General features: G+C 71.0%; 43 protein-coding genes and 1 pseudogene (1 of these 44 running past the window's edge). 18 read left to right on the forward strand and 26 right to left on the reverse strand.

Annotation, left to right across the window (positions count from 1 at the left end; translation table 11 throughout):
* Positions 1–74 precede the first annotated feature (74 nt).
* Positions 75–839 (forward strand): annotated as a pseudogene (locus IF88_RS0110165) (DUF7008 domain-containing protein); the annotation flags it as partial.
* Positions 840–924: 85 nt separating this feature from the next.
* Here IF88_RS0110165 and IF88_RS0110170 read toward each other — a convergent pair.
* Entirely contained in the window at positions 925–1,134 is a 210-nt protein-coding gene (locus tag IF88_RS0110170; protein ID WP_030709485.1) for a DUF397 domain-containing protein, read from the reverse strand.
* Positions 1,116–1,958 (reverse strand): helix-turn-helix domain-containing protein, encoded by an 843-nt coding sequence (locus IF88_RS0110175; protein ID WP_030709486.1) that lies wholly within the window; start codon positions 1,956–1,958, stop codon positions 1,116–1,118. Before IF88_RS0110175 ends, IF88_RS0110170 begins: the two co-directional genes overlap by 19 nt.
* A 265-nt stretch (positions 1,959–2,223) precedes the next feature.
* Here IF88_RS0110175 and IF88_RS0110180 point away from each other — a divergent pair, with 265 nt between their 5' ends.
* The 4 genes from IF88_RS0110180 (at position 2,224) to pglZ (ending at position 9,690) form a co-directional block, all read left to right on the forward strand.
* The gene (locus IF88_RS0110180; protein WP_051836709.1) at positions 2,224–2,403 is read left to right on the forward strand and encodes a hypothetical protein; all 180 of its coding nucleotides are present in this window, start codon (positions 2,224–2,226) and stop codon (positions 2,401–2,403) included.
* On the forward strand, positions 2,400–2,729 hold the full coding sequence (locus IF88_RS43355; RefSeq protein ID WP_324617190.1) for a hypothetical protein: 330 nt from the start codon (positions 2,400–2,402) through the stop codon (positions 2,727–2,729). Before IF88_RS0110180 ends, IF88_RS43355 begins: the two co-directional genes overlap by 4 nt.
* Positions 2,730–2,869: 140 nt before the next feature.
* Positions 2,870–6,778 carry a BREX-2 system ATPase PglY gene (pglY, locus tag IF88_RS0110190; protein WP_030709491.1) on the forward strand — a complete coding sequence of 1,303 codons (3,909 nt, stop codon included), beginning with the start codon at positions 2,870–2,872 and terminating at the stop codon, positions 6,776–6,778.
* The gene (pglZ, locus tag IF88_RS0110195; RefSeq protein WP_030709493.1) at positions 6,775–9,690 is read left to right on the forward strand and encodes a BREX-2 system phosphatase PglZ; all 2,916 of its coding nucleotides are present in this window, start codon (positions 6,775–6,777) and stop codon (positions 9,688–9,690) included. Before pglY ends, pglZ begins: the two co-directional genes overlap by 4 nt.
* A gap of 9 nt (positions 9,691–9,699) precedes the next feature.
* Here pglZ and IF88_RS0110200 read toward each other — a convergent pair whose 3' ends face one another.
* Together IF88_RS0110200 and IF88_RS0110205 are read right to left on the reverse strand one after the other, a co-directional pair.
* Positions 9,700–10,746, reverse strand: a complete 1,047-nt coding sequence (locus tag IF88_RS0110200) for a CBS domain-containing protein (RefSeq protein WP_030709495.1) — start codon at positions 10,744–10,746, stop codon at positions 9,700–9,702.
* Complete coding sequence (locus tag IF88_RS0110205; RefSeq protein WP_030709497.1) at positions 10,743–12,566, reverse strand: DUF262 domain-containing protein; 1,824 nt, start codon at positions 12,564–12,566, stop codon at positions 10,743–10,745. The genes IF88_RS0110200 and IF88_RS0110205 overlap by 4 nt, the downstream gene beginning before the upstream one ends.
* Positions 12,567–12,715: 149 nt before the next feature.
* Here IF88_RS0110205 and brxD point away from each other — a divergent pair, with 149 nt between their 5' ends.
* The 3 genes from brxD to IF88_RS0110220 all read left to right on the forward strand — a co-directional run bounded on the left by brxD (position 12,716) and on the right by IF88_RS0110220 (position 23,120).
* Positions 12,716–14,050 carry a BREX system ATP-binding protein BrxD gene (gene brxD / locus IF88_RS0110210; protein WP_030709499.1) on the forward strand — a complete coding sequence of 445 codons (1,335 nt, stop codon included), beginning with the start codon at positions 12,716–12,718 and terminating at the stop codon, positions 14,048–14,050.
* A complete protein-coding gene (locus IF88_RS0110215; RefSeq protein ID WP_030709501.1) occupies positions 14,050–16,230 on the forward strand; it encodes a DEAD/DEAH box helicase in 2,181 nt (726 codons plus the stop codon). The genes brxD and IF88_RS0110215 overlap by 1 nt, the downstream gene beginning before the upstream one ends.
* A gap of 119 nt (positions 16,231–16,349) precedes the next feature.
* Positions 16,350–23,120, forward strand: a complete 6,771-nt coding sequence (locus IF88_RS0110220; protein WP_078892814.1) for a DUF3320 domain-containing protein — start codon at positions 16,350–16,352, stop codon at positions 23,118–23,120.
* A gap of 353 nt (positions 23,121–23,473) precedes the next feature.
* Here IF88_RS0110220 and IF88_RS0110225 read toward each other — a convergent pair whose 3' ends face one another.
* Positions 23,474–24,811: a class I SAM-dependent RNA methyltransferase gene (locus IF88_RS0110225; RefSeq protein ID WP_030709504.1), complete on the reverse strand. Its 1,338-nt coding sequence runs from the start codon at positions 24,809–24,811 to the stop codon at positions 23,474–23,476.
* A 92-nt stretch (positions 24,812–24,903) separates the two neighbouring features.
* Entirely contained in the window at positions 24,904–26,958 is a 2,055-nt protein-coding gene (locus IF88_RS0110230) for an APC family permease (RefSeq protein WP_030709506.1), read from the reverse strand.
* Between the two features lie 220 nt (positions 26,959–27,178).
* Between IF88_RS0110230 and IF88_RS0110235 the strand changes: the two genes are divergently transcribed.
* Positions 27,179–27,847, forward strand: a complete 669-nt coding sequence (locus tag IF88_RS0110235; RefSeq protein WP_030385679.1) for a potassium channel family protein — start codon at positions 27,179–27,181, stop codon at positions 27,845–27,847.
* Positions 27,844–28,506: a potassium channel family protein gene (locus tag IF88_RS0110240; RefSeq protein ID WP_030709508.1), complete on the forward strand. Its 663-nt coding sequence runs from the start codon at positions 27,844–27,846 to the stop codon at positions 28,504–28,506. Before IF88_RS0110235 ends, IF88_RS0110240 begins: the two co-directional genes overlap by 4 nt.
* Before the next feature lie 337 nt (positions 28,507–28,843).
* Here the strand turns inward: IF88_RS0110240 and IF88_RS0110245 are convergent, their stop codons facing one another.
* From IF88_RS0110245 to IF88_RS0110275, 7 genes are all read right to left on the reverse strand, one after another.
* Entirely contained in the window at positions 28,844–29,569 is a 726-nt protein-coding gene (locus tag IF88_RS0110245; RefSeq protein WP_030709510.1) for a DUF3159 domain-containing protein, read from the reverse strand.
* Between the two features lie 3 nt (positions 29,570–29,572).
* A complete protein-coding gene (locus IF88_RS0110250; protein ID WP_078892815.1) occupies positions 29,573–29,992 on the reverse strand; it encodes an OB-fold nucleic acid binding domain-containing protein in 420 nt (139 codons plus the stop codon).
* Between the two features lie 25 nt (positions 29,993–30,017).
* Positions 30,018–30,704 carry a response regulator gene (locus IF88_RS0110255; protein WP_030709514.1) on the reverse strand — a complete coding sequence of 229 codons (687 nt, stop codon included), beginning with the start codon at positions 30,702–30,704 and terminating at the stop codon, positions 30,018–30,020.
* Positions 30,701–33,283 (reverse strand): sensor histidine kinase, encoded by a 2,583-nt coding sequence (locus tag IF88_RS0110260; RefSeq protein ID WP_078892828.1) that lies wholly within the window; start codon positions 33,281–33,283, stop codon positions 30,701–30,703. The genes IF88_RS0110255 and IF88_RS0110260 overlap by 4 nt, the downstream gene beginning before the upstream one ends.
* 207 nt (positions 33,284–33,490) lie before the next feature.
* Positions 33,491–34,276 carry a DUF3710 domain-containing protein gene (locus IF88_RS0110265; RefSeq protein WP_030709518.1) on the reverse strand — a complete coding sequence of 262 codons (786 nt, stop codon included), beginning with the start codon at positions 34,274–34,276 and terminating at the stop codon, positions 33,491–33,493.
* 1 nt (position 34,277) lies between these two features.
* The gene (gene dut, locus IF88_RS0110270; RefSeq protein ID WP_030709520.1) at positions 34,278–34,823 is read right to left on the reverse strand and encodes a dUTP diphosphatase; all 546 of its coding nucleotides are present in this window, start codon (positions 34,821–34,823) and stop codon (positions 34,278–34,280) included.
* Positions 34,823–35,407 carry a PaaI family thioesterase gene (locus IF88_RS0110275; protein ID WP_030709522.1) on the reverse strand — a complete coding sequence of 195 codons (585 nt, stop codon included), beginning with the start codon at positions 35,405–35,407 and terminating at the stop codon, positions 34,823–34,825. Before IF88_RS0110275 ends, dut begins: the two co-directional genes overlap by 1 nt.
* Positions 35,408–35,465: 58 nt before the next feature.
* Between IF88_RS0110275 and IF88_RS0110280 the strand changes: the two genes are divergently transcribed.
* Positions 35,466–35,939 carry a DUF3093 domain-containing protein gene (locus IF88_RS0110280; RefSeq protein WP_030709524.1) on the forward strand — a complete coding sequence of 158 codons (474 nt, stop codon included), beginning with the start codon at positions 35,466–35,468 and terminating at the stop codon, positions 35,937–35,939.
* A gap of 27 nt (positions 35,940–35,966) precedes the next feature.
* Here the strand turns inward: IF88_RS0110280 and IF88_RS0110285 are convergent, their stop codons facing one another.
* The 4 genes from IF88_RS0110285 to IF88_RS0110300 form a co-directional block, all read right to left on the reverse strand.
* Positions 35,967–36,899, reverse strand: coding sequence for a hypothetical protein (locus IF88_RS0110285; protein ID WP_030709526.1), 933 nt, complete (start codon positions 36,897–36,899; stop codon positions 35,967–35,969).
* Between the two features lie 12 nt (positions 36,900–36,911).
* On the reverse strand, positions 36,912–37,208 hold the full coding sequence (locus tag IF88_RS0110290) for a DUF4193 domain-containing protein (RefSeq protein ID WP_030036261.1): 297 nt from the start codon (positions 37,206–37,208) through the stop codon (positions 36,912–36,914).
* Positions 37,209–37,589: 381 nt separating this feature from the next.
* Positions 37,590–38,831, reverse strand: a complete 1,242-nt coding sequence (locus tag IF88_RS0110295) for a sensor histidine kinase (RefSeq protein ID WP_030709530.1) — start codon at positions 38,829–38,831, stop codon at positions 37,590–37,592.
* A 3-nt stretch (positions 38,832–38,834) separates the two neighbouring features.
* Positions 38,835–39,488: a response regulator transcription factor gene (locus tag IF88_RS0110300; RefSeq protein WP_030008767.1), complete on the reverse strand. Its 654-nt coding sequence runs from the start codon at positions 39,486–39,488 to the stop codon at positions 38,835–38,837.
* A gap of 245 nt (positions 39,489–39,733) precedes the next feature.
* On the opposite strand from IF88_RS0110300, the gene IF88_RS0110305 reads away from it, so the two are divergent.
* Positions 39,734–39,913, forward strand: coding sequence for a hypothetical protein (locus tag IF88_RS0110305; RefSeq protein ID WP_030709532.1), 180 nt, complete (start codon positions 39,734–39,736; stop codon positions 39,911–39,913).
* A gap of 151 nt (positions 39,914–40,064) precedes the next feature.
* On the opposite strand, the gene IF88_RS0110310 is transcribed toward IF88_RS0110305, so the two are convergent.
* Together IF88_RS0110310 and IF88_RS0110315 are read right to left on the reverse strand one after the other, a co-directional pair.
* Positions 40,065–40,868, reverse strand: coding sequence for an inositol monophosphatase family protein (locus IF88_RS0110310; RefSeq protein WP_420710932.1), 804 nt, complete (start codon positions 40,866–40,868; stop codon positions 40,065–40,067).
* A gap of 11 nt (positions 40,869–40,879) precedes the next feature.
* Entirely contained in the window at positions 40,880–42,034 is a 1,155-nt protein-coding gene (locus IF88_RS0110315; RefSeq protein ID WP_030709537.1) for a ferrochelatase, read from the reverse strand.
* A gap of 171 nt (positions 42,035–42,205) precedes the next feature.
* Here IF88_RS0110315 and IF88_RS0110320 point away from each other — a divergent pair, with 171 nt between their 5' ends.
* The 3 genes from IF88_RS0110320 to sepH all read left to right on the forward strand — a co-directional run bounded on the left by IF88_RS0110320 (position 42,206) and on the right by sepH (position 46,633).
* On the forward strand, positions 42,206–43,471 hold the full coding sequence (locus IF88_RS0110320; protein ID WP_030709539.1) for an MFS transporter: 1,266 nt from the start codon (positions 42,206–42,208) through the stop codon (positions 43,469–43,471).
* Positions 43,413–44,750 carry a D-arabinono-1,4-lactone oxidase gene (locus IF88_RS0110325; RefSeq protein WP_030709540.1) on the forward strand — a complete coding sequence of 446 codons (1,338 nt, stop codon included), beginning with the start codon at positions 43,413–43,415 and terminating at the stop codon, positions 44,748–44,750. The genes IF88_RS0110320 and IF88_RS0110325 overlap by 59 nt, the downstream gene beginning before the upstream one ends.
* Positions 44,751–45,574: 824 nt before the next feature.
* Positions 45,575–46,633 carry a septation protein SepH gene (gene sepH, locus IF88_RS0110330; protein WP_199808054.1) on the forward strand — a complete coding sequence of 353 codons (1,059 nt, stop codon included), beginning with the start codon at positions 45,575–45,577 and terminating at the stop codon, positions 46,631–46,633.
* 49 nt (positions 46,634–46,682) lie between these two features.
* Here sepH and IF88_RS0110335 read toward each other — a convergent pair whose 3' ends face one another.
* On the reverse strand, positions 46,683–47,528 hold the full coding sequence (locus IF88_RS0110335; protein WP_030709543.1) for a sulfurtransferase: 846 nt from the start codon (positions 47,526–47,528) through the stop codon (positions 46,683–46,685).
* Between the two features lie 176 nt (positions 47,529–47,704).
* Here IF88_RS0110335 and IF88_RS0110340 point away from each other — a divergent pair, with 176 nt between their 5' ends.
* Both IF88_RS0110340 and IF88_RS0110345 read left to right on the forward strand, forming a co-directional pair.
* The gene (locus tag IF88_RS0110340; RefSeq protein ID WP_030709545.1) at positions 47,705–48,490 is read left to right on the forward strand and encodes a VOC family protein; all 786 of its coding nucleotides are present in this window, start codon (positions 47,705–47,707) and stop codon (positions 48,488–48,490) included.
* A 215-nt stretch (positions 48,491–48,705) separates the two neighbouring features.
* Entirely contained in the window at positions 48,706–49,905 is a 1,200-nt protein-coding gene (locus tag IF88_RS0110345) for a serine hydrolase domain-containing protein (RefSeq protein WP_063754776.1), read from the forward strand.
* Positions 49,906–49,940: 35 nt separating this feature from the next.
* On the opposite strand, the gene IF88_RS0110350 is transcribed toward IF88_RS0110345, so the two are convergent.
* From IF88_RS0110350 to IF88_RS0110365, 4 genes are all read right to left on the reverse strand, one after another.
* Complete coding sequence (locus IF88_RS0110350; RefSeq protein ID WP_030709549.1) at positions 49,941–50,591, reverse strand: thymidine kinase; 651 nt, start codon at positions 50,589–50,591, stop codon at positions 49,941–49,943.
* Between the two features lie 63 nt (positions 50,592–50,654).
* A complete protein-coding gene (locus IF88_RS0110355; protein ID WP_030709551.1) occupies positions 50,655–51,857 on the reverse strand; it encodes an alkaline phosphatase family protein in 1,203 nt (400 codons plus the stop codon).
* Positions 51,857–52,459 (reverse strand): DUF5998 family protein, encoded by a 603-nt coding sequence (locus IF88_RS0110360; RefSeq protein WP_030709553.1) that lies wholly within the window; start codon positions 52,457–52,459, stop codon positions 51,857–51,859. Before IF88_RS0110360 ends, IF88_RS0110355 begins: the two co-directional genes overlap by 1 nt.
* A gap of 50 nt (positions 52,460–52,509) precedes the next feature.
* Positions 52,510–55,305: a bifunctional GNAT family N-acetyltransferase/acetate--CoA ligase family protein gene (locus tag IF88_RS0110365; protein ID WP_030709555.1), complete on the reverse strand. Its 2,796-nt coding sequence runs from the start codon at positions 55,303–55,305 to the stop codon at positions 52,510–52,512.
* Positions 55,306–55,489: 184 nt separating this feature from the next.
* On the opposite strand from IF88_RS0110365, the gene IF88_RS0110370 reads away from it, so the two are divergent.
* Positions 55,490–55,771, forward strand: a complete 282-nt coding sequence (locus tag IF88_RS0110370) for an HPr family phosphocarrier protein (protein ID WP_007267025.1) — start codon at positions 55,490–55,492, stop codon at positions 55,769–55,771.
* A gap of 254 nt (positions 55,772–56,025) precedes the next feature.
* On the opposite strand, the gene IF88_RS0110375 is transcribed toward IF88_RS0110370, so the two are convergent.
* Together IF88_RS0110375 and IF88_RS0110380 are read right to left on the reverse strand one after the other, a co-directional pair.
* Positions 56,026–56,703: a GntR family transcriptional regulator gene (locus IF88_RS0110375; RefSeq protein WP_030709561.1), complete on the reverse strand. Its 678-nt coding sequence runs from the start codon at positions 56,701–56,703 to the stop codon at positions 56,026–56,028.
* Between the two features lie 182 nt (positions 56,704–56,885).
* On the reverse strand, positions 56,886–57,671 hold the 3' portion of the coding sequence (locus IF88_RS0110380) for a M23 family metallopeptidase (RefSeq protein WP_030709563.1). It continues 15 nt past the right edge of the window; 786 of the gene's 801 nt are visible here — the last part of the coding sequence; its start codon lies beyond the right edge, outside the window; its stop codon occupies positions 56,886–56,888.

Raw genomic sequence — 57,671 nt, forward strand, 5'->3', positions numbered from 1 at the left:
AGGATCAAACGGGGAGTCTCAAGCATGACCATCCAATCATTCTTGATCACAAAAGGGCTCTCCGTCATCCTCACCAGGCACTTTCGATACACGCCCTAGACCGGATCGAGAACCGTGACCACTGGTTTGACGAGAACGGTATGCCGACTCTCGTCTCACTCTCCCGGCTCACCGATGCGCTCTCGCGCGACGAGGACTTCGTCTCCGTCGCCAAGATTTACGCGCCCCGCAAGGAGCTGCCCGCCGTCGTCGCCGAGCTGATGACCGACGAGCACGTGCCGTTCCTGCCCGCCCTGCGCTACAAGCCCTCCGGGCTGAAGAAGCGGGCGGACTGGGAACACGTCTGGGACCTCCAGCGACAGGAGGACGCCGCTCCGGACGAGCCGGCCAAGCGGAAGATCCGGGACACCACTCCCGTACCGCCGAAGTACACCTCGGCCGACTTCCTGCGACCCTCCTACTGGCGCGCACGCGGAAAGCTGGACGTGCCCAAGGAACGGTTCATCTCCTACGGGCAGACCAACACGCCCACCCCCGACCTCTACGGCTGGGCCGGATGGGATCACGGGCAGCAGGCGTACGCGCTGGACGCGTACATCGCGTCTCACGAGGCGCTGACCACCGAGGAGTTGACGCCGTTCCTTGCCGGACTGCTGGAGCTCCAGCCCTGGCTGGACCAGTGGCACGACGAGTTCGACGCGAACTTCGGCGCCTCGCCCGCCGCGTTCTTCCAGGGCGACCGGCAAATGGTACAGGGCGAGCACGGTCTGACCGATGACGACCTGCGCGCCTGGCGACCAGTTGCCGCCGCGCGGGGGCGTCGCACCGTCAAGAAGTAGGGCTGCCGAAGTAACCGACGGCCCCGTGAAAAAGACGCAAGTCCGTTACGGGGCCGTCGCGGTTCAAGCGCGCACGGGGAGTGGCTCAGGCCGACACCTGGCCGCTCTTGACGGCGGTGACGAAGGACGACCAGCCACCCGACGGGAACACGAGCACGGGGCCGCGCGGGTTCTTGCTGTCCCGCACAGGAACCACGGCCGCGAAGTCGTCGGAGACCTCTATGCACTCGCCGCCGTCCGAGTTGCTGTAGGAGCTCTTGCGCCAGGTTGCAGCGCTCAGGTCGATGGGTCGCACGGTACTTCCTCCAACAGGCGCAGGATGAACTTCCGCGACTCGGCTGGGGAAAGCGCCAGGTCGCGCACCGCATCGTAGGCACGTTGCAGTCGCTCCACCGGCAAGCTCTCCTCGATGAGTTCGCCCCGGTACGCGTTCTCCGTGTATGCCACCGTACGCCCCTCCGCAAGGCGCAGAAACATCACAGCAGTGCTATCCAGGCCACATGGCCCAGCGCTGAATGGCAGGACGTGCATGGTCACGTTCGGGCGCTCCGCCATCTCGGCCAGGTTCTCCAACTGCTCCCGCCAAGCCCCCTCATCGCGTAGCGCCGTCCGCAGCACCGCCTCCGACAGGATCGTCCGAAAGGGCGGCGCATCCTCCCCTTCCAGCAAGTCCCGCCGCCCCATCCGCGCGTCCACCTGCTGCGTCAGCTCCTCGCCCTTGAGCCCCCCTGTGGCCAGTACCTCCCGCGCGTAACCCGGCGTCTGCAACAAGCCCGGCAGCACGCTCACCGCGAAGTGCCACAAACTCAGCGCCTCGGCCTCCAGCGTCATGTAGCGCCGGTACCGCTCCCGGAACTGCGTCTTGTCCCCCGCCGCCAGCTCCCACAACGCCAGCAGCAACCCCGGCGTCCCGTAGTGCTGGTCCAGCGCCTGGACGACCTCCGGGCCGCCCAGCGTTTCGCCCTTCTCCATCTTCCCGAACAGCGACCAGTCCCAGCCCAGTCGTTCACCGAGCTGCCGCAGGCTCGCTCCGCTGCCCGTCCGCAGGCTCCGTAGCTCCTCCGCGAACCGCTGGCGTGGTTCCTGGCTGCGGCCCGTGATCACCCGCCGAGGCGGCATGGCGGCTCCCCTCCGTGACGTCCGTGGAAGGTGTGGAAGTAGTGCCGTACGGCGGGGAATCACAGCCCACGAACAGTGTGTGTGACCTTCTCCGGATACATCCTCGTAATGCCCGGACTACGGACGGTAATCCACGCCGTGCGCTCCGGTCAGCGAATCCGCAGAACCGCCAAGGGAGCGCACCGCCATGACCTCACACGACCGCACCACCGAAACCACAGCCGCCGAACCCGACCACATCGCCCAACAGAAGATCCACGAGGCCATGTACGCCCGCGACGCTCTCGCCGCCGCCCTCACCCGGGCCGGCATCCAGCTGCCCGCCATGGACGTCCGTACCCCCTGGGCGGACGAGGCCCGGTATGCCCTCGTGCACCTCGGGATCTGTTCCGCCCCGGTGGCGCACGCCCTGGCGACCGTGATCACCAGGGGCGCCTCCCGGTGACGGAGGAAATCCCCTCCCCACCACCCGCTCCCCCACCCCCAGCCCACCACCCCGCCATCGGCGACACCGTCCGGGATACCCGCTCCCGCCGCGTCGGCATCGTGACCAACCGGATCGGCCCGTACGTCCGACTCCGGCCGCTCCTCGGCGGCCCGGAGTGGGACGCCGACCCGGCGCAGGTGGCACCGGTCGGCCCGGCGGAGTTGCTGAGCGCGCGGGTGGCCGAGGTCAACGAGCGGAGCCGGCGGGCGGCCCCGGACCCGCCGGCGGGAACCCGGCTCACGCCCGCCGCGCACCGCACGCCGCCGGATGTCGGTGGCGGGTGACGGGGTGACCGGCGGAAGATCGCCGGATCCCTGTCCTGCCGCCGGGTGGGTGTCGGAGAATGTCCTGAGAAATGTCGGCCCGGGATCCGATCCGGCACGCAGCGACGGCGCACGCCGTCAGAAGGTGAGCGAGACACCCAATGGCCCAGCAGCCGCCTCTGCTCCGCGATGTCATCGACATCAAGGAGTCGATCTCCACCTCCGACTTCGTCCTGCAGCTCTCCGAGGCGACGACTCCGGAAGGTGCCGAGCACGCGCTGCGGGACTACGTGGTCACGGAGCGCCTGCTGGAGAACTTCGACGAGGCCCTCGGCCTGATCAAGGCGGCTCTGGACGGCCACACCTCCAAGGCCGCCTACCTCCATGGCTCCTTCGGTTCCGGTAAGTCGCACTTCATGGCCGTGCTGCACGCCCTGCTCGGCGGCAGCCCGGCTGCTCGTGCCCGCGGAGACTTCGACCCGGTGCTCAGCAAGCACGAGTGGCTCGGCACGGACGGGAAGAAGTTCCTGCTCGTGCCGTACCACATGCTCGGGGCCAAGGCCCTGGAGCAGCGGGTGCTGGGCACGTACGTCAGCCACGTCAAGAAGCTGCACCCGGACGCCCCGACCCCGCAGGTGTACCGGACCGACGCGCTCTTCGCGGACATCCGGGCCATGCGGGAACGGATTGGCGACGAGGCCGTCATCAAGGGTCTCCTCCCCGTCGGCGGCGCGGCCGGCGACGAGGAGGGCGACGAGTGGGGCGAGTCCTTCGCCTGGAACTCCGATCTGCTGGACGTCGCGATGGCGGCGGAAGAGGTCCACGAGGCAGGGGTCGCACTCAACATCATCAGCCCGTCCACCCCCGCCGAGCTGCGGGCCCGGCTCGTCCAGGAGGCGAGCACGAACCTGCTGCCCGGGTTCGCCCAGAACGCTGCCGAGAACGAGCACGGGTTCATCTCGCTGGACGCCGGCCTCTCCGTGATCGCCGCGCACGCCAAGTCCCTCGGCTACGACGGCCTGATCCTGTTCCTTGACGAGCTGATCCTGTGGCTGGCGAGCCTCATCCACAACCAGAAGTTCGTGGGCCGTGAAGCCGGCAAGATCACGAACTTCGTGGAGGGCGCCGACGCCCGCCGGGCCATCCCCATCGTGTCGTTCATCGCCCGTCAGCGGGACCTGCGCGAACTGGTCGGCGAGGAGCTGTCGGGGGCGGCGGAGTCCTCCATCCAGGACACCCTCAACCAGGCCTCCGGCCGGTTCGACAAGATCACGCTGGAGGACCGCAACCTCCCCCAGGTCGCGCACGCCCGGCTGCTGCAGCCCAAGAGCGTCGAGGCGGCCTCGCTGATCACCGCCGAGTTCGAGAAGACCCGCAAGGTCCGCCAGGAGGTGTGGGACACCCTCCTCGGGTCCGACCGCGGTGCCGACGGGGTCGGCGCGGACGAGGAGAGCTTCCGGCTCACCTATCCGTTCTCGCCCGCCTTCATGGACACCCTCGTGCACGTGTCGTCCGCGCTCCAGCGCAACCGGACCGGCATGAAGCTGATGGGCCAGCTCCTCGCCGACCACCGCGACGAGCTGCGCCTCGGTGACCTGATTCCCGTCGGCGACCTGTACCCGCTGATCACCGCAGGCGGCGACAAGCCCTTCACCGACAGCCTCAGGGTCGTCTTCGAGGCGGCCGACAAGCTCTACCGGACCAAACTGCGCCCGTACCTCCTGGCCACGTACAACGTGTCGGAGGAAGACGTCGAGCAGTACAGGCACCGCCCTGACAGCATCACCGACCCGGCTCTGCGCGGCCGGGTGAAGACCTTCGTCGGCGACAACCGGATCATCGGCACCCTGCTGCTCTCCGCGCTCGCGCCGAGCGTGCCCGCCCTCGCCGACCTGACGATCCGGCGGCTGTCAGCGCTGAACTACGGCTCGGTGGTCGCCCCGATCCCCGGCCGCGAGTACGGGATCCTGAAGAACAAGGTCGCCGAGTGGGCGGGCCGGTTCCCGGAGATCAAGGAGACCGGTACCGAGGCCAACCCGGGTGTCCGGCTGGAGCTGTCCGGGGTCGACGTCGACTCGGTCATCGCCAATGCCAACGTAAACGACAACCCGGGCAACCGGCTGGCGCTCGCCAAGCGGCTCCTCGCCGAGGAACTCGCCGTGGAACAGGGCCAGCTGGTCGACGAGTTGAACTTCGTCTGGCGGGGCACCTCCCGCGCCGTCGAGGTGATCTTCGGGAACCTCGCGGACGAGGACGAGCTGCCCGACCACGACCTGATGCCGCGCGAGGAGGGCCGCTGGCGGATCGCCATCGACCTGCCCTTCGACGACGGCGAGTACGGGCCGGTCGAGGACGCCAACCGGGTGCGGCGGCTGCGCGAGAAGCAGCAAGACGAGCGGTCCCGTACGGTCGCCTGGCTGCCCGCCCACCTGTCCAGCCAGCGGTACGCGGACTTCCGGCGGCTCGTCGTCATCGACCGGGCGCTCGCCGACGCCCAGCGCTTCGACAGCCAGTACGCGGGCCACCTGAACGCCGACAACCGGGCCCGTGCCAAGGGGCTCCTGGAAACCCAGCGGGAGTCCCTGCTCAAGAACGTGAAGGCCGCCTTCAAGCAGGCGTACGGCCTGGCCGAGAAGAAGGCCACGGACGTGGAGCTCGGCTTCAGCGACCACCTGGAGTCGCTCCGGGAGGTCGAAGGGCTCACCCTGTCCTTCGGCCAGTCCCTGCGCGACGGGATCCGGCACATCGCCGGCAAGCTGCTCGCCTCCCAGTACCCGGAGCACCCGGACTTCGACCCGGAGAACTCCGGGACGACCGTCAAGGCCGCCGACGCGCGGAAGGTGTTCACCCATATCCGGGCCGCAGCGGAGGCCCGTGACGGCCGTGCCGAGGTCCCGGCGGGCGACCGGACGCTCATGCGTCGGGTGGCCGGGCCGCTGCGGCTGGGCCAGCAGAAGGAGGCGTACTTCGAGCTGTCCCCGTACTGGGCGGACCACTTCCGCCAGCTCGCCCGTGAGAAGGGCGTGACCGGCGACCTCACCCTGATCACCCTCACCGACTGGACAGACCGGCCGGCCCCGCGCGGCCTGCCCGACTTCCTGGTCCGGCTCGTAGTGGCCTCCTTCGCGGAGATGGACGACCGGGTGTGGGTGCGCGAGGGCATGCCCCTCGACCCGGCGCCCGAGCTGACGCAGATCTCGCCGCGGGACGCGCTGCGCAGCCAGCCGCTGCCCTCCGAGGAGGACTGGGAGGCGGCGTGCCAGCGGTTCGAGAAGATCTTCGGCAAGCCGGCGCCCACCCTGCGGCGCGGGCGGATCGTCAACCAGTTCGCCCGGCAGATCACCGAGCAGGCGCGCGGCCATCAGGAAGCTGCGGCCGAATTGCTCGCGCGACTGGAGGAGCACACAAGTTTCCTCCGACTCGACGAGACGGACGAGGCGGGGCGCCTGGCCATCGCGCGGCGGGCCGTGGCCTTGCTGGACGCCCTCACCAAGGCCGCCGGGCAGGGTGCGGCCGGGGCGAAGAAGACGGTGGAGGCCCTGGCCGGCTTCGACCTCGGGCAGGTCAATCCCGACCGCTACGGCACCTCGATCGTCCAGGCCCGGACCGTGGCCCAGGCCCTGGCCGCGGCCTCCTGGAACACCCTCGACCTGGCCTCAGCGGAGGGTCCCGACGGGGAGGCCCTGCTGGACTCGCTCCGCAACGTGGCTCAGAAGGACCAGCGGACCAACGACCTGACGGAGGCCCTCGCCCGCACCCAGCGCGAGGTCCTCGCGCTGGTCAAGCGCAACCGGGCGGCGGCAGCGCCGCAGCCCGCGCCGGTACCCGTGCAGCCTGCGCCCGGCCCCGGTGACGTACCGCTGACCACCGTGACCAGCCACCCCAGGGTTCCCGAAGAGATCACGCCCGCCCCGGTCGCCTCGGCCGGCGGCAGCCGCGGGCGCCGCTCCGGCGGCGGACGCACCACGGCCGCCCGCGCGGCGGCCGAACTGCAGGCCGAACTGGCCGAACTGGCCGCCAGGGAGCCCGGCGCCACCATCGAGATCACCTGGCGGGTCGTCGACCGATGAGCACTGCCACCACCGCTGCGACGGTTGCCGTACGGCTGAACCTGGCGACCGTCACCCAGTACCTGTCGTCCCAGAGCTCACTGTCCGTCTCCCTCGGCGGCGGCGACCGGCGGCGGGCGGTCCTGCTGCGCTCGGCGCCTCAGTGGGACGGCCCCGCCGAGCCCTCCTGGGGTGACGGGCTGACCGCCCGGATCGCGGCCGCGGCCTCGCCCCTCGCCGTCCACGAGCTGCTCCTCGGGCATCTGGGCGCGGATGCAGCAGGTCCGGCCGTCCTCGTCGTCCTGACCGACCGGGAGCAGAACGAACTGGACCCGGCGATCCTGGCGCGCGCGCACAAGCAGCGCATCGAGGCCGTGGACAGCTGGGACGTGGTCCGCGAGGCCTTCGGCGCCGAGCAGGTCGACCCCCGGCTGAAGGAGGTCAACTGGGCGGCGGAGGCCCTGCTCGACGCCACACCGCCCGGCGGCTGGCCGCCGCTGGCCGGCGGCATGCTGTCGCGGCGTACCGCACTGTCCGCCCTCGCCCTGCGCCGGCTGCGGCTCGGCCGGTACGACACCGAAGCGGGCCCCTCGGGCCGTACCGTGGCGGGCGACAGCCTGGACCCACACACCCTGCTCGGCTGGTCCCTGGCCGCAGGCGGCCCCGAACGGCTGCTGGAACTGCGCGGGCCCGAGCGGGCCGGCCTGGCCACGTTCCTCGGCGAGGAGGACCAGGCCGGGCCCGCCGGAAGGGCATTGCTCGCCCTCGTGGGCGCCGACCACGGAGCGGACGCGGTGGCCTTCGGCCTGGTCTGCGCCTCGCTCTGGCTGCACTGCGAGCCGGACGCCGATACCTACCGGGCCCGGGGGCGCGCCGAACGCTGGTTCGGCGAGCAGCCGCCGGCCACCGGGGAGGAACTCGACGCCCTGGTGTCCCGCTTCGGGCAGGCCGCAGAGGAGTACGTCCGCACCCTGCTGGCGGCATCCACGCGCGGCACGGCCGGCGATCGGGGCGAAGCTCGCGAGGCGCGGCGGCTCAGCGACACCGTGCTGGACCGCGCGACCGCACTGGTCCGGCAGTTCGGTGCCGAGGTGGCCGCGCAGGCGAGTCCGGTGCTGGCGGACGGCCTCGAGGCACGGTTCGCCGCGGTGGGGCGGGCGCTGACCTCCGGACGGCCCGAGGCGGTGTCGACGGCCGTGCGCGCCCTGGGCGAGCACCAGAGGGTCGACGGGCCGGAGGCGCGAGCGCGTCTGGAGCGGGCCAGGATGGCGCAGCGGCTGGCCCAGTGGCTGTCCGACGAGCCGGTTACCGAGTCCGGCTCGGTGGCCGACGCCATAGCGCGGCAGATCGACGAGACGGGGTGGGTGGACCGGGCTCTTGAGCACATCGAGGCCGGCGGGGACCCGGATCCCGTCCTGAAGGCCGCGTACGACATGCTCGGCGCACGGGTGCGCGCCAAGCGGTACGAGATCGACCGCGAGTTCGCCCACACCTTGGCGACCTGGACGGCAGCGGGCACCCCGCCCGGCTCCATGCTGACCGTGGAGACCTTCCTCGACCGGGTGGTGAAGCCCGTCGTGCGCGGCGGCTCCGGACGGCGTGTCCTGCTGCTCGTACTGGACGGGATGAGCGCGGCCATCGCCGCCGAGCTCGGCGAGGAACTACGCGCTTCCTGGGCCGAGTTCGACCCGGTGAAGGAAGGAGCGCCGCGCCGCCGCGCGATGGCCGCCGCCCTGCCCACACTGACGTCGGTCTGCCGTACGTCCCTGTTCGCGGGGAAGCTGACGAAGGGGTCGCAGGCGGACGAGAAGCGGCTGTTCCCCGCACATGCCTTCTGGGGCGGGGCTCCGGCCGCCGTGTTCCACAAGGACGACCTGCGGGCCGAGGGCTCCGGAGACACCTTCGGCCCGGAACTCACCGAGTCGCTGGCCGACGAGCGGACGCACATCGCCGTCGTGCTGAACACCATCGACGACCGCCTCGCCAAAGAGCAGAAGCTCGGTGACGGTGCCTGGCGGATCGACGAGATAGGGCGACTGCGCGACCTGCTGCGAGTGGCCGCTGCCCAGGGCATGGCCGTCATCCTGACCAGCGACCACGGCCACGTCGTGGACCGGCGGGGCATCAAGGCGGACGCGGTTGCGCCGGAATCCGCCCGCCACCGGCTGCCCGGCGGAACGCCGGGCGAGACCGAGGTGGCACTGTCCGGGCCGCGGGTGGTGTGGCCCGAGCCTGGCGCTTCGATCGTGGCCCTCTGGGACGCGGACTCCCGTTACACGGCTCTCAAGGCGGGTTATCACGGCGGGGCTTCGCTGCGGGAGTTCACCATCCCGGTGCTCGCCTTCCTGCCGTTCGGCGCCATCCCGCCGGTGGACTGGCGGGAGCTCGGTGACCAGGAGCCGCCGTGGTGGGTCCTCGACGGACAGGCGGCCTCGGCCCATGTCACAACGCCGGCGCAGGCCGGGGTGCCCACGGGTAGGCCCGTAGCCGCTGACAAGCCGGTCCGGCAGAAGCCGACGAAAGCGCAGGCCGAGCTGGCCCAGACGCACGACTCACTGTTCGACGTCGCCGTGGTACCGGCGGCCGAGCACGAGGAAGCCCTGGTCGCAGCCGTACTCGTCACGCCGGACGATGTACTGATCACCGCACTGCTCGCGTCGGAGGCGTTCCAGGACCAGGTCGGGCTGCTGGCCCGCAAGCCGCCCATGGACAAGCTGGAGAAGGCGATCCGGGCACTCCTGGAGGCCGGAGGAACCCTGCCCGTGACGGCCGTGGCGCAGCGCGTCGACTACCCGGCCACTCGTGCAGACGGCTTTGCCGCAGTGCTGCGCCAACTCCTCAACTACGACGGGGTGCAGGTCCTCCAGACCTTGCCGGACGGACGGACCCTCCGTCTGGACAGAAACCTGCTGCGGTTGCAGTTCGGGGTGTGAGGCAGTAGCTCAGCCGACGTAGTCCCGCAGCAAGGTCGTGAAGGCGGTCAGCTCCCGCATCGATTCGGACGGCAAGGGCTCCGCATCGAAATGGGCGATCCGGTTGCGGATGTCCTTCACCCGCTGCAGATGACGGACGAACTGGCCGCGGTCCAGGGATTCACACTGGAGCGCGGCCCAGTTGAGGTCCGCCTGCTGAGCCATGACCTGCTTGCTCTGCTCTCCGTTGAGGAGGTAGACGTAGTCGCCGAACGTCAGATCCTCGACCCTGCCTGAACGGTTCTCGGCCTTCTTATTGGTCTGAACGGCCTTGATCGCGTCTTCGGTGAGCTTGGTTCCCAGCCACCGGCGCAGGAGCGACTCGAGCTCGCCGAGGAGGAAGAAGGGGCGGGCCGCGCTCTCGAAGCGGTGCACGACGTGGGCCTGCGTCACGATGCCGGACAGGCTCCCGTCTTCGCCCCGGATCAGCAGATAACCGTGTTCTGACAGCATGGGCAGGCAGGAGAAAAACTCCTGTCGTGCGTCGGCCACCGGCAGGGACTCCTGCTGCATGGCGTTCTCCAGGCTGCGCTCCTTGCCCCGTTCGTACATCAGGGCCAGAGAACGCCAGGTGATGACGCCGTGGAGGGTCGTCATGCCCGTCGTGACAGGCACCTGGGCATAGCCCCTGTGGCGCATCAGGTACGTCGCCTGTGACAGTTCCGTGGTGGCGGAAACGCATCGCACTCCACCGCGGGCGGACGGCAGGTCACCGATCCGGAGCCGTTGCGGCAGCGAAGCCGAAGGAAGCGGATCCCTTTCGACCTCTTCGGCCTCATCGGGCACGAACGTGGCCTGGGCGGCCGCGGCGAGGGCGACGATCTGGACACGCTCGCCCGGAGCGCAATTGGCGAAGTCCGGGAGAGTGGCGAGCCCTGCGTCGGTGAGTGCTTGCGCGATGTCGTGCACGTTCCACGGCCGGCGCACGCGCACACCGAACAGGTCCAGCAGGTCCCCCAGGGGAAGATCCGTTCCCTTGAGCGCGAGAAGCTTCTCCGTGCTCGGCTTCTTGCTCACTTGACCGCCTTGGCGTCGGTCATGTCACGCAGGATCGTCCGCTTGCCCATGGCGTGGTAGACCATGTCCTCGAGCTGCTTGGCCCGTGCCGCGTAGAACGCCTCATAGTCGTTCTTCCTCAGCAGGTACGGATCGATCAGATGTGTCGCGATGACGTCGTCGAACCACTCACGGCGCATGTCGGAGGCAGCGGCGAGCGAGTCGAGATAGGCACCCGGAGCACCGGTGAGGGCCTGAGCCGCACGCAGGGAGAGCGGTGTCTTGTTGACGATGGAGTTGGCGGGGGAGGTCTTGCCCCCTTCTTGGTTCCGGCGCACCCAGGCCCGGGGGAAGACGTGGCGGACGTCCACCCCGTACTCGTCCATCAGGCTGGGCTTCAGCGGGGTCTCCGTGTAGTGCCAGTCCACCGCGCCCTGTTTGATGAGCAGGGCGTAGATTCCCTTGTAGGCGGCGCTGTTGCGAGTCGTGAGCGTGTCCAGCCGCTCCGGGAAGAAGTAGGCGTCGGTCACGGTCTCGGGGGCGGGTCCCCCGCGCCGAACCCAGGCCACGAGCTGTTCGACGTCCCGCGTGAAGCGGGTTTCGGTGGAGCCTCCGTACATCTCACCGAGCACGCCGCACCAGTACCACTGCGTGATCATGTCCTCCGCGCCGAGCGTGTCCGTCGCCTCCCCGAGGATGGCCCTGACGGCGGCGAGGGGTACCAGCTGAGTGCGGTAGGGCAGATCGGCAGCGCGCACGATGCACTGCCTCTCCAAGAAGGCACCCACCCATGCGAACGCCTTGGCAAGCCGGGGAGCAAGCGACTCGAAGTCTGCGAGGGGGAGTTCCAGGAGGTCTCGGCGCTTGCAGGAGACACCGGTGCCCTGCCCGTCCTGCTTCCGCAACCAGGTGCGCACCAGCGCGACGGACTGCAGGAAGTCGCTGCTGCTCAGTCCGTCGTCGATGCCCGCCTCGAGTCGGCCGAACACCGGATGACGGCCGGCCAGCTCCTCCTTGATCGCCCGCCAGGCCTGCGGCAGCTGGTAGTAGTCCCCCGTCCGCTCGCGGTAGGCGCGGTCGCCGGCGTAGGTCGCCGTCAGCAGTTCGAAGACGTTGAGGGGCACACCGCCGGTGTTCACGCGCTCGAAGACGGCGCACACGGCGTCCATGGAGGTGGAGGCAGCCAGCTTGATCATGGGCACCTGGAAGGAGCGCACAGGCTCGAGAACCTGCTCCTCGAAACGGCTCCACCGATCGAAATGGCCGTCGTCCATCTTCTCGTACGCCCGTCGCCAGGCGTTCACCTTCGCGGTGTCGAAGACAATGCGCAAGGGGAAGAGTCCGGCGGCGCACTCGCCGTTGGCGGTGGTCAGGTCATGAACGACGTCCCGGGCGAAGTTGGCCCGAAGCACCTTGTCCTCCGGTACGGACACGATGGCCTCGTCGCGGTCCGCGGGCGAGCCGACCGCCTTCTCGATGTCCACGTAGTACCAGCGCCTGACGGCGTTGCCCCGTGCATCGCTGGTCTCGACGGGAGTCTCCTGGAACAGCGCCTGGAACAGGGAGGTGAGGCGCTGCTGGCCGTCGAGGAGCAGGAGGCTGGGCGCCACGTCCTCCGACACCTTCGCGCCGGTGAGGGCACGGGCACGGAACGGTGAGTCGCCGCCCGCCTCCAGCGTCATCACCACGCCCAGGGGGTAGTCGAGCGTCACCGTCGCAACAATGGCTCGAATTCGATCGTCATCCCACTTCCAGTCCCGCTGGAAGTCGGGCAGTTGGAGGGCCCCGGATGCCACATCCGCCAGGAGCGCCTTGAGTTTTACATTGTCGAGTCCCGCCACGTGCCTGTTCCCCACCCTTGCCGGTCTGCGCGCTCTCCACGCGGTGCGCGATTAGACCAACCGCGCGACATAACGGTCAACGAGATTGGCCGAGCCGGTAATGGACTTCAGCCAACCACCATGCGTCACCGCGATGGGACACTGATGACGTGAGTACCGCTGCTTCCTCCCGTCCCTCTCCGGCCAGTGCGGCACGTCGCCGTGCGGTGATCGACGCCCTGCGTCGCGGAGCCGTACCCGAAAGCGGGCTCGATCTGCTGGCCACCGGGCTGAGCCGGTTCGAGACGGCACTCGATGCCGAGCTCGACGCGGTCGCCTCCGGCTCCTCGGTGTTCAAGGCCGTACGCGGTGAGTACGGCTCGGGCAAGACCTTCTTCACCCGCTGGCTGGGCGAGCGGGCCAAGCGACTGGGCCTCGCCGTAGCCGAGATCCAGATCTCGGAGACCGAGACGCCGCTGCACAAGCTGGAGACCGTGTACCGGCGGCTGACCGAGCGGCTGACCACCGCGAGCTTCCCGCCGAGTGCCCTCAGGCCTGTCATGGACGCCTGGTTCTACGCCCTGGAGGAGGACGCACTCGCAGCCGGTGCCGACGAGGAGGAGCTCCCCGCTGAAGTCGAGAAGCTGCTCACGGCGCGGCTGGCCGAGGTGTCCCGACACGCCCCTTCCTTCGCTACGGCCTTGCGGGGCTACCGGTCAGCCCTCACCGAGGGAGACGAGAAGACGGCCGCAGCGGTCATGGCATGGCTGGGCGGCCAGCCGCACGTGGCCGCGGCGGCCAGACGGTCCGCCGGGGTGCGCGGCGATCTGGACCACTTCGGGGCGTTCGGATTCCTGCAGGGGCTGCTGACGGTGCTCCGCGACTCCGGGCACCGGGGGCTGTTCGTGGTCCTCGACGAGGTGGAGACGTTGCAGCGGGTCCGCTCAGACGCCCGCGACAAGGCTCTGAACGCACTGCGGCAGCTCATCGACGAGGTGCATTCGGGCCGCTTCCCCGGGCTCTATCTGGTGATCACGGGAACTCCGGCGTTCTACGACGGTCAGCAAGGCGTACAAAGGCTGCCTCCGTTGGCCCAGCGTCTCGCCACCGACTTCACCACGGACCCTCGGTTCGACAACCCGCGGGCCGTCCAGGTACGTCTGCCCGGTTTCACGCAGGAGTCGCTGATCGGTCTCGGCGTGACCATCCGGGACCTGTACGCGGAGGGTGCCGACGCCCCCGACCGGGTCAAGGCCGTCGTGGACGACGCGTACGTCGCCGACCTCGCGCGGGCGGTCGGCGGTGCGCTCGGCGGGAAGGTCGGGGTGGCGCCACGGCTGTTCCTGAAGAAACTCGTCGGCGATGTGCTTGACCGCGTCGACCAGTTCGACGACTTCGACCCCCGACAGCACTACCGGCTGACGGTCATGGACAACGAACTCACCGAGGTGGAGCGCAATCTGGCGGCCGCGGTGTCAGCCGACGAAATCGACTTGGACGTCTGATGGGCGGAGCCCGCGGAGAAGATCCCGTCGACCGGCTCGACCCCGTCGTACTCCATCACGTGGTGAACACCCTGGGCTGGCCCGATCTGCGACCACTGCAGCGGGCAGCGATCCATCCCCTGATGGACGGCGAGGACGCGGTTATCCTCGCCCCCACCGCGGGAGGGAAGACCGAGGCCGCCTGCCTGCCGATCCTGTCGGCCATGTCCGAGGGCGGCTGGTCCGGTACCTCCGTGCTCTATCTGTGTCCGCTCAAGGCGCTGCTCAACAACCTCGTGACACGAGTCGACTCGTACGCCCAGTGGCTCGGGCGCAGCGCAGCCCTGTGGCACGGGGACACGAAGGAGTCGCAGCGCCGGCACATTCGCACCGAATCGCCGGACATCCTGCTCAGCACGCCCGAGTCGCTGGAGGCCATGCTCATCGGTGTGAAGACCGACCATGCTCACGTGCTGGGCAGTGTCCGGGCGGTCGTGGTGGACGAGGTGCACGCCTTCGCGGGTGACGATCGCGGGTGGCACCTCCTGGCCGTGCTGGAACGACTGGAGCGGGTAACGGGGCGCCCCGTCCAACGGATCGGCCTGTCGGCGACCGTGGGCAACCCCCAGCATCTGCTCACCTGGCTCCAGGGCTCCGGCGCCGGGAAGAGAGCGGGACAGGTCATCGCCCCCGACCTCGTCGCGGCACCCGCCGCTGCCGCGGAGCTCGGCCTGGAGGGCGGCCTCGATGCGCCGAAGGCGCGCCCTGCCGGTGAAGTGGAGCTCGACTATGTCGGTTCCCTCGACAACGCCGCCAAGCTCATCGCCACGCTCCATCGTGGCGAGAAGCGCTTGGTGTTCTGTGAATCGAGGCGCCAGGTGGAGGAGCTGGGCGCGGCACTGAGGGCGCGCGAGGTGACGGTCTTCCTCTCCCACGCCTCGCTGTCGGCCGGGGAGAGAGCCAGATCGGAGCAGGCCTTCGCGGAGGCGCGCGACTGCGTCATCATCTCGACGTCCACCCTGGAATTGGGGATCGACGTCGGCGACCTGGACCGCGTCATCCAGATCGATTCGCCTCGCACCGTCGCCTCGTTCCTCCAACGCATCGGACGCACGGGCCGAAGGCCGGGCAGTACCCGCAATTGCCTTCTCCTCGCTACCGGCAAGGACTCCCTGTTGCAGGCTGCCGGACTGCTTCTGCGCTGGGAGCAGGGCTGGGTGGAACCGGTGGTCGCACCGCCGGAGCCGCGCCACCTCGTGGCACAACAGCTCCTCGCCGCCACTCTCCAAGAACACAGGATCGGTGACCAGACCTGGTCCGGTCTGTGGAACGGACTGGCGCCGTTCGACTGCTCGTCCGCCCCCATTCTGCGTCATCTGGTGGACGAGGGGTTCCTCGACCAAGACGGCGGCATGCTCTTCATCGGCCCCGAGGCGGAACGTCGTTTCGGCCGTCGTCACTTCATCGAACTGACCGCGTCTTTCACGGCCCCACCGCAGTTCACCGTGCTGGCCGGGCGTACCGAGATCGGCCAGACGGATCCCTCCGTACTGACTGCGGAACGGCGAGGACCGCGCAGGCTGCTGCTCGGAGGCCGAAGCTGGCAGGTCACCTTCGTGGACTGGCTGCGCAAGCGCGTCTTCGTCGAGCCGGCCGACGGCGGCGGCGTCGCCAAGTGGACGAGCGGGTCGATCGCCGGGCTGTCGTACTCCTTGACCCGCGCGATGCGCGACGTGCTGCTGGGGACGGACCCCTCGGTGTCGCTCACCCGCCGCGCCGAGGTGTGTCTGACCGAATGGCGTGCGGAGAGCGCGCCGCACACGGCCCATCCGGGAGGGACGCTGGTTTCCCGAGTGGAGAAGGACGTTCGTTGGTGGACGTGGGCCGGGTACCGCGCCAACGCCACGCTGGCGGCGACTATGCCGTCGATCAGCGACCCGGTCCAGCGACCGACCGACTGCTACGTGCGTCTGCGTGAAGACCTCACACCGGAGATGTGGCGGACAGCCCTTGAGGGGGCCGGCGGCGGCGCCGCCCTGGTCTTGCCGGATGTGGACCCCCGCGCCGTGCACGGACTGAAGTTCTCCGCCGCACTGCCGGAGCGTCTCGCCATCGCCACCGTCGCCGCGCGGCTCGCCGACTTCGACGGGGCTCGCGCCGTACTCGCCGACCCCGTCCGCTTTCACGTCGGGCAACCATGACGGCTGGCCTCATCTACGAGACCGGCTTCTGATTTCCACACCATGACCATAGAATTCGCGCGTCCATGGGGGGCGAGTGCGACAGGCCGAGCATGTCGCGCAGGGGGATCAGTCGGAGGATGCCGGGCCTGCCCGTGTCGCCGTACCCCGGTGAGAGTTGCGTGCTCTTCTCCTTCGGGCCTGAGTGGTGCGAAGCGAGAGCGGGGACGACTGTGACGACCGGTACGGGTATCTTCGGGGGCGGCAGCGATCTGGAACGCCTCAAGGCCGTCCTGGCAGGTTGGCGTACATCACTCGTAGACCTCAGCGGACGCAACCGACTGTTGAACTTCAGGCACACCCGCACCTCGACGCTGAAGATTTCGGCCCCCTCGCCCTCGGTCCTGGTGAGCCTGCTGGAGAACCGTGCGCTGTACTTCGCCCCGCTCCCGGACGAAGCACCCATTGAGGGCGAGCAGCCGGTGTGTTCGCCTCCCGGTGAAGACGACATCGTCACCGACAAGTCCACGGCTCCTGCCCTTGAACGGTCACTGCGCTCGCTGCGTTCCAAAGCGACACAGATGTTCAACGACTACGGCCTGTGGACCCTTCACCTGGGCGTCGGCGTCCTGCACTGGCGGGAGGACGGAGCGACCACCAGCAGTCAGGCGCCACTGATCCTCTTCCCTGTGGAACTCGTGCGGACGTCCACCGGGCGGCTGCTCCTCCAGGCGAACGACGACGAGGACCCACAGCTCAATCCCGCGCTGCCGATCAAGCTGGAACAGTTCGGCATCGACTGGGCTCCTGTCGCCGAGACCGACTGCCGTGACGTGACCGCAGTGATCGAGGCCGTACGCAAGGCCGTGGCCGGCAAGTCCCAGTGGGCGGTGGAGGAGCAGGCCGTCATGGCGCTCTTCTCCTCCCACAAGGAGTCGATGTACCGGGACCTGCTCGAGAACGAGGACCGGCTCCTCGCGAGCGACCTGGTACGCGCCGTGGCGGTGGGACCCGGCGACGCCCTCGCCTCGGACCGCTTCGACTTCGAGGAAGTGCCGTCGGAGCGGGTCGACGAGCTGGCCCCTCCGGAAGACACCCCCTTGGTGCTGGACGCGGACACCTCGCAGCGCCAGGCCGTCGCGGCCGCCGTCGCAGGACGGTCCTTCGTGCTCGACGGTCCTCCGGGAACGGGCAAGAGCCAGACGATCACCAACATCATCGCCGGGCTCATGCACGCCGGCCGCAGTGTGCTGTTCGTCAGTGAGAAGGCGGCTGCGCTGGACGTCGTACTGGAGCGGTTGCAGTCGGTGGGGCTCGACTCCTATGCCCTCGCCCTCCACAGCCGCAACACCAGCCGCAAGGCCGTGGCGCAGGAACTGGGCCGCGCGCTCTCCGAGCAGCCGCAGGCGAGCGGGCTCCCCGACCAGGAGCGGGTCCAGGCACGCCTCGACCGCGAAGCGCTGTCCGCGTACGCCACCGCAATGAACGAGATGCGTCAGCCCATGGGCCGCACGCTGCACGATGTCATCGGACAGGTGGGCGTGCTCGACGACGCGCCTGTCGCCTACCTGGCCACTGGTGACGGTACCTCTCGGCGGTTCGACGCTTCCTCTCTGTCCGCGGCCGACCTGGAGAACGTCCTGAAGGCCGCCCGTGCCATCGGTGGCGCCTGGCAGGCAGTGGCGGACCCGGCCTTCCCCTGGCGCGGGCTGCGTTCGGACCTGCCCCATCCCGGCCCCGCGCTCGAGGAGGCACGCGCAGCCCTGAGGGGGCTGCTGTCCGCCCTCGACGGCTACGAAGCGCTCAATACGGACGGCGCGCAGTTCACGACATCGGACCAGGTGAACCGACTCATCCAGCTGCTCCGCCTGCTCGACGAACGTTTGCCCGTGCCCGAATGCTGGCTCACCGACGTCGACGTCGCGCACTCCGTGACCGATCCGGTCGAGTCCTTCCTCGACGTACTCCGTCGTGTACGGGGTGCCCAGCAGACCGCGCAGGACCTCGTTGGCGTCCGCTGGCAGGAGCTGTCCCCGCGCCTGCGTTCCGAGCCGCCCGCGGCGGAGCAAGCCCTGGCCACCCTCGAACCGCGGGGGCTGGATCTGACCGGACTGACCGAGCAAGAGACGGACGGCCTCTGCCGCGAATTCAGGAAGGTGGCCGACCTACTGGGGACCGCCACCGCCTCGGCCCGTGAGCTCACCCGGATTCTGGGGGTCGACGAACCCCGATCACTGGCCGAGGTAGTGGCCCTGTGCGATCTGGCGGACCTGTCCGGTGTCCCGCACCGCCCGTTGGAGGCATGGTGCGACCCGGAGGGCTTCGCCGCCGCGCAGCAGGCTGCCCTCGACCTCGTGGCCGGCGCGGTGGGAGAGTTCGGGGTCTGCCGGGACCGAACGGTTGCGGCGCGGGCGACCGCGCAGGAACACGCGGGGCCGGGCTGGGCGGACATACCGTCGCATCTGCCCTGTCAGCCTGGAGCCGCGGAGCTCGCGCTCGGCACTCTGAAGCCGCCCGGTGCCGATCTCACCGTCCTGGGCAGCGACGAGGCCGAATCGCTGGCCCGCCGCTGGGGCAGCCTTGCCGACATGCTGGAAGGCGCAGCGAAGTGCGCGGTGGACGCGGCCGATCTGCTGGGGTGCGAGCCGCCCGGGCCCCTCTCCGAGACGCGTTCCGTGGCGGGTCTGGCCGCTCTGGCCACCAACGTCCACCGGGCTCCCGAAGCCTGGTTCGATCCGGCGGTACTACCTCCGGCACGCCGGGCCGTGAACGAACTGCACCGCCTCATGGGCGTCCTCGACGTGGCCCGGCAGGAGGCACAGGGCGTGTTCGGCCCCGACACGCCCCGCGCCGCCGGCCTGATCGAAGCGGTGCGCCGTCTTTCGGAGAACGGGCGGCGCTTCGCGGCCGGTCTGTCCTCTCAGGTGCGGGCCGACCGAAAACTCGTCGGCGGAATCAGCACCGGCGGGTCCTGGCACAGCGGGCTGCAGGAGGAGATGGCCAAGGCTGCGGTCTGGCAGCAAGCACACGAGGCCGTACAGGCCGCAGTGACCGAGTACGGAGACTTGCTCGCGGCCTACGCCGGTGACGACCTGCCCGACCTCGACGCGCTGGACGGCGCCATGCGCCAGGCCGAGGAGGCGCACCGGCTGGGCGCAGCCGTGGTGGCCGACCCGGTGCGTCGCCGTCGCCTGGCCGCGCAGCTGGCCCATGGAGCCGTCTCCGACCCCGCACTCCTCGCATGGGGCACTCGGCTGGAGGGCGATCTGGGCACGTGGACGTCCGCAGTGCGGGAGTCGCGGCTGCGCGAGCACGAAGCGGCTCTGGCCGAGCTCGGACCGGCGGCAGCCGCCGCCTGGCTTCGCGCGCATGCACCTGCGCTGGAAGACACCGTACGGCTGATCGACATCGTGCATTCCGTCGGCCGCCGGGAGTTCGCCGAGGGTAGAGGGCACACCCTCGCCTCGGCCCGCACGGCCATTGCGGTGGCTCACACGGCGCAGCGGGAGGACGCGGCGTTCGCAGCCAGGGAGCCCGAGGACCGGGAACTGCTGTGCGGCTGGTACGCGGGCCTGGACACGCGTCTCGACAGTCGCCCGGACAATGATGGCGGTGCAGCGCTGGAGGACGTACTGCTGCGTCGGGCGGTGCGGCTGAAGGCCACGGGCAGCGGCCCCGAAGCAGAGCTTGACGCTTCCGAAGCCGTGGAACCCCTGGGCGAGTACGCCCCGGCCGGCCGGCCTCGCACCGCCGCCCTGGCCTCGGCGCTGGCCGCCGCGTCCGACGCCCACCGGTTGGCCGGACCGGTTTTGGCGGACCCGGTGCGGCGAAGCGGCATCGTCCGTGCGCTCCGTTCCGGACAGCCCGCCGTTCCGGGCCTGCTGGAAACGGCCACCCGCCTACGCGCACGGTGCGCCGACTGGGCGACTTTCACGAACTCTCCCGCCGTGGCCCCTGTCGGCTACGGTTTGCGTGCCTGTTCCCTCCACGAGGGCGCGGCCTGGCTCCGCACGCACCTCGAACCCCTCGATGAGGCCACCTCCTTGATCCACGCGGTGACCCGGGTCACCGACTCCTCGGAGGGGGCCACTGCCTGGCTGTCATTGGGCAGCGCCCGCTCCGCCGTGGCAGCCGTCGTGGCGGCGCGCACCACCGAGGAGGACTTCCGCAGCGCCGAGGTGGAGCACCGCCGCCTGCTCGGGGACCTGTACGACGGGATCAGCACCTCACGGGAGACCATCCACAACGCTCTGGACTGGGCCCTCAGCGCCCGCCGCAGCGCTTCCGGCACCGGCGCGGCGGCTCCCCTGGCGCCCGAGGCCGCACGCCTCCTGCTGCAGGCGGCGCCCGATTCGTCAGTGAAGCGCCGCAGCCGCGACTGGCTGGAGCGGACGGAGGTCCTCATCGGCCACTTCGCACCGGCCCGGGCAGCAGAGGTCCGTGCCGAGCTGGAGACCGCGTTCCCTGCTGCCCGGGCGCTCCTCGACCGCATGGCCGACGATCCGTACGGTCCGGATGCCTGGCTCCGCTCCGCCGAGGCCCGGGCAATATTGAGCGGCTACGGCCTGGAAGAACTGCCGGCGCAACTGGCGGACCGCGAGGTGCCGGCGTCGCTCTTCCCCGTGGCCGTGGAGCGCACCGTGCTGCGCGCCTGGGTGGAGCACCAGCTGGCCGTCGACATCCGCCTCTCGGTGGTACGCGCCACCGACCGGGATCAGTTGGTGGAGCGTTATCGCCGGCTGGACCGCGGGCTGGTGCGGGCCGCCCACGCAACGGTGATCGACGCCTGCAACACACGGCGCCCCCGTAGGGCGACGACGGGACAGGCCGCGATCCTGAGCCGTCAGGCAAAGCTCCAGCGACGGCACAAGCCCGTGAGACGGCTCCTCGATGAGACACGAGACGTCGTACAGCGGCTCAAGCCGTGCTTCATGATGAGTCCATTGACGGTCAGCCAGTTCCTGCCGCCGGACTTCCACTTCGACGTAGTGATCTTCGACGAAGCGTCGCAGGTCCTTCCACAGGACGCCGTGAACGCCGTCTACCGCGGAGACGCGCTGATCGTGGCGGGCGACCCCCGGCAGCTACCTCCCACGTCGTTCTTCAGCGCCGGCGGTGACTCCGACGATGACGACGAGTGGGACGAGGAGGTACCCGACGCGTTCGAGTCGATCCTGGACGCCTGCAAGGCCAGCGGGGTGCTGCGCGAGCTGTCGCTGCGCTGGCACTACCGAAGCCGCCACGAAAACTTGATCGCCTTCAGCAACCACGAGTTCTACGAAGACTCCATGGTCGTGTTCCCCGGTGCCGTCACCGACGGTCACGACGTGGGGGTCGCCTTCTACAAGGCCGACGGCGTGTACGACCGCAGCAACCGGCGGGACAACATCCGTGAGGCCGAAGTGGTGGCCGATCGTGTCATCCACCACTTCTCGACGCGGCCGCATCTGACCTTGGGGATCGTCACGCTCTCCAAGGCGCAGGCAGAGGCCGTCGAGGACGCCGTCGCCAAGGCGCGCAAGGCCCGGCCCGACCTTGATTCCCACTTCACGGAGGACCGCCTGGGCGGCTTCTTCGTGAAGAACCTGGAGACGGTGCAGGGTGACGAACGTGACGTGATCATCCTGTCGGTCGGCTACGGACCCGATGCGCAGGGCAAACTGCGCGCCACGTTCGGCCCGATCAACCGAGAAGGCGGCTGGCGGCGTCTGAACGTGGCCGTGACCCGGGCGCGTCACCGGGTGGAGGTCGTGGCCTCCTTCCACGGCTCCGACCTGTCGGACAGCGCGAACAAGAGCGTCCAGCACCTCAAGCGGTACCTCCAGTACGCGGAGCAGGGCCCCACGATCCTGGCCACGGCAGCACCCGACCCGGAGGCCGCGCCGGAAAGCCCGTTCGAGGAGGACGTACTCGACACCTTGCGCAGCTGGGGCTACGACGTGCAGCCCCAAGTGGGTGTGGCGGGCTTCCGGATCGACATGGCGATCCGGCACCCGGGAGCTCCCGGCGCGTACGCGCTCGGAATCGAGTGTGACGGCGCGATGTACCACTCGTCACGCGCGGCCCGTGACCGTGACCGGCTGCGGGAGGAGATCCTGCGCGGCCTGAAGTGGAACCTGCACCGGATCTGGGGAACGGACTGGTACCGCAACCGCAAGGACGCGCAGCGGCGGCTTCGAGAAGCCGTAGAGGCCGCATGCTCCGTGGACCCTCACGCAACGGCCACAGGGCTGGAGCCGGTCGTCGTAGCCGTCCCAGTGACGGCAGAGGTTGAGATCGTTCCCGTCGAGGAGTCCGACCGCTCCGAGTGGAGCCGCCCCTACCGCGCGATGCGTCTCGAGGAGCTGTACGAACTCAGGCGTGTCCTAGGCAGGCAGACGGGGCTCGGCAACATCGACCTGCGCGAGCCCGAGGCGATCGATCTGGTGGCGGAGTTGGCACGTCACGTCATCTCGGTGGAAGGACCCATCGAGGAGGAAGTACTGATCGGCAGGGTGCGGGAAGCTTGGGGGCTTGATCGCGCAGGGCAAATCGTGCAGGCCAGTGTCCGCAAGGCGCTGGAGCGGTTGCGCAGAAAGAACTTGGCAGTTCAGGCAGGAACAGCATGGAATACGCCGGAGCATGAGGTGACGACGGCTCGTACGCCGAGTGCGGACCTCGAGCGCAAGAAGGTCCTGCACGTTCCCCCTGCCGAGCGACAGGTGGCCCTCCTCGGCATTCTCTCCGAGTCTCCTGGACTGCAACGCGATGAACTTGCCAAAGAATCAGCGCGCTTCTTCGGGTGGCTGCGTCTGGGAGCTGACATTCGGGCTGCCTTCGATCAAGACATCGAGGCACTCATCGCCAGAAACAGCATCGAGGAAGGACCATCGGGTTTGATCCCCATGGAGGACCGTTCCGTGGGCCGTTGACAGGTGCGCCGTCGCACACGACGCTCTCCGTGCAGCGGATCTGTGTCAGCGGCGGCCAGCCCTCCGGCCGCGGCTACTGAAAGTAGCCGCCAGCCGCCATTCCCAGGTGCCCGGCGGTGGTCATGCACAGATGGCGCTGCCATGGGCGTTGGCCACCCATGGCAGCGAACAGTCAAGACTTCGTAATACCAAGCCTCGGGATACGGGCCTAAAGCCCGGCTGACCTGCGCGATCAGGGAGCTGGCAACCCGGCGGAACGCGCGTCAAACGTGCGTCACGAGCGCCGAATCCGCATCACGATATCGCGCGTAACGCCCAAAGTGCATATAAGGCCCACTAGCCGAACCTGCAGATCAGGCGCCCTTCGCGATCGGCTCCAGGATCGCCACGCACTCCACGTGGTGCGTCATCGGGAAGAGGTCGAAGACGCGCAGGGTGCGGACCTTGTAGCCGTTCTCCTTGAAGTAGCCCAGGTCGCGGGCCAGGGCTGCCGGGTCGCACGCCACGTACGCGACGCGGCGGGCCGAGAGGCCCGCGATGTGGCGGACCGTCTGCTTGCCGGCGCCCGCGCGGGGCGGGTCCAGGACGACCAGGTCGCACTCGGTGATCCCGGTCTTCGGGAGGATCTGCTCGACCTTGCCCTGCTCCACGCGGACCCGCGGGAAGTCGGCCAGGTTGTGCCGGGCGTCCTCGACCGCGCGCTTCGTCGACTCGATGCCGAGTACCGCGCCCGTCTCGCCGAGGCGCTCCGCCAGCGCGCCCGCGAAGATGCCGACGCCGCAGTACAGGTCGAGGGCCATCTCGCCCTTGCGCGGCATCAGGCCCTGCATGACGGCCTTGATGAGTGTGTCGGCGGCCTGCGGGTGGACCTGCCAGAAGCCGCCCATGCCCACGCGGTACGTACGGCCGTCCGCGCGCTCCCGCACGAAGGGGCGGCCGTGGACGCGGTGCACGCCGCCGTCCTTCTCCTCGACCCGCAGGACCGAGACCGGCTTGTCCAGCTCGACGAGCGGGAGGCGGCCGCCGGGGCGGGGGGTGAGGACGACCTGCCGGTCCTGGGAGCCTGTCGCCGCGATGGCCTCGACCGTGGCCATCTGCGGCCAGTCCTGCTGCTCGATGCCCAGCTCGGTGACGCCCGGCGCCGCGATCATGCACTGGTCGATCAGCTCGATGTCGTGCGAGCGGTGCTTGCGCAGGCCGACGCGGCCGTCCTCGTCGATCGCGAACTGCACGCGGGTGCGCCACTGCGGCACCTGACCGGCCGGCAGCTTGTCGCCCTCGGCGGGCATCACGGTGCCGTCCCAGCCGGCTTCCTCCGGGGTGAGGCCGGCGAGCCGCTTCAGCTGCTCGGCGACGACCTCGCCCTTGAGCCGGCGCTGGGCGCCGGGCTTGGCGTGCTGCCAGTCGCAGCCGCCGCACTTGCCGGGGCCGGCGTACGGACAGGGGGCCTCGACGCGGTCCTTGGAGGCGTCGAGCACGGTGATCGCGTCGGCGCGCAGGTAGCGGGAGTCGACGTCGCCCTCGGTGACCTTCGCGACGACCTTCTCGCCGGGCAGGGTGTGGCGGACGAACAGGACGCGGCCGTCCTCGGTCCGGGCGATGCAGTGCCCGCCGTGCGCGACGGGGCCGACCTCGACCTCGTACTCCTCCCCCACCAGTGACTGCTTCTCGTTCTGCTCGGCGCTCGTCATGGTGGGAAGACTCCAAAAACCTGAAACGGGAAACGGCCGGACGACCGACCCACCAGTTTACGTGGATCTCGTCCGGCCGTTCACCAACCGGTTCAGCGCTTGGAGGCGGACTCCTTCGGGGGCCGCTGGGTGTCCACCGGGCCGCGGCGCACGGCGCCCGGGGCGTTCCAGTCCTGGCGCTTCTTCGCCCGCTTCTTGGCGAGCTCCGAGGACTCCAGCTGATAGGGCACCGAGGTGACCATCACACCCGGCGTGAAGAGCAGCCGGCCCTTGAGGCGCAGGGCGCTCTGGTTGTGCAGCAGGTGCTCGTACCAGCGTCCGACGACGTACTCCGGGATGTAGACGCTGACGGCGTCGCGCGGGTTCTCGCTGCGCAGGCCCTTCACGTACTCGACCACCGGGCGGGTGATCTCCCGGTACGGCGAGTCGAGGATCTTGAGCGGAACGTTGATCCCGCGCCGGTCCCACTCGTCGCGCAGTGCCTTGGTCTCGGCCGGGTCGACGCTGATGCTGAGCGCTTCCAGGGTGTCCGAGCGGGTCAGCTTGGCGAAGGCCAGGGCCCGCAGCGTGGGCTTGTGGACCTTGGAGACCAGGACGATGGAGTGGACGCGGGAGGGCCGCACGCTGTCGTCGCTGGGGCCCTCGGCGGCGGCGATCTCGGCGGAGACGCGGTCGTAGTGCTTCCGGATCGCGCTCATGGTGCCGTAGAAGATCAGCATGCCGAGCAGGGCCACCCACGCGCCGTGGGTGAACTTGGTGGCGAGGACGATGACCAGCACCATGCCGGTGAAGAAGGCGCCGAAGGCGTTGATCGCCCGGGAGCGGTGCATCCGACGGCGGGCGGCGGCGTCGCGCTCCGTCTTCAGGTGGCGGTTCCAGTGCCGGACCATGCCGATCTGGCTCAGCGTGAAGGAGACGAACACGCCGACGATGTAGAGCTGGATCAGCTTGGTCGAGTCCGCTTCGTAGATCCAGACGAGCAGGATCGCGGCGCCGGCGAGGAGCACGATGCCGTTGGAGAAGGCGAGCCTGTCACCCCGGGTGTGCAGCTGGCGCGGCAGGTAGCGGTCCTGCGCGAGGATCGAACCGAGCAGCGGGAAGCCGTTGTACGCGGTGTTCGCCGCGAGGAAGAGCACCAGCGCGGTGGCCGCGGCGAGCAGGATGAAGAGGAAGCTGCCATCACCGAAGACGGCCTCGGCCACCTGCGAGATCACCGGGTTCTGGATGTACTCGGGGCCGACCGGGACGCCGTTCGCCAGCAGGTCCTCGGCGGGGTTCTCGGCCATCCTCACGTCGCTGGCCATGGCCAGGCCGATGATCCCGCAGAACATGGTGACCGCCAGGCCGCCCATGTAGGCCAGGGTGGACGCGGCGTTCTTGCTCTTCGGCTTGCGGAAGGCGGGTACGCCGTTGCTGATGGCCTCGACGCCGGTCAGGGCCGCACAGCCGGACGAGAAGGCCCTCAGCAGCAGGAAGACCATCGCGAAACCGGCCAGCCCCTGTTGCTCGGGTTTGATCTCGAGGTCGGCGGTCGGTGCCGTCAGGGTCTCGCCGAGGACGATGCCCTTCCAGGCACCCCAGCCGATCATGACGAATACGGCGGCGACGAAGATATAGGTCGGGATCGCGAAGAGCTTGCCGGATTCCTTCACACCGCGCAGGTTCATCAGCGTGAGCAGAAGGATCATGACGGTCGCCGAGAGCACCTTGTGCTCGATGACGAAATGCACCGCGGAGCCGAGGTTCTCGACTCCGGAGGAGATCGACACGGCGACGGTCAGGACGTAGTCGACGAGCAGGGCGCTCGCCACGGTCAGGCCGGCCTTGGGTCCGAGGTTCGTGTTGGCGACCTCGTAGTCCCCGCCACCGCTCGGGTAGGCGTGGACGTTCTGGCGGTACGACGCGACGACCGTGAACATCAGCACGACGACCGCGAGCGCGATCCAGGGGCTGAAATGGTACGCCGACACGCCCGCGATCGACAGGACCAGCAGGACCTCGCCAGGGGCATATGCCACCGAGGAGAGCGGGTCGGACGCGAAGACAGGAAGGGCGATCCGCTTGGGAAGGAGTGTTTCTCCGAGGCGGTCGCTGCGTAGCGCCCGGCCGATCAGGATCCGTTTGGGCACGTCGGTCAGTTTGGACACGCAGAGGATCGTAAGCGTTCGAAATCAACCTGACGAACCCCGCACCCCCTTACACCGCAATCCCGCCGCAATTCCTCCCCGACCGCGCCACGACTGCCGCGCAAGGGGCCCCACCGGTGACCGCCCGTGTGTAGCTTGGGCCATGGTCTGAGACCCTGTTAAACCAGAGCATGCAATGAGGCTGGGAACCAGCGAGTCGCTGACAGCCGGAAGGACGGCCGTGCACATCGTCATTATGGGCTGCGGAAGAGTGGGCTCCGCCCTCGCGCAAACCCTGGAACAGCAGGGACATACGGTCGCCGTCGTCGACCAGGACCCCACCGCATTCCGCCGGCTCGGCGCCGGATTCGGCGGTCGCCGCGTCACCGGGGTCGGCTTCGACCAGGACACCCTGAGGGAGGCGGGAATCGAGGACGCGGGCGCCTTCGCCGCCGTCAGCAGTGGTGACAATTCCAACATCATCGCCGCCCGCGTGGCCCGGGAAATGTTCGGCGTCGAGAACGTCGCCGCCCGCATCTACGACCCCAAGCGCGCCGAGGTTTACCAGCGCCTCGGCATCCCCACGGTCGCCACCGTGCGGTGGACCGCCGATCAGATGCTGCGCCGGCTGCTGCCGTCGGGCGCCGAGCCGCTGTGGCGCGACCCGAGTGGCGGCGTGCAGCTCGCCGAGGTGCACACCTCCGCCGCGTGGATCGGGCACAAGGTCAGCAAGCTCCAGGAGGAGACCGGCGTCCGCGTCGCCTTCCTCACCCGCTTGGGCGAGGCCATGCTGCCCACGTCGGCGACCGTCCTCCAGGAGGGCGACCTCGTCCACGTGATGATGCGCACGGACGAGATCGACAAGGTCGAGGCGGCGTTCGCCGAAGGTCCTGAGGAGGCACACGCATGAGGGTCGCGATCGCCGGGGCAGGCGCGGTGGGTCGCTCCATCGCGGGCGAACTGCTGGAGAACGGCCACGAGGTGCTTCTGGTCGACAAGGCGCCGACCGCCATCTCGGTGGAGCGGGTGCCGCAGGCCGAGTGGCTGCTGGCCGACGCCTGCGAGATCACCTCGCTCGACGAGGCGGCGCTCCAGCGCTGCAACGTGGTCATCGCGGCGACCGGCGACGACAAGGTCAACCTCGTCGTCTCGCTGCTCGCCAAGACCGAGTACGGGGTGCCGCGCGTGGTGGCCCGTGTGAACAACCCCAAGAACGAGTGGCTCTTCAACGAGTCCTGGGGCGTCGACGTGGCCGTCTCCACGCCGCGCCTGATGTCGGCCCTGGTCGAGGAGGCCGTCAGCGTCGGCGACCTGGTGCGGCTGCTGCGCTTCAGCCACGGCGACGCCAACCTCGTCGAGCTGACCCTGCCGGCCGACTCCTCGGTCGCGGGCACCCAGATCAGCGAGATCACCTGGCCCGAGGACACCTCGCTGGTCACGATCATCCGCGGCAACCGGGTGCTCACCCCGCACGGCGAGGAGACCCTGGAGCCGGGCGACGAGCTCCTCTTCGTGGCCGCCCAGGCCCGCGAGGAGCAGCTGGAGGACCTCCTCCAGGCCCGCGGCTAGCCCTTGGCCCTGCGGTCACGCTCGACGACGAAGGGGGCGCGCCCCGCAGGGCGCGCCCCCTTCGGGCTTCCCGCCCTCGGGCCGGCCCGACACGAACGCCCGCTCCCGGGCACGTCGCGGACCGTGGACGGCCCCGGCGGCCCCGGCGGCCGCGCGCCACGGGCCCGGCCGCGCGCCGCAGGCCGCCGGCGTCTGCGGGCTCACCCTGCGCCCACAGACGCGCTCCCGCCGCCAGGATGGCGCACGCAGTGCCGCCCGGCGGGCGGGGCCCGGCAGCACGAAAGGGGCGGAACCGGCCATCCGGGCCGGTCCCGCCCCTTTCGTCAGCTGTGGGCCCTCAGGCCTTCGGCCCCTTGGCGGCGGCCTCCGCAGCCTCCTTCGCCTCCCACTCCGCGATCACGTCGATCGGCGGCGGCGCCTTCGCCAGGAAGACCCAGGTGAAGTACACCGCGAGCACTATCGGCGGCAGCTTCAGCCCGATCAGCACCCAGCCCAGCTGCGTCGCGTCACCCCACCAGTACAGCGGGAAGAGGATCGCGTACTTGGCGAGGAAGATCAGGCCCCAGGCCAGGCTGGCCTTGGTGTACGCCTTCTTGCGCCCGGGGTTGCGGGTGCGCCAGGACAGGTTCTCCTTGAACACCGGGCCCAGGATCACGCCCAGCAGCGGGAAGCCCACCAGCGCGGAGAGCGTGAAGGCCACCCCGAGCCCGGCCCCGTAGATCATGCCCGGCAGGTAGAAGCCCTTCGGGCTGCCCGTGAAGAGGGCGAAGGCCACGCCCACACCCACGCCGAAGACCCCGCTGAAGGCGTGCTTCACCGTGTCCTTGCGCAGCAGCCGGACGATCACCAGGAGCACCGCGACGGCGCCCGCGGCGAAGGCGGACCACTTCAGGTCCTTGTTGATCGTGTAGATCATGACGAAGAGCAACCCGGGGAGCATCGTCTCCACGGTGCCCCGGATGCCTCCGAAGGCGTCGAACAGCGCCGCCTGCGTCACCGCGCTCTGGTCCTCGGACGGCGTGGCGGCGGGTTCCGGGGGGGTCGGTTTGTCGAATGACGTCACCGGTCAGTGCTCCTGTCCGAGCGGTCGGAGTTCGTACTTCGGGTTGAAGAGCACCCGACGGCCATGACTCATCGAGATGCGCCCGGAGGCGATCATGCGTCGTCCCGGCTCGATTCCCACGATCGAGCGACGCCCGAGCCAGACCACGTCCAGGGCGGCGGAGCCGTCGAAGAGCTCCGCTTCCAGCGCGGGGACGCCCGCCCGCGGCCGCAGGGTGACGGTACGCAGGGTTCCGGTCACCTTGACTATCTGGCGGTCGTGGCAGTCGCAGATACGCGTGCACCCCGCGGCTTCTGCGTCCTCCTGCAGCTCCGCCGAATGCAGCTCCTCCTGCGACGTGGACAGCCGCTCGATCATCCGGCGGAACCGGCCCGCCGGCCTGGCCGGCTTCGCGAGCTTCTCGGGACGCGGTTCAGCACTCATACAAGGAAGCCTACCGGCGTGCCCACTACCTCTCGAAGCGGTATCCCATGCCCGGTTCGGTGATGAAGTGCCGGGGGTGCGAGGGTTCCGCCTCCAGCTTGCGCCGCAGTTGGGCCATGTAGACCCGCAGATAGTTGGTCTCGGTGCCGTACGACGGCCCCCAGACCTCCTGGAGCAGCTGCTTCTGGCCGACCAGCTTGCCGCCGTTGCGGACCAGCACCTCCAGCAGGTGCCACTCGGTCGGCGTCAGGCGTACGTCGCGCCCCTCGCGCACGGCCTTCTTCGCGGCCAGGTCCACCGTGAAGCCCTCGGTCTCCACGATCACCTCGTCCTCGCCGGAACCGGCCGAGGGTTCGGCGCGGCGGACGGCGGCGCGCAGCCGGGCCAGCAGCTCGTCCATGCCGAAGGGCTTGGTGACGTAGTCGTCGGCCCCCGCGTCCAGCGCCTCGACCTTCTCGTCGGAGGTCTGGCGGGCGGAGAGGACCAGGATCGGCACCCGGGTCCAGCCCCGCAGGCCCTTGATCACCTCGATGCCGTCCATGTCGGGGAGTCCGAGGTCGAGGACGACCACGTCGGGGTGGCGGGCCGCCGCGAGCTCCAGCGCGCTCGCGCCGTCGGCCGCGGCGTCCACCTCGTACTGGCGGGCCTTCAGGTTGATCACAAGGGCTCGGACGATCTGCGGCTCGTCTTCCACCACGAGCACCCGGGTCATTGAGGTCCTGCCTTCTGTCGTGTCATCCGATCACTGTCGTGATCTCGTTCCATGGGTTCCACCGGTTCAACGGGTCCGGGGGGCACCGCCCGCAGGGTGAGCACCATCGTCAGCCCTCCGCCGGGGGTGTCCTCGGCCGTCAGGGTGCCGTCCATGGCCTCGGCGAATCCGCGGGCGACCGCGAGCCCGAGGCCCACTCCGGACCCGCGCGGGGCGTCACCGTGCCGCTGGAAGGGGGCGAAGATCCGGTCCCTGGCCTCCTCGGGGACCCCCGGCCCGCGGTCGACGACCCGTACCTCGACGCGGTCGCCGAGGCAGCTGGCCGCCACCAGCACCGGTTGCCCGGGCGGGCTGTACTTGACGGCGTTCTCCACCACGTTGGCGACGGACCGCTCCAGCAGCCCCGGGTCCACCGCCACCATGGGCAGCGTCTCGGGCACGTCCAGCAGCACGCTGTCCTCCGGTACGCCGCCCAGCGCCATCGGGACCACCTCGTCGAGGTAGATCTCCCGGATGAGCGGGGTGACGGTGCCGGTCTGCAGCCGGGACATGTCGAGCAGGTTGCCCACGAGGTGGTCGAGGCGGTCGGCGCCCTCCTCAATGCCTTCCAGGAGCTCCGCCCGGTCCTGCTCGGACCACTCCACGTCGTCGGAGCGCAAGGAGCTCACGGAGGCCTTGATGGAGGCCAGCGGCGTACGGAGGTCATGGCTGACGGCGGCCAGCAGCGCGGTCCGGATCCGGTTCCCCTCGGCCAGCCGGCGGGCCTCCTCGGCCTCGCCGACCAGCCGCTGGCGGTCCAGGACCACGGCCGCCTGGGCCGCGAAGGCACCCAGCACCCGGCGGTCCTCGGCGGGCAGGACCCGCCCGGACAGGGCCAGCGCCATGTGGTCGCCGATGGGCATGTCCACATCGGCGTCCTCGGGCCGCTCGGCGGGGCGCGGGCCGACGCTGCCGGCCGGCTTCCAGGGGTCCACGTCGTTCTCCCGCTCCAGCAGGGCCACCGACTCCATCGCGAAGGTCTCTCGCACCCGCTCCAGCAGCGCGTCCAGCGTGGTCTCGCCGCGCAGCACGCTGCCGGCCAGGAAGGAGAGGATCTCGGACTCGGCGCGCAGCCGGGCCGCCTGGTGGGTGCGCCGCGCGGCCAGATCGACCACGGACGCCACGGAGACGGCCACGCCGACGAAGACGGCGATGGCGACGATGTTCCGGGCGTCGGAGACGGCGAACCGGTGCAGCGGCGGGGCGAAGTAGTAGTTCAGCAGCAGGGAGCCGACGGCGGCGGAGGCGAGGGCCGGCCAGAGGCCGCCGAGCAGCGCCGCCGCGACCGTCAGCGCCAGGAAGAGCAGCATGTCGTTGGCGAGGCCGGGGTCCCACGCGACATGCGTCAGCAGCAGGCACAGCAACGGCGGGAAGACCACGCCCACCAGCCAGCCGGCGAGGATCCGGGGCCGCCCGAGCCGGGCCGCCGAGCGCACCACGGGCAGGCCGCGCCCCTTGGCGACCTCCTCGTGCGTGACGATGTGCACGTCGAGGTCGGGTCCGGAGTCGCGGGCCACGCTCGCGCCGACGCCGGGGCCGAAGACGTACTGCCACGAGCGGCGGCGGCTGGAGCCGAGCACGATCTGGGTGGCGTTGACCCCGCGCGCGAACTCCAGCAGCGCGTCCGGAATGTCGTCGCCGATCACATGGTGAAACGTTCCGCCCAGGTCCTCGACCAGGGTCCGCTGGACCGCGAGCTCCTTCGGCGAGGCCGCGGTCAGCCCGTCGCTGCGGGCGATGTAGACGGCGAGGAGCTCGCTGCCCGAGCCCTTGGCCGCCATCCGCGAGGCGCGCCGGACGAGCGTGCGCCCCTCCGGCCCGCCGGTCAGCCCGACGACGATCCGCTCGCGCGCCTGCCAGGTCGAGCGGATGCCGTGCTCGCCCCGGTACTGCTGGAGGTACTCGTCCGCCCGGTCGGCGACCCACAGCAGCGCCAGCTCGCGCAGGGCCGTGAGGTTGCCGGGCCGGAAGTAGTTGGACAGGGCCGCGTCGACCTTCTCGGGCTTGTATATGTTCCCGTGCGCCATCCGCCGGCGCAGCGCCTGCGGGGACATGTCGACCAGCTCGATCTGGTCGGCCCGGCGGACCACCTCGTCGGGCACGGTCTCCCGCTGCCGCACCCCGGTGATCGACTCGACCACGTCCCCCAGGGACTCCAGGTGCTGGATGTTGACCGTGGACACGACGTCGATCCCGGCCCGCAGCAGCTCCTCGACGTCCTGCCAGCGCTTGGCGTTGCGCGAGCCGGGCACGTTGGTGTGCGCGAGTTCGTCGACGAGCGCGATGGCGGGGCCGCGGGCGAGCAGCGCGTCCACGTCCATCTCGGTGAAGGAGGCTCCGCGGTAGGTGAGGGCCTTGCGCTCCACCCGTTCGAGACCGTGCAGCATGACCTCCGTGCGCGGCCGCCCGTGGTGCTCGACGAAGCCGACGACGAGGTCCGCGCCCCGCTCCACCCTGCGGTGGCCCTCGGAGAGCATCGCGTAGGTCTTGCCCACACCGGGTGCCGCGCCGAGATAGATCCTGAGCTTGCCGCGTCCCATGCGCCCATTCTCGGGGACGTCCGGGACGACCATGCCCCGATCACCGCCCGGGCGCCGATCCCTGACGGATCCCTGACGCCGCGGGCGGGGTCCCCGCGCGGCGGGCACGGGCGGGCGCGCGAAGACCGGTGGGCCCCACCCCGAAGGAGTGGGGCCCACCGGCCGAAAACATGCGACGGCCCCCTGTGCGCACGGGGCCGTCCGAGGTCAGCGGACCTCGGTGATCTCCGGGCCGCGCTCCAGCTGGCCCATGCCGCCGCCGAAGCGGGAGCCTTCCTGCTCCTCCGTCTGCACGCCGTCCGGCACCATCTGGGCGTCGTTCGGCAGCTTCAGGACGATCGGGTCGCGGGGGGCCATCGGGCCGTCGCCGCGGACGACGACGGTGTCCCGGAAGATCTGCTCCAGCACGCCCGCCGACTCGGGGCGCACCGCGCCCTGGCCGGAGATGACGCCGCGCAGGAACCAGCGCGGACCGTCGACGCCGACGAAGCGGACCAGCTGGGCGCCGGTCTGTCCGTCCGGGAGCGGTACGGGCACCTGTGCGCGCAGCTCCCAGCCCAGCGAACCCTGGGCCTCGTCGATGATGCCGCCCTGCTGGGTGATGCCCGCGGCGATCTCTTCGCGGACCTCGCCCCAGATGCCTTCCTTCTTGGGCGCGGCGAAGGCCTGCAGCTGCACGGCACTGTCGCCCAGGACCACGGTCGCGGCCACGATCGCGTCACCCGCGACCTCGACGCGCAGTTCCATGCCCTCGACACCGGGTACGAGGATGCCGCCCAGGTCGACCCGGCCGTCGGCCGGGTTCCCGAGCACCTCGGAGACGTCCCACGGGCCGTCGGGCCGCGGGGCGGGAGGCAGGTTCACGCGGCGCGGCGTGGCAGCGCCGTCCTGCTCGCCCGCGTCGTCCGGCTCACCGGAGCCGACGCCGTCTACGACCTGCTCGGCCGCGCCGCCGTCCTTGGCGGAGTCGTTCTTCTTGCGACGTCCGAACACGTCACTGTCCTTCCCGGTCGGTTACGACCGAAGCGTAGCCATTCCCACCCTGCTGACCAGCCCCGGATCCGGCCACGGCCGCATGACCGCCGGTGGAGCCGAAGCCCCCCTCGGCCCGGGCCGAGCCGGGAAGTTCCGCCACCTCGTGGAAGCGCACCTTCTCGACCCGCTGGACAACCAGCTGGGCAATGCGGTCGAAACGCTCGAACCGGACGCTCTCGCGAGGGTCGAGATTGACCACGATCACCTTGATCTCCCCACGGTACCCGGCATCCACCGTCCCCGGGGCATTCACGAGGGCTAGCCCGCAGCGTGCGGCCAGGCCGGACCTGGGGTGCACGAACGCCGCGTACCCGTCGGGCAGGGCGATGGACACTCCGGTGGGCAGCACGGTCCGCTCGCCGGGCGCCAGCTCCGCGGCCTGGGTCGTCACCAGGTCGCAGCCGGCGTCGCCGGGGTGGCCGTACGCGGGAATGGGGACCTCCGGATCGACGCGGCGGATCAGCACGTCGACCTCGTGGCGGGGTCCGTTGTGGTTCAGGGACATCAGGGGTTCACCTCGAAGGCGCGTGCGCGCCTGACCTGGTCCGGGTCGGCCATCGCCGCCCGGATCTCCTCGGGCCGACCGTTGTCGATGAAGTGGTCGACCTTCACCTCGATGAAGAGGGCGTCGGCGCGCACGGCGACCGGGCCCTGCGGGCCGCCTATCCGGCCGACGGCGGTGCAGTAGATCTTCCGCCCGGCGACGGCGGTGACCTCGGCCTCCAGGTACAGCACGGTGTCCACGGGCACGGGCCGTACGAAGTCGGTCTCCAGCCGCCCCGTCACCGCGATGACGCGCAGCAGCCAGTTCAGGGAGCCCAGCGTCTCGTCGAGCGCGGTGGCGAGCACGCCGCCGTGGGCGAGGCCGGGAGCGCCCTGGTGTGCGGGCTTGACGGTGAACTCGGCGGTGACGCGCACGCCCTCGCCCGCGCGGGCCTCCAGGTGGAGGCCGTGCGGCTGGCCCTCGCCGCAGCCGAAACAGTGCTCGTAGTGCGCACCGAGGAGCTCTCCGGGTGCCGGGGCATCGGGGTGCCGGACCGGCGCCGTGGCATCGGCCGGGGGCGTCAACGCTGTGTTTCGTCCACTCACAGCCGCAGACCTTACCCGCGCGGCTACCCACCGGTCGCCCCGTGGCAGGCTTGAGCTCATGCAGCTCTCCCCCGCGCACCACGACGAACGTCTGACCGCCCCCCGCTCCTGGTGGGGCATCGCCGTACTGACCGGCCTCGCGTGCGCGCTGATGCTGCTGCCGCTGGGCACGATGCCGCTGCTGGCCGGCCTGGTCGGGGGCACCGCGCTGAGCGGACTGCTGGTGAGCTCGTACGGTTCCGCGCGCGTGCGCGTGGTGAACGGGGCGCTGGCGGTCGGCGAGGCGCGGATCCCGGTGACCGCGCTGGGTGAGCCGGAGGTGCTGGACGCCGAGGAGTCGCGCGCCTGGCGCACGCACAAGGCGGACACGCGCGCCTTCATGCTGCTGCGCAGTTACGTGCCGACCGCGGTCCGCGTCGAGGTCACCGACCCCGCGGACCCGACCCCGTACGTCTACGTCTCCACCCGCGAGCCCGCGGCCCTGGTCGCGGCGATCCGCGCGGCGAAGGCCCGGGCCGTCCCGTCCGAGTAGCGCCCGCGCGCCCGGCTGCGGCCGGTCTCAGCCGTGGGTGCCCGGCTCCCCACCCTCGAGTGCGGCCCTGGTGGCCTCGGGAAGGGGCTGTGTGGGCTGCTCCAGGGGCGGCAGGGCGGGCAGGGCATCCCACGCCACGGCCCTGCGGCGCAGGTCGCCACGGACCTTCTCGGCGAGTTTGCGGGTGTCGCGCCGGTTCATGACCGCGCCGACGGCGGCGCCCACCATGAACGGCATCAGGTTCGGAAGGTTGCGGAACATCCGCTTCATGATCTGCTGTCGCAGTTCGCGCTTCATCTGCCCGCCGAGCGCCGCGTTCAGCGTGGTCGGCTTGGTCAGGTCGACCCCGCGCTCCTCCGTCCAGGAGGTCAGGTAGGCGTAGCTGCGCTGCCGGAGGCTGCCGGGCGCGCGGAGCCCGTAGACCTCGTGGAGTTCGGCGATGAGCTTCAGCTCGATCGCGGCGACCCCGGTGATCTCCGCGGCCAGCTCCGCCGGCATCGCGGGCGGGACGGGCAGCATGGCCGCCGCGCCGATCCCGGCGCCGACGGTCGAGGTGGCGTTGGCGGCGCCCGAGATCAGCTTGTCGGCAAGCTGCTCGGGGCCGAGGCCCGGGAACTGCGCGCGCAGGGTCGCGAGGTCCCGAACGGGAACGCGCGGTGCGTTCTCGATGACCCTCTCGGTGATGTAGAGGGCGGCGTGCCTGACACCTTCGCCGCCCTTGCGTACACCCTTCTTGACGGCTTGCAGCCGACGGGCCCCGGGCCTGGGCCGGGCCCCCTCGCCGGGCTCTGTGACCGACGGCACCGCCGGGGCGGTGTCGGAGGGCACGGCGATCGCTTCACTGGCGGAGCCGCCGGGGCCTCCGGAACCCGTTTCCGGGTCCGGGGGTGCCACCTGCGCCTCCGCCGGATCACCAGACTTCCGGAAGCGTCGCCTCCGAAAGGGTGTCGAGCCAGCCACGGCCGACGCCTCTCAGTCGCAGTCGCGACAGATCGGCTGACCGTTCTTCTCGCGCGCCAGCTGGCTGCGGTGATGCACCAGGAAGCAGCTCATGCAGGTGAACTCATCGGCCTGCTTGGGCAGGACCCGGACGGCCAGCTCCTCATTGGAGAGGTCCGCGCCGGGAAGCTCCAGGCTCTCGGCCGAGTCGAATTCGTCCATGTCCACGGACGAGGACGACTTCTCGTTACGTCGGGCCTTCAGCTCTTCAATGCTGTCGTTGTCGACGTCGTCGTCTGTCTTGCGCGGGGTGTCGTAGTCCGTTGCCATTGTTCGCTCTCCCCCTCTGGGTGTTAGCGGTGTCTCAGCGCACGTAACGCACGAGAGGCCGGACTTGTGCCCGACCTGAGGCGGAGATTTTGCCTCACATCAAGGTCTGTTACTCAATCGACACCCAGCCGCCCACCTGAAGGGCGATTGGCTGGGATGACGACCGGGACCGTACACGGTCCGAGGGCCGTCTTGCACAAACGCCACCCCGTGTATTTCCCGCCATACAGGGGGCCGGAAACCCGGACTTCCCGGGCTTTCCGGCCGCCCCAGGGTCACTGAACGCACATGCACCGACACTCGCCACTGTGATCGATCACACAGGAGCAATTGCTTTCAGAGGGCAAGCATTCAGCCAGCAGCGAACACGGAGTGCGAGACTCACAAGGGAAGAGTGACACGCATCACGAGGCCACCGCCTTCCCGGGGGGTCGTCTGGATCCTTCCGCCGTGTGCGCGCGCCACGGAGCGCGCGATCGACAGGCCCAGCCCGACACCCTTGTCACTGCCCGTGCGCTCCGTACGCAGCCGCCTGAAGGGCTCGAAGAGGTTGTCCACCTCGTACGCGGGAACAACGGGACCCGTGTTCGATACCAGGAGGACCGCCTGACCGTGCTGGACCTCGGTGGTGACCTCCACCCAGCCCGCCTCCGGCACGTTGTACCGGACGGCGTTCTGCACCAGGTTGAGGGCGATCCGCTCCAGCAGCACGCCGTTGCCCTGGACCACGGCCGGCGCGCGCTCGCCGCGGATCTCCACGCCCTTCGCCTCGGCCTCGCCCCGCACCTGGTCGACGGCGCGCGAGGCGACCTCCGCCAGGTCCACGGGCTTGCGCTCCACTATCTGGTTCTCGCTGCGGGCCAGCAGCAGCAGGCCCTCGACCAGCTGCTCGCTGCGCTCGTTCGTGGCGAGCAGGGTCTTCCCCAGCTGCTGGAGCTCCACCGGGGCCCCCGGATCGGAGAGGTGCACCTCCAGCAGGGTCCGGTTGATCGCGAGCGGCGTGCGCAGCTCGTGCGAGGCGTTCGCGACGAACCTCTGCTGCGCTGTGAAGGCCCGCTCCAGCCGGTCGAGCATCTCGTCGAAGGTGTCGGCGAGCTCCTTGAGCTCGTCGTCCGGCCCGTCCAGCTCGATCCGCCGGGTCAGGTCGGTGCCGACCACCCGGCGGGCGGTACGGGTGATCTTGCCCAGCGGCGAGAGCACCCGGCCGGCCATCGCGTAGCCGAACGCGAAGGCGATGATGCTCAGCCCCAGCAGGGCCATGAGCGAGCGGCTCAGCAGGTCGTCCAGGGCGTGCCGGCGCTGTTCCAGCGCGCAGGCCTTCATCGCGGTGTTGAACTGTTCGAGCTGGTTGATCCTCGACACCGGGCAGGTGGTGCTGGTGACCTGGACGTTCTGGCCGTCGACGATCTCGTACATGAGGGCGTTGCCCTGCCGCAGCGCCTGTGCCGCCAGCAGGTAGATGATCGACAGCAACAGGATGCCCGCGATCAGGAACATCCCGCCGTAGAGCAGCGTGAGGCGTATCCGGATCGTCGGGCGCAGCCACGGGAAGGGACCCTCGGGCTGGCCGGGGTCCCAGGTCGGTTTCGGTGGCGCCGCCGGGGGCGCCGGGCTGGTTGCCACGCGTCAGATCCGGTATCCGGAACCGGGCACGGTGACGATGACCGGCGGCTCCCCGAGCTTGCGCCGCAGGGTCATGACCGTCACCCGTACGACGTTGGTGAACGGGTCGGTGTTCTCGTCCCAGGCCTTCTCCAGCAGCTGCTCGGCGGAGACGACGGTCCCCTCGCTGCGCATGAGGACCTCCAGCACCGCGAACTCCTTCGGCGCCAGCTGCACCTCCTTGCCCTCGCGGAACACCTCGCGCCGGTTCGGGTCCAGCTTGATCCCGGCACGCTCCAGTACGGGCGGCAGCGCGACCGTGGTGCGCCGGCCGAGGGCCCGTACGCGGGCGGTCAGCTCGGTGAAGGCGAAGGGCTTGGGCAGGTAGTCGTCCGCCCCGAGCTCCAGGCCCTCCACCCGGTCGCTGACGTCACCCGAGGCGGTCAGCATGAGCACGCGGGTGGGCATGCCGAGCTCGACGATCTTCCGGCACACGTCGTCGCCGTGCACGAGCGGGAGGTCCCGGTCGAGCACGACCACGTCGTAGTCGTTCACGCCGACCCGCTCCAGGGCGGCGGCGCCGTCGTACACGACGTCCACGGCCATGGCCTCCCGGCGCAGTCCGGTGGCCACCGCATCGGCGAGCAGCTGCTCGTCCTCGACGACGAGTACGCGCACGTCGTTTCCTTCCTCCGAGCCCAGAAGGGCACACGTGTATTGCGTCGTCCATCCTGCACGTTTCGGCCGTAAACCGGCTGTAAGGCGGCTCGTGGAGGGGCTCACGGTACGGAAGTGAGGATTCCCTGGCCTTGAGAGGTTTCTGCGCCCGGAGCGCCGGGGAGGACGTCACCACACCCCATCCACTCCCTGACGGCGGACAGCCACGTGCCGCCGCCGACCCACGAAGAGGGGGCGAACCCATCATGGACGCATTCACCGCGGGTCTCCTGCAGCGCATCAGGGCGACGCAGTCGGACCTCATGCACGCCCGCGAGACGGGCGACGACTTCCTCGCGGAAGTGGAACAGGCGGAGCTGGAAGACCTCCAGCGCCTCGCCGCCGAGCACGGGGTGCCGGTCACGGCCACCGTGCCCGCCTGCTGACCTGACCTTGCCGACCCGACCCGAGCCGACCTGCTGATCCCTCACGGCTCCCGCACGGCGCGAACCCCGGCCGCCCTCTCGGGCAGCCGGGGTTCGCGTGCTTCCGGCGACTGCGGCCCGCCCCGACCGGGCCGGGGCGCCGCGGGACCGGTCAGTCGTGCCAGGCCCCGGACTCCTCCAGCAGCGGCTGCATCGAGGCGAACACCGCGGGGGTGGCCGCCAGCGTCAGCTCCCCCGAGGCCCGCTCCCCCGGCCGGCCGCCCGTCACGGCCCCTGCCTCCCGCGCGATCAGCTCGCCGGCGGCCAGGTCCCAGGGGTTCAGCCCCCGCTCGTAGTACCCGTCCAGCCGCCCGGCGGCCACGTCGCACAGGTCCAGCGCCGCCGACCCGCCCCGCCGGATGTCCCGTACCAGCGGGATGATCCGGGCCGCGATCTCGGCCTGGTGGGCCCGCCGGGTCTGCACGTACGCGAAGCCCGTGCCGAGCAGTGCCTGGTCCAGCGGCGCCGCCGGCCGGCACGCGAGGCGCGCCGTGCCCAGCCAGGCCCCGCCGCCGAGCACCGCGTGGTACGTCTCCCCGCGCATGGGCGCCGCCACGACGCCCACCACGGTCTCGCCGTCGTACTCGGCGGCGATGGACACGCCCCAGCTCGGGAGCCCGTAGAGGTAGTTCACGGTGCCGTCGAGCGGGTCGACGACCCAGCGGACCCCGCTGGTCCCCGGGGTGTCCGCGCCCTCCTCGCCCAGCAGCCCGTCCTCGGGCCGCCGCTCGGCGAGGATGCCGGTGATCAGCTTCTCCGCCGCGATGTCCATCTCGGTCACCACGTCGATCGGGCTGCTCTTGGTCGCCGCCACCGCCAGATCGGCCGGCCGGCCGTCGCGCAGCAGAGCCCCGGCCTGGCGGGCGGCCTCCAGGCCCACGTCCAGCAGTTCGGCCTTCAGCTCTTCGGAGATCACGGTTCCTCTTCCTACGCGTACGGACTGTCGGCGCCCGCGGCCGCCGGCCGGGGGCTGCGCGCCGGGCAACAGCCCACCGCGCACAGGTCGTGGCTCTGCCCCAGCGTGCCCACCCAGCACTCCGCGGCGCGCTCCCCGCGTTCCTTGGCGGCCCGCTCCAGCACCAGCTCCCGTACGGCCCCGGCGAACACCGGATCGGCGCCGACGGTCGCGGAGCGCGCGACGGGCAGGCCCAGTTCGGCCGCCTTGGCGGTGGCCTCGGTGTCCAGGTCGTACAGGACTTCCATGTGGTCGGAGACGAAGCCGATGGGCACCATCACGACGGCGGGGGCGCCCTCGGCGTGCAGGGCCTCCAGGTGGTCGCAGATGTCCGGCTCCAGCCACGGGATGTGCGGGGCGCCGCTGCGGGACTGGTAGACGAGCTGCCACGGGTGCGCGGTCCCGGTCTTCACGGCCACCTCGTCCGCGATCACCCGGGCGACGTCGAGGTGCTGCTTGACGTAGGCGCCGCCCTCGCCGCCCCCGGTGTGGTCCTCCACGGGGCCGGAGGCGTCCGCGGCGGCCGTCGGGATGGAGTGCGTGGTGAAGGCGAGGTGGGCCCCGCCCCGGACCTCCTCGGGCAGCGAGGCGAGCGAGGCGAGCACCCCGTCGATCATGGGCTGTACGAAGCCGGGGTGGTTGAAGTAGTGCCGCAGCTTGTCGACCTGCGGCAGCTCCAGCCCCTCCTCGGCGAGGGTGGCCAGCGCGTCGGCCAGGTTCTCGCGGTACTGCCGGCAGCCCGAGTACGAGGCGTACGCGCTGGTCGCCAGCACCGCGATCCGGCGCCGGCCGTCGGCGACCATCTCCCGCATCACGTCGGTCAGGTACGGGGCCCAGTTCCGGTTGCCCCAGTAGACCGGCAGGTCCAGCCCGTGCCCGGCGAAGTCCTTGCGCAGCGCGTCCAGCAGCGCGCGGTTCTGCCCGTTGATCGGGCTGACCCCGCCGAAGCCGAAGTAGTGCTGCCCGACCTCCTTGAGCCGCTCGCGCGGGATGCCGCGACCGCGCGTGACGTTCTCCAGGAACGGCACGACGTCGTCGGGTCCCTCGGGGCCGCCGAAGGACAGCAGCAGGAGGGCGTCGTACGGGGCGGCGGGCCCGCCGGCGGGCGGGAGGAGCTGGTCTGACATGCCTCGAATCCTGCCACCCGGCGTCCCCGCGGGAGAAGCGGCCCGGCCAGGAGCAGCCCGGCGACAAAGGTAAGGTAAACCTTAGTTCCGAGTCCGGAACCTTCCCCCGTGCGGGGGCCCCGTAGGCGGTCGTAACCTGTATGGGCCCACGACGTCCCTTACGGAGGGCCCTTGCCCAGTCCCTATCGCGCCATTTTCTCGGCCCCCGGCACCAAGGGGTTCAGCGCCGCCGGCCTCATTGGCCGACTGCCGATATCCATGGTCGGCGTGGGCATCCTGACGATGATCTCCGAGATCACCGGTCGCTACGCCATGGCCAGCGCGCTCACCGGCACGCTGGCGCTGGCCGCCGCGGTCATCGGCCCCCAGGTCTCCCGGCTCGTGGACCAGTACGGCCAACGGCGCGTCCTGCGTCCCGCGACCCTGATCTCCGTCGCGGCGGTCACCGGGCTGCTGCTGGCCGCCGCGAACGGCCTGCCGGACTGGACGCTCTTCGTCTGCGCCGCGATCGCCGGCTGCGTGCCCAGCGTCGGCTCGATGATCCGTGCCCGCTGGACCGTCATCTACCGGGACTCACCGCGCGACCTGCACACCGCGTACTCCTTCGAGTCGGTGGTGGACGAGGTCTGCTTCATCTTCGGCCCGATCCTCGCCATCGGACTGTCCACCACCTGGTTCCCGGAGGCCGGGCCGCTGATCGCCGCCGTCTGCCTGATGGTCGGCGTGTGGCTGCTCACCGCCCAGACCTCCACGGAGCCCGCCCCGCACCCGCACGACGAGAGCGCGGAACGCACCTCGGCCCTGCGCTCGCCCGGCCTGCAGGTGCTGACGGCCACCTTCGTGGCGACCGGCGCGATCTTCGGCTCCATCGACGTGGCCACCCTGGCCTTCGCGGGGGAGCAGGGCAGCAAGTCCTCGGCGAGCTTCATCCTGGCCGTCTGGGCCCTCGGTTCCTGCCTGGCCGGCATCGTGTTCGGCCTGCTGCATCTCAAAGGCCGGACTGAACGCCGTTGGATACTGGGCGTATGTGCGATGGCCGTGAGTATGATCCCCCTCCTACTGGCCGGGAACCTTCCGTTTCTGGCCGTGGCGCTCTTCGTCTCGGGCCTCGCCATCGCTCCCACGATGATCACCACGATGGCCCTGATCGAGGCGCACGTACCACACGCGAAGCTGACCGAGGGCATGACCTGGATCAGCACCGGCCTCGCGGTCGGCATCGCGGTCGGGTCCTCCGTGACCGGCTGGGTCGTGGACGCGGCCGGCGCGCGGACCGGGTACGTCGTCTCCATCTCGGCGGGGGTGGCCGCGGCGGCGGTTGCGTTCGCGGGATACCGCCGGCTGACGAGGCCGGCGCAAGGGGAGGAGCCCTCTAGCGATGGCGACGGCGACAGCGGGGACAGCAGGGAACAGCAGGCCGGCCACCACGTGGCATAACTGGGCGGGCAACGTCACCGCCACGCCCGCCCGCGTGGTGACCCCGGCCTCGGTCGGGGAGCTCCAGGAGGCGGTCCGCCGGGCCGCCGAAGAGGGACTGCGGGTGAAGGCGGTCGGCACCGGCCACTCCTTCACCGCGGCCGCCGCGACCGACGGGGTGCTCGTACGCCCCCAAGCCCTGGCCGGGATCCGGGCCGTCGACCGGACCGCCGGCACCGTCACGGTGGAGGCGGGCACGACCCTCAAGGAGCTGAACCGGGCCCTCGCCCGGGAGGGCCTGTCGCTGACCAACATGGGCGACATCATGGAGCAGACGGTCTCCGGCGCCACCAGCACCGGCACCCACGGCACCGGCCGCGACTCGGCCTCCATCGCCGCCCAGATCCGCGGCCTGGAGCTGGTCACCGCCGACGGCCGGCTGCTCATCTGCTCCGAGAAGGAGAATCCCGAGGTCTTCGCAGCGGCCCGGATCGGCATCGGCGCGCTCGGCATCGTCACCGCGATCACCTTCGCCGTCGAGCCGCTCTTCTTCCTGACCGCCCGTGAGGAGCCCATGGGGTTCGACCGGGTGACCTCGGAGTTCGAGGAGCACTTCGCGGAGAACGAGCACTTCGAGTTCTACTGGTTCCCGCACACCGGCAACTGCAACACCAAGCGGAACAACCGCAGCCAGGGCCCCGCCGCCCCGCCCGGACCCGTGAGCGCCTGGGTCGAGGACGAGCTCCTCTCCAACGGCCTCTTCCAGGTGGTGAACTCGCTGGGCCGCGCCGTGCCCGCCACCATCCCCTCCATCGCCCGCGTGGCCAGCCGCGCCCTGTCCGCGCGCACCTACACGGACATCCCGTACAAGGTGTTCACCAGCCCGCGGCGGGTGCGGTTCGTGGAAATGGAGTACGCCCTCCCGCGCGAGCGGGTGGTCGAGGCGCTGCGGGAGCTGCGCGCGATGGTCGACCGCTCCGGGCTGCGGATCAGCTTCCCCGTGGAGGTGCGGACGGCTCCGGCGGACGACATCGCGCTGTCGACGGCCTCGGGGCGCGAGACGGCGTACGTCGCGGTGCACATGTACAAGGGCACGCCGTACCAGGCCTACTTCACGGCGGCCGAGCGCATCTTCACCGCGCACGGCGGCCGGCCGCACTGGGGCAAGGTGCACACCCGGGACGCGGAGTACTTCGCGCAGGTCTATCCGCGGTTCGGCGAGTTCACCGCGCTGCGGGACCGGCTCGACCCGGGCCGGGTCTTCGGAAACGACTACCTGCGGCGCGTCCTGGGCGACTGAGGTCCGGCCGGAGCCACTCGGCTCAGGGGGTGTCACGTGGCGTCAGGGAGCGCTCTGTCGTGCCGCCGGTGTCGACGCGTCAGGACTCGGCGGCGGGGTCGGCGGCGCGGGTGTCGGCGTGGGCGTCCGCTTCGAGGGGGGGCCGGGCGTCTGGCCCCCCGAACCGGAGGGCCGGGGTCGGGGCGCGGACTCCCGCTCGCGTCGTGGCCCGGGCTCGGGCCCGGGCCGCCGGGCGTGGGCCGCCCACGCCCCCCGGGAAGAGCCCCGGCGGGCGACGGGAAGGGCGGCAGGACCCCCGGGCCGGGGGTCCTGCGTCCTCTTCCGACCCGTCGACATCCCGTGTGTGTCCCGCCTCTCACGCTTCTCCTCTTCCAGCAGTTACTGACCGCTGACCGAAGCGGATAGTTCCGTTTCGGGTGATTCTGTGAAGCAAGACACCCGAAATCGGACGCCGGGTGCAGGTGGGACCCGACGGAGGGCACGCCAACTCCCGCCGTCCGGGAGAAGTTCGGCGGCGCGGCGGTCCACCCAGGTGGCCCGAATGGAGTACTGTGGCGAGCCCTGGGGCCGTCCTTCCTTTCGGATGTCCGGACTCGGGAGAGGGGGCCGACTGATGGAGAACGGCACTCAAGACCGGTGATGCCGCGGTATTGCACGGGCTCCTGCTGCGCACAGTAACCGTTCGGTCACTGTGCGTGCCCAACAGGTAACCGTGCCATAACGGCGATCAAGGGCGCATGCCCGACACGCCGGTTTAACTCGGCAAGGTTGTGGCAGGCTGCACCCGGGCAGGCCACACTCGACTAGCGGAAGCAGCGACGCACGTGACGTCGGCAGGCACCACCCGGGAGGTCCCCATGCCCGAACTGCGTGTCGTGGCCGTCTCAAATGACGGCACACGACTGGTGCTCAAGGCTGGGGACAGCACGGAGTACACGCTTCCGATCGACGAACGGCTGCGGGCTGCCGTGCGCAACGACCGCGCGCGCCTGAACCAGATCGAGATCGAGGTCGAGAGCCACCTCCGCCCCCGCGACATCCAGGCCCGCATACGAGCCGGTGCCTCCGCGGAGGAGGTCGCTCAACTCGCCGGCATCCCCGTCGACCGCGTACGCCGCTTCGAGGGCCCCGTGCTCGCCGAGCGCGCCTTCATGGCCGAGCGGGCCCGCAAGACCCCCGTGCGCCGCCCCGGCGAGAACACCGGGCCGCAGCTCGGCGAGGCCGTGCAGGAGCGGCTGACCCTGCGCGGGGCCGAGAAGGAATCCGTGCAGTGGGACTCCTGGCGCCGCGACGACGGCACCTGGGAGGTCCTCCTCGTCTACCGGGTCGCGGGCGAGCCGCACTCGGCGAGCTGGACCTACGACCCGCCCCGCCGGCTGGTCGTGGCCGTGGACGACGAGGCCCGTTCCCTGATCGGCGAGTCCGAGGACCTGCCGGCGACGCCGGAGCCGAGCTTCCCCTTCGTGCCGAGGATCGCGCGGCTGCCGCGCGACCGTCCGCTGGACCGCGCCCTGGACCGGCAGCTGGAGCGGCCGGACAGCAGGCCGGCGCCCGCACCGGACCCGGAGGAGGAGCGGGACACTCTGACGAGCCTGCTGGAGGCGGTCCCGAGCTTCCGAGGCGACATGGTGGTCCCCGAGCGCACCGACGCCCCGGCGACGGAGCCGGAAGCGGAGGAGCCGCCGGCCCCCGCCGCCTCGGCGGGCGCGGGCTCCGCGTACGCCGACGTCCTGATGCCCCGCACGGTGGCGGGCCACCGCGACCGCCTGACCGGCACCACCGACCGCCAGGCCGAGGCCGACGGGGTCCGCCCCGGGCGTCGCGCGGCGGTGCCGAGCTGGGACGAGATCGTCTTCGGCACCCGCCGCAAGAAGCAGGAGTAGCACCGCCGCCGGGGTCGACCCGGCGGCGGTACGCCTGCCTGCAGACCCGCTACTGGGGGTCGGGGCCCGTGGCCACCGGGCGGGCCGGGTCCGAGGACCACTCCGACCAGCTGCCCGCGTAGAGGTCGGACGCGATGCCGGCCACCTCCAGCGCGAGGACCTCATGGGCTCCGGAGACGCCCGAGCCGCAGTACACGCCCACCGGGCCGCCCCCGGAGGCGCCGAGCCCCTCGAACCGGGCCCGCAACGCGTCCGCGGGCAGGAAGCGGCCGTCCGCGCCCACGTTCTCCGTGGTCGGCGCCGACAGGGCGCCCGGGATGTGGCCGCCGACCGGGTCGATCGGCTCGACCTCGCCTCGGTACCTCTCCCCCGCCCGTGCGTCGAGGAGTACCCCTTCGCGCGCCCGTACGGCCGCCGCGTCCGCGTCCAGCAGCCCCACCGCACCCGGAGTTGGCTTGAAATCGCCCTCCTCGGGAGTCACCCGATCGGCCGTCACCCCACCTCCGGCCGCCGTCCACGCGGTCAATCCCCCGTCCAGGACCCGCACGTTCGGGTGACCTGTCCAGCGCAGCAGCCACCACGCCCGGGCGGCCGCCCAGCCCTGGCCGCCGTCGTACACAACGACGGGGACGCCCGCCGAGACGCCGGCCCGCCGCATCACCGCCCCGAAGGCCTCCGGGTCCGGCAGCGGGTGGCGCCCGCCGGCCCCCGGCGGACCTGCCAGTTCGCGGTCGAGGTCGACGTACACCGCGCCGGGCAGGTGCCCGGCCTCGTACGCGGGCCGCTGGTCGGGGCCGCCGAGCTGCCAGCGGACGTCCAGCAGCACCGGCGGCCGGGGACCCGCCAGCTCGTTCCTCAGTTCGGCGGCGGAGAGGATCGCATGTTTCGCAGTCATGCCGGCCATCTTCCTCTCCGCCCGAAACCGGCGTAACAAGCCCGTCATTGGCGGGGCACACCGATCCGGTCAACTCCGTGCCAAGCCCCCGCGATGCGGCGCGGTCGGGGCGCGCCGGGTCCTCCGGAGTGGAAGCATCAGCACCGGTAAGCGGCACGACGGAGGAGACGGCTGACATGACCGAGGCAGCGGAAGCAACCCGGCGCACGCCCGGTACCCCGTGCTGGGTGAGCCTCATGGTGCACGGACTCGGGACCACCGAGGACTTCTACGCCGACCTGTTCGGGTGGGAGTACGTTCCGGGACCCGAGCAGCTCGGCCCGTACGTACGCGCCGTGCTGAACGGCCGGGAGGTGGCCGGGATCGGCGAGATGCCGCCGGACCGGCATCTTCCGGTGGCCTGGACGACGTACCTCGCCACGGACGACGCCGACGCGACCGCCGAGTCGGTGCGTTCGTGCGGCGGCACGGTCGCGGTGGGCCCGCTGGACGCGGGCATCGCGGGGCGGGTGGCGATCTGCTCCGACCCGCTCGGCGCGATCTTCGGGCTGTGGCAGGCGCAGAGCCGCATGGGCACCCGGCTGCCCGGCGGACCGGGCACCCCCGTCTGGAACGAGCTGGTCACCCAGGACACCTCGACGGTCGGGAAGTTCTATGAGCACGTCTTCGGCCACGAGGCGCTGACGCACAGCACGGCCTCCGACGACTTCGACTACCTGACCCTCAACCTGGAGGGCCGGCCGGTGGCCGCGGTGCACGGCGTGGGCCGCTCGCTGCCGCACGACCGCGGCCCGCACTGGATGGCGTACTTCGAGGTGGCGGACACCGACGCGGCCACGGCCAGGGTCGTCGACCTCGGCGGCCGCGTCATCGACCCGCCCCGCGAGGGCCTGCGCGGCCGCCAGGCCACGGTCGCGGACCCGGAGGGCGCGGTCTTCACCGTCGTCCGGCCACTGGCCTAGGACGAAGGAAACGGCCGACGGCCGACGGCCTGGCAGGACCGGGGTACTGGTCGGGGGCGCGGGGGCGTACCGCGGTCCTCCTGCCCGCGGGCGACGCCGCGGACCGGGGCCGCTTCCTAGGGTCGAGGCACGTGGAGGGACGCGCGGTGCGCCTGTGGTGCGCGGTGGCGTGCGTTCCTCCGCGCCCCGCCCTCTCCGACACAAGGAGCACCTCCATGGCCGACCGTTCCCCTCGCCGAGCCCCGTCCGTGCGTCGCGCCCCGTCCTCCTCCGGGCGGCGGCTGGCCTTCGCCGCGGTGGCCGCGGCGGCTGCCGCCCTGACCTTGACCGGCACCCTGCCCTCGGCCGCGGCGGAGCCTCGCGGTCCGCGTGACGCCGTACGCGACGGGCTGGAGCAGCTGGTGACCGACGACGGGTTTCCCGCGGCACTGGCCGCCACCGTCGGCCGGGACGGGCGCGTCCGCAACTACACCGCGGGGGTGGCGGACTTGAGGACCGGGGCGAAGGTTCCGGTCGACGGGCAGGTGCGGGCGGGCAGCAACACCAAGACCTTCACCGCCGCGGTCGTCCTGCAACTGGTCGGCGAGGGCACGGTGGTGCTCGACGCCCCCGTCGAGACGTACCTGCCCAACCTGCTGCGGGGCGAGGGAATCGACGGCCGCTCCATCACCGTGCGCCAGCTGCTGCAGCACACCAGCGGACTGCCCAACTACACCGACCACATACTGGAGTCCGTGCTCGGCAAGGGACGCCACACCTATCGCCAGCCGCGCGAGCTGCTCGACATCGCGCTGGCGCACGAGGCGCGGTTCGCCCCCGGAACGAGCTGGGAGTACAGCAACACCAACTACGTCGTGGCCGGTCTGCTCATCGAGAAGGTCACCGGCCGCCCTCTGGCCGAGCAGCTCACCCGGCGGGTCATCGACCGCGCCGGACTGCGCCACACGTACTTCCCCGGCGTGGGCGAGGAGGGCATCCGCGAGGCTCACCCGCGGGGCTACCACGCGGCGGAGCCCGGAGCGCCCCTGGAGGACATCACGGAGCTCGACCCGTCCTGGGGCTGGTCCGCCGGACAGCTGATCTCCACCCCCGGCGACCTGAACCGCTTCTTCTCCGCCCTGATCGGCGGCCGGCTCCTGGCTCCCGCCCAGCTCGCGGAAATGCGCACCACCGTGAAGGTCGAGGGCCCGGGGTGGCGGCCCGGCACCCGGTACGGGCTCGGTGTGTCCAGCACCCCGCTGAGCTGCGGCGGCCTGATGTGGGGCCACGGCGGCGACACCCCCGGCTACCACTCGGTCCCGGGCGCCACGGACGATGGCCGCGCGGCCACCGTCGTCGTCACGGCCAACTTGGCACCCGCCGAGTCCCTCGCCCACGCGGACGCCCTCCTCGACACGGCCCTCTGCCGGAAGTGACCGCGGTCGCCGGGGGCCGCCCGTGGCGGCCTGCGTCAGGCGTGGTTGACCGGGAGGACGTCCGGGGAGAGGGCGCCCGCGTGGGCCGCGGCCGAGGTCATGCGGCGGCGGTGGTGACGGCGGCAGAGGACCTCGTAGCCGATCTCCCCCGCCGGCCGGTTCACGTCGCCGACGACGACCTGGGCGCCCTCGACGACCATCTCACCGTCTATCGTGCGGGCGTTGTGGGTCGCGCGGGCGCCGCACCAGCACAGGGCCTCGACCTGGAGCTGCTCGATCCGGTCCGCCAGCTCGATCAGACGCTGCGAACCCGGGAAGAGCTTCGTGCGGAAGTCCGTCGTGATGCCGAAGGCGAAGACGTCCATGTCCAGGTCGTCCACGATCCTGGCCAGCTGGTCGATCTGCTCCGGAGCGAGGAACTGGGCCTCGTCCACGATCACGTAGTCCGCCCTGCCGCCCTTGGAGAGCTGGGCCACCAGGTACGCGTACAGGTCCATGCCCTCCGGCGCCTCGATCGCCTCCGTCACCAGGCCGAGGCGGGAGGACAGCTTGCCCTCCCCCGCCCGGTCGTCCCGCGTGAAGATCACGCCCTGGAGCCCGCGCGCGTCGCGGTTGTGCGCGATCTGGAGCGCCAGCGTGCTCTTTCCGCAGTCCATCGTTCCGGAGAAGAACACCAGCTCGGGCATGGGAAGTACGGGACCTTTCGGGTCGGAGGTGGGAGGGGAGGAAGGGACGGGTGGCGCGGAGGGTCAGGAGCGGATCTCCAGTAGCGGGACCAGCTGCTCCGCCGCGGTCATGGAGCCGTGCATGCCGACGAGCGCGGACTCGTTCGGCTCGTTGCGCGAAGCCGTGATCGCGACATCGGCCTGGGCGGCCGCGACCACGTCGCCGATGCGGCCCAGCACGCGCTCGTCGCACTCCCCCGGCGCGCCGAACCAGCCGAGTTCCAGAGCCTCTTCGCGGCTCGCGACCCAGAACCGGTCGCCGAGCACCTCGCGCCACACGGTCAGTACGTCGTTCTGCGCGCCCGGCACCGCGTACACGTGCCGAGCCCGGCCCTCGCCGCCCAGCAGCGCCACGCCGGCGCCGAGCTCCCAGTCCTCGTCGTAGTCGATCCGCGCGTCCTCGTCGAAGGGGACGTCGACCATGCCGTGGTCCGCGGTCACGTACAGCGCGGTGCGCGGCGGCAGCTGCTCGGCGAGCCTCTGCACGAGCCGGTCGACCAGCATCAGCTGGCCGCGCCAGGCGTCGGAGTCCACGCCGTGGCGGTGGCCGGCCCCGTCGAGCTCGCTGTAGTACGTGTACACGAGCGAGCGGTCACCGGCCGCGAGGCGGTCGGCCGCCAGGTCCATCCGCTCCTCGCCGGTCATCCGGCCGAGGAAGGTTCCGCCGCTCAGCGCGACCTTGGTCAGCGGGGTGGTCTGGAAGGTGGGCGAAGACACCTGGGCGGTCGCCACACCGGCCTTGTCGGCCAGCTGGAAGACCGTCGGGTACGGCTGCCAGGGCTTGGGCGAGGTCCACGGGTGCCAGCGGAGCTGGTTCATCAGCTCGCCGGTGGCAGGGTTGCGCACGGCGTAGCCGGGCAGACCGTGCCGGGCGGGCGGCAGGCCGGTGCCGACGGAGGCCAGCGAGGTGGCGGTGGTCGCCGGGAAGCCCGCGGTGATCGGGCGGCCGGTGCCGCCGCGCGAGCTGCCGAGGAGGGAGGTGAGGTACGGGGCCTCGTCCGGGTGGGCCTTGATCTGCTCCCAGCCCATCCCGTCGACCAGGAACACGCAGTTCCGGTCGGCCGGGGTCAGCTCGGCGATGGCGGCGGTGAAACCGGGGACGCCCTGCCCGGCCGCGAGCGTGGGCAGCAGGTCGGCGAGGGACCCGGTGCCGTACTCCGGGACGGGGGCACCGGCCAGGTCCAGCAGCTCCGGCTCGGGCCACTCCTGCGCCGCGGAGTACGCCATCAGCGGGCGGGGGTGGAGGCGGACGTCGCCGCTGTGGCTTCGGAGAGTGCCTGTGCGAAGACCAGGGTCTGGCGCACCGCCTCGGGGCCGTCGCCGGCCTCGCTGACCCGCAGGCTGAGGTCGTCGGCGGTGGAGTTGCCGGTGTAGCCGTGGTCGGAGTCGCAGTTCGGGTCGCCGCAGGCGGCCGGCTCCAGGTCGATCCGCGAGACCGCGCCCCAGCCGATGGTCAGGACGACCTCGCGGGGCAGCGTGCCCGGGGTGTAGGACTCGGGGTTGGCGACGACGCGGCTCAGCACCACGGAGGAGATGCTGGACAGCTTGACCGACTCGGTGGAGGTGGTCGCGTACGGGGACGGGGACCCGGCGTCGGCGGCCTGCTCGTCGGTGTGGCTGACGATGAAGCGGTTGCCGGTGAGGACCAGCACGGTGACGTGGCGGCGCACCTCGTTGGAGTCGAAGGTCGTCTCCTGGTGGACCAGGTACGACGAGATCGGCTCGCCGCCCACCGCGGCCTCCACGGCCTCGGCCACGAGGGCCGGGTAGTAGCCGCTGCGCTCGATCGCCGTGCGCAGCCCCTGGGTCGTCGTACCGGATTTCGCCATGAGGTCCATCCTAAGGCCCGTACGGGGCCCCCAGGCCGCGTCGTACTCGCTCAGTAACTGGGGAGGGTGCGCGGGCCGAGATCGCCGCGGGCGGGCGGGTGCGCGACGCGGACGCTGGCGCTGAGCACCGAGAGGCCCTCGGCCGCGACCACGACGGGCTCCAGGGAGACCCCGATCACCTCGGGGTGGTCGTCCACCAGGCGCGACAGCCGCAGGAGCAGTTCCTCCAGGGCGGGGGTGTCCACGGGGTCGCTGCCGCGCCAGCCGAAGAGGAGGGGTGCGGCCCGGATGGAACGGATCAGTCCGGCGGCGTCCCGGTCGGTGGCCGGAACCAGCCGGTGGGCGGTGTCGCCCAGCAGCTCGGAGGCGACGCCGGCGAGCCCGAAGGAGAGGACTGCGCCCGCGGCCGGGTCGATCACGGAGCGGACGACGGTGTCCACCCCGCGCGGGACCATGGCCTGGACCACCGGCTGGAGCTCGGCCGGCTTGCCGAGCAGGTCGGTGAGCTCCTCGTACGAGCGCCGCAGCCCGGCCTCGTTCGCGAGGTCGAGCCGTACGCCGCCCAGGTCGGCGCGGTGGCGCAGGTGCGGGGCGGTGGTCTTGAGGGCCACCGGGTAGCCCAGGATCCCGGCGGCCCGGACCGCCGCGTCGGCGCTGGGCGCGGGCAGGGCGGAGCGGACGGTGATCCCGTACCGGGCGAGCAGCTCGCGGGCGTCCCATTCCGCCAGCGTCAGCACGGCTCCGTCGTCGACGTCGGCCAGCAGCCCGGCCAGCTGCGCGGCCGCCCCCGCCTCGTCCACGTCCTCGAACTCGGGGACGTGCCCGCCTTCGGCGAGGCCGCGGCGCCACTGCCCGTACCGGACGGCTTCGGCGAGGGCCCGTACGGCCCGCTCGGCGGCGGGATAGCTGGGGATCCGGTCCTCGGACGCCGGGCCGGTCGCGATAAACCCCGCCGGCTTGTGAGGCGCGGGATCCGGAGCGGAGTCCCGGTCCCCGGAAGGGGCGGGGTGGGGCAGGCCCCGCGTCGCGGACAGGGCTTCGACGAGCGCGGCGAGCTCCACGTGCACCACCGCCACGGGCTTGCCCGGAACCTCGGCCACGGCCTCCCGCAGCGCGTCGGCGAGGTCGTCGGCCAGTGCGTGCTCGCTCACCCAGGGAATGGCCGTGACCACGACCGCGTCGCAGTCGTCGGAGGCGAGGGCGGCGGCCAGGGCGGCCCGGAAGTCGGCCGGCGCGGCCGCCGTCGTCAGGTCCAGCGGCGGCAGCGGCCGCAGGCCCTGGGCCAGGCAGGCGTCGTAGGTGAGGACCCCGAGGGACTCGGAGTTTCCGAGGATGGCGATTCGCGGCCCGGCGGGCAGCGGCTGCGCGGCCAGCAGGAGGCCGACGTCCACCAGCTCCGTGACCGTGTCGACCCGGATGACGCCGGCCTGCCGCAGCAGGGCGGAGACGGTCGCCTCGGGCAGCCTGGTGTCGGGGACGACGTGTCCGGCCGGGGTGTGGCGGCCGCCCTTGGCGACGACCACCGGCTTGACCGCGGCCGTCCGGCGGGCGAGGCGGGTGAACTTCCGCGGGTTGCCCAGGGTTTCGAGGTACAGCAGCGCGACGTCGGTGGCCTCGTCGTCGTACCAGTACTGGAGGATGTCGTTGCCGGAGACGTCGGCCCGGTTCCCCGCGGAGACGAAGGAGGACAGGCCCTCGCCGCGCCGCAGCAGCGCGGAGAGCAGGGCGATGCCGATCGCGCCGGACTGCGTGAACAGGCCGATCCGGCCCCGCATCGGCATGGGCGCGGGCGTCAGCGAGGCGTTGAGCTCCACCTCCGGCGCCGTGTTGATCACCCCGTAGGCGTTCGGTCCGATCAGCCGCATCCCGTACGAGCGCACCTGCCGCACCAGTTCGCGCTGGCGGGCGAGTCCCTCCGGACCGCTCTCCCCGTATCCGGCGGACAGGACGACGAGGCCCTGCACCCCGTGCTCGCCGCAGGCGGCCACGACGCCGGGAACCCGCTCGGCGGGTACGGCGATCACGGCGAGGTCGACGGGGGCGTCGATGGCCCCGATGCTGCGGTAGGCCCGTACGCCGTCGAGCAGATCGCGCGTCACGGCCTCGTTGACGGCGTAGAGGTGGCCGTGGAAGCCGCTGTCGCGCAGGTTGCGGAGCGCGGCCGCGCCCACGCCGGCGCCGGAGCGGCTGACCCCGATGACGGCGACCGAGCCGGGTGCCAGCAACCGCTGCACCGAGCGGGCCTCGGCGCGCTGTTCGCGGGCGCGCTGCACGGCGAGGGACTCGGCGGTGGGTTCGAGGTCGAGGGTGAGGTGGACCGAGCCGTCCTCGAAGCTGCGCTTCTGCTGGTAGCCGACGTCCGTGAACACCTTGATCATCTTGGTGTTCGCGGGCAGCACCTCGGCGGCGAACCGGCGGATGCCGCGCTCCCTGGCCACCGCTCCGATGTGTTCGAGGAGGGCGGAGGCGACCCCGCGGCCCTGGTGGGCGTCCTGGACGAGGAAGGCGACCTCCGCCTCGTCGGCGGGCGCCGAGGCGGGCCGGCCGTCGGGGCCGATGCGGTCGTAGCGGACGGTGCCGATGAACTCCCCGCCGATGGTCGCGGCGAGGCCGACCCGGTCCACGTAGTCGTGGTGTGTGAAGCGGCGCACGTCGCGGTCGGAGAGCCGGGGGTAGGGCGCGAAGAAGCGGTAGTACTTCGACTCGTCGGAGACCTGCTCGTAGAAGCTGACGAGCCGGCCCGCGTCCTCGGTGGTGATGGGCCTGATCCGGGCGGTGCCGCCGTCACGGAGAACGACATCGGCTTCCCAGTGGGCCGGGTACGAGGCGTCCGACTCGATGGTCATGGGGCCACCTTAAGGCCGGGAGGGGCCGCCCAGCCCCCGCGCGGCGCATAAGGCAACCCGGGACGAATGAGTGCAAGCTGGGGAAGGTCGAACGGCGGCAGATCCGGGCCGAAGGTCGGTCGGAGCATTGAGGGCGTCGTGAGAGACTGGTCTAGACAACCGTAAGAACCTGAAGGGCATCACCATGGCAGAGCGCCGCGTCAACGTCGGCTGGGCCGAGGGCCTGCACGCTCGTCCCGCCTCGATCTTCGTCCGTGCGACGACCGCTTCCGGCGTCCCGGTGACCATCGCGAAGGCCGGCGGCGACCCCGTCAACGCCGCCTCCATGCTGGCGGTTCTGGGCCTGGGCGCCCAGGGCGGCGAGGAGATCGTCCTCGCCTCCGACGCCGAGGGTGCGGACGCCGCGCTGGACCGCCTCGCGAAGCTGGTCGCCGAGGGTCTCGAGGAGCTCCCCGAGACCGTCTGACCCTTCGGGTTCGATCCCGCGCGCACCGCGCGCACGACGAAGCCGCGGCCCCCGATCCTCCGGGGGCCGCGGCTTCGTCGTTCGCGCGGGAACCGGAGCCCCGCGGGCGGGAAAACAGCCCTGCCCGAATCCCGGCGCATCGAATTCAGCTCCACCGGAATTCACCGCGCAGCGGCAGGGCGAATTCACGCCATAAATCCGCCCCACCCCTGCACGGCGAATTCGCGCGACGCCACCTTTGTATACGTCTCCTGTTAATGCCGGCCGCTCGACATGTTTACGGCAGGTTGCGAAGTGCTCACCGTCGGACGGAGCCGCAGCCGGTGCGCCCCGGCCGCGCGGTCGGCGTGGACCGCGGTCAGCGCCCGCGCCCGCTCCGCGTCCCCGCGTGCCACCGCGTCCACGATCGCCCCGTGCTCCGCCCAGGACTCCACCGGCCGCGCCGGCGCCTCCACCACGTACATCCACGCCACCTTGTGCCGCATCTGCGTGAGCAGCGCGATCAGCCCGGGGCTGCCGGAGGCCTGGGCGAGCGTCTCGTGGAACCAGCCGCCCAGGGACCGCAGATCCTCCCCCTGACCCCGCCTGGCCCGCTCCTGCCCCAGCCTGACCAGCCCGCGCAACACCTTGAGGTGCGCCTCGGTGCGCCGCCGGGCGGCCCGGGCGGCCGCCAGGGGCTCCAGGAGCATCCGCACCTCCAGGAGGTCCGCGGCCTCCTGCTCGGTCGGCTCGGCCACACAGGCCCCCGCGTGGCGCCGGGTGGTCACGAAGCCCTCGGACTCCAGGGTCCGCAGCGCCTCGCGGACCGGGACGCGCGAGACTCCGTACCGGCGGGCCAGCACCTCCTCGGTCAGCCGGGCGCCCGGCTCGAACACCCCGGAGACGATGTCGTCGCGGATTGCTGTGCATACCGCGTGCGCAGGAATACGCAAGACCGAACCTCCGTCTATTTCCGACTGCCAGCCTCATTGCACGCACAAGCGCGTGCTGCGACTCTATTGCAACACACGATAATTTCCGAGAGCGGCCGAAAATGCGAAACATTTGCACAGAGACGCAACACGAAGGCCCCGGCTCGGGGAGCCGGGGCCTTCGGAAAAGGTGCGGGACGGGGTCAGAGGCTGACGCCGTGCGAACGCAGGTACGCGATCGGGTCGATGTCCGAGCCGTACTGCGAGCCCGTGCGGGCCTCGAAGTGCAGGTGCGGGCCGCTGGAGTTGCCGGTGGAGCCCGACAGGCCGATCTGCTGGCCCGGGGTGACCTGCTCGCCGACGGAGACGTTCAGCGAGGTCATGTGCCCGTACTGGGTGTAGGTGCCGTCGTTGTGCTTGATGACGACGTTGTTGCCGTACGCGCCGCCCCAGCCGGCCTCGACGACGGTGCCGAAGCCCACCGCGTGGACCGAGGTGCCGGAGGCCGCGTGGAAGTCGATGCCGGTGTGGCTGCCGGAGGACCACATGCCGCCGCCCGCGTGGTACTGCGTGCTGACGTACGAGCCGTCGACCGGGGCGACGAAGGTGTTGAGGCGCTTGCGCTCCTCCTCGCGGGCCGCACGCTCGGCGGCGTCGCGCTCGGCCTTCGCCTTGGCCTCGGCGAGGCGCTTGGCCTCGGCGGCCTTCTGCTTGGCGTCCGCCTCCGCCTGCGCCTTGGCGGCGGCGTGCTCGGCGGCGCGCTGCTGGGAATCGGCCTGGTCGGCGATGTCACCCGCGAGGTCCTCGGCGACGACCACGGCGCCCAGCCCGTTCTCCGGGGCGGAGCTGCTGTGGTTGTCCGCGGCGAAGGCCGGGGCGGCGAGGGAGCCGACGACACCCGTGGTGGCGATCGCGGCGATACCGGCGTAACCGGCGGTCTTCTTGCTCAGACGGCTGGAGCCACGGTGCTTACCGGTACCAGCGGGACG

The organism is Streptomyces sp. NRRL F-2580 (genome assembly GCF_000720115.1).
Lineage (GTDB): Bacteria > Actinomycetota > Actinomycetes > Streptomycetales > Streptomycetaceae > Streptomyces.

Coding starts and splice junctions, on each gene's coding strand:
- IF88_RS0110175 (WP_030709486.1), bottom strand. CDS start 1,958: ATGCCGCCTCGGCGGGTGATCACGGGCCGCAGCCAGGAACCACGCCAG.
- IF88_RS0110180 (WP_051836709.1), top strand. CDS start 2,224: ATGTACGCCCGCGACGCTCTCGCCGCCGCCCTCACCCGGGCCGGCATC.
- pglY (WP_030709491.1), top strand. CDS start 2,870: ATGGCCCAGCAGCCGCCTCTGCTCCGCGATGTCATCGACATCAAGGAG.
- pglZ (WP_030709493.1), top strand. CDS start 6,775: ATGAGCACTGCCACCACCGCTGCGACGGTTGCCGTACGGCTGAACCTG.
- IF88_RS0110215 (WP_030709501.1), top strand. CDS start 14,050: ATGGGCGGAGCCCGCGGAGAAGATCCCGTCGACCGGCTCGACCCCGTC.
- IF88_RS0110220 (WP_078892814.1), top strand. CDS start 16,350: ATGCCGGGCCTGCCCGTGTCGCCGTACCCCGGTGAGAGTTGCGTGCTC.
- IF88_RS0110225 (WP_030709504.1), bottom strand. CDS start 24,811: ATGACGAGCGCCGAGCAGAACGAGAAGCAGTCACTGGTGGGGGAGGAG.
- IF88_RS0110240 (WP_030709508.1), top strand. CDS start 27,844: ATGAGGGTCGCGATCGCCGGGGCAGGCGCGGTGGGTCGCTCCATCGCG.
- IF88_RS0110250 (WP_078892815.1), bottom strand. CDS start 29,992: ATGAGTGCTGAACCGCGTCCCGAGAAGCTCGCGAAGCCGGCCAGGCCG.
- IF88_RS0110255 (WP_030709514.1), bottom strand. CDS start 30,704: ATGACCCGGGTGCTCGTGGTGGAAGACGAGCCGCAGATCGTCCGAGCC.
- IF88_RS0110260 (WP_078892828.1), bottom strand. CDS start 33,283: ATGGGACGCGGCAAGCTCAGGATCTATCTCGGCGCGGCACCCGGTGTG.
- dut (WP_030709520.1), bottom strand. CDS start 34,823: ATGTCCCTGAACCACAACGGACCCCGCCACGAGGTCGACGTGCTGATC.
- IF88_RS0110280 (WP_030709524.1), top strand. CDS start 35,466: ATGCAGCTCTCCCCCGCGCACCACGACGAACGTCTGACCGCCCCCCGC.
- IF88_RS0110290 (WP_030036261.1), bottom strand. CDS start 37,208: ATGGCAACGGACTACGACACCCCGCGCAAGACAGACGACGACGTCGAC.
- IF88_RS0110305 (WP_030709532.1), top strand. CDS start 39,734: ATGGACGCATTCACCGCGGGTCTCCTGCAGCGCATCAGGGCGACGCAG.
- IF88_RS0110315 (WP_030709537.1), bottom strand. CDS start 42,034: ATGTCAGACCAGCTCCTCCCGCCCGCCGGCGGGCCCGCCGCCCCGTAC.
- IF88_RS0110325 (WP_030709540.1), top strand. CDS start 43,413: ATGGCGACGGCGACAGCGGGGACAGCAGGGAACAGCAGGCCGGCCACC.
- IF88_RS0110335 (WP_030709543.1), bottom strand. CDS start 47,528: ATGACTGCGAAACATGCGATCCTCTCCGCCGCCGAACTGAGGAACGAG.
- IF88_RS0110340 (WP_030709545.1), top strand. CDS start 47,705: ATGACCGAGGCAGCGGAAGCAACCCGGCGCACGCCCGGTACCCCGTGC.
- IF88_RS0110345 (WP_063754776.1), top strand. CDS start 48,706: ATGGCCGACCGTTCCCCTCGCCGAGCCCCGTCCGTGCGTCGCGCCCCG.
- IF88_RS0110350 (WP_030709549.1), bottom strand. CDS start 50,591: ATGCCCGAGCTGGTGTTCTTCTCCGGAACGATGGACTGCGGAAAGAGC.
- IF88_RS0110355 (WP_030709551.1), bottom strand. CDS start 51,857: ATGGCGTACTCCGCGGCGCAGGAGTGGCCCGAGCCGGAGCTGCTGGAC.
- IF88_RS0110360 (WP_030709553.1), bottom strand. CDS start 52,459: ATGGCGAAATCCGGTACGACGACCCAGGGGCTGCGCACGGCGATCGAG.
- IF88_RS0110365 (WP_030709555.1), bottom strand. CDS start 55,305: ATGACCATCGAGTCGGACGCCTCGTACCCGGCCCACTGGGAAGCCGAT.
- IF88_RS0110370 (WP_007267025.1), top strand. CDS start 55,490: ATGGCAGAGCGCCGCGTCAACGTCGGCTGGGCCGAGGGCCTGCACGCT.